The following is a 56139-nucleotide window of genomic DNA, read 5'->3' on the forward strand; positions in this document are numbered from 1 at the left end:
GGCCCGGTGGGTCAAATGGCCATTCGATCGGCTTTCCTGCTAGGTGCTGAACGCGTTATCGCCATCGATACCGTTCCAGCGCGTCTTTTGCTGGCTGAAGCTGGCGGCGCCGAGACGGTCAATTTCCTGGAAGAAGATGTCTATGACCGTATCATGGAAATGACCAGAGGACGAGGTGCCGATGCATGTATTGACGCGGTGGGAACTGAGGCCGAGGCTTCCGCCAGTTGGGATTCGAGATGGGACCGCATCAAGGTCGCGACCTTCATGGGTACCGACCGGCCCCACGTCTTGCGCCAGGCCATCCATTGTTGCCGCAACTTCGGCACCGTATCGATCGTCGGGGTTTATGGCGGGTATCTCGACAAGATTCCGATGGGGTCGGCGATCAATAGAGGCCTGACCTTCAAGATGGCGCAGACGCCGGTGCAACATTACCTGCCCATGTTGATGGAACGTATCGAAAAGAGCGAAATCGATCCTTCCTTCGTCGTTACCCATCGCGGGGCCTTGGAAGATGGGCCCGACCTTTACAAGCTTTTTCGCGACAAACAGGACGGTTGCGTGAAAGTCGTGCTCAAACCTTGAGAAGGAGCAGGCGTATGGCCAAACGGGCTTTGGAAAAAGGACTGGCTGTCGTCACGGGCGCCTCGAGCGGCATCGGTTATGAACTGGCGGCCTGCGCCGCTGCGGAAGGCTACAATCTCATCGTGGCGGCCGACGAGAGCGAGATCGAAACCGCCGCCGCCCAACTCAGAAAATTTGGCGGCGAGGTGCAGGCGGTGCAGGCCGATCTTTCGACACCATCCGGGGTCGACACGCTTTTGGCGAGCATCGCCGCGACCGGTCGGCCCGTTGATTTGCTCATGGCAAATGCCGGACAGGGGTTGGGCCGGCAATTTCTCGATCAAGACTTTACCCGCGCCAGAAAGGTCATTGATACCAATATCGTCGGAACCGTGTATCTGATCCAGCACGTCGGAAATCAAATGAGAAGCCGCGGCCATGGTCGCATTCTGCTGACCGGCTCGATTGCCGGGTTCCTGCCGGGCGCCTACCAGGCGATCTACAATGGTACCAAGGCCTTTATCAATAGCTTCTCCTTCGCGCTGCGCGAAGAGTTGAAAGGTACCGGCGTGTCGGTCAGTTGTCTGATGCCTGGGGCAACGGACACGAATTTCTTCAAGCGGGCCGGCTTGATGGACACGGAAATTGGCCAGGCCAGCAAGGATAATCCTGCGGAAGTCGCCCGGATCGGCTTCGATGCGATGATGGACGGTGAAGCGGATGTCGTGAGCGGCTGGAAGAACAAGCTCCAAGCTGCGGTGGCGAACATAACACCGGCCAGCATCTTGGCGCACCAGCATGCAAAAACAGCCCGCCCGGCCTCGGCCGAACATTAAACAGCTTCCATGAGGTCCGACAAGCAAGCGAGGTATCATAATGGCCAAGTCGAACAATCCAGGCGGAAAGAAGAGGGGAGATCCCACTCAGGACGCCAAAAGTCAGTATCGAAAACTGTTGCATGGCAGTCAGAGTGACGGTGTTGCGAGCGCCAAGCCAAGGGTCATTACCGGTTCCAGCGACGCGACCGTAAACAAGACCCCACCCGGATCGGCTGAACCCGAAAAAGACTGGGATCTCAACTATGATCCGCGTGACATGAACGAGGGCAAATATCGCGGCTGAATTCCTATTTGGCTGGATGATGGCGGGATGAAAACCTGGCTGCATTTGTGCATCGACATGCAATCTATGTTCTTTGAACCAACACCTTGGCAGGTGCCCTGGATGGCCCGCACGCTGGATCAGGTTGTGGAGGTGGCGGGGCGATTTCCCGAACGGACGATTTTCACGCGCTTCATGCCACCGGCACAGCCGGACATCATGCCAGGCAAATGGCGGGCCTATTACGAGAAATGGAACATGATGACCGCCAGCAAGCTGCCTCAAGAGTTGATGGACGTGCTTCCAGTCTTCCGAGCCTTGACGCCGCCGGCGCGCATATTTGACAAATTCACCTATTCGCCGTGGGTGGATGGTCGTCTCCATCAGATATTGTACCGTCAAGGCGTCGACACTCTGGTCATAAGCGGGGGAGAGACGGACGTCTGCGTCCTGGCCGCGGCACTTGGCGCCATCGATCTCGGTTATGGCGTTATCATCCTGAGGGATGCCGTATGCAGTGGTGATGACGATGCGCATGACGCAGCGCTTACGCTGTTTGAAAGGCGATTTTCCGTACAGGTCAAAATTGTGACGGTCGAAGAGTTTCTGTCTGCGGAAGGATAACGGCGATGGTTAGCTCGAACTGCCCTGTGCATGAGTCGGCGTAAATACAGGAGGATTCCCATGATCGATCGCGGACCGGATTCATTGAGGGCCTGGTCCATTCGGGAACTCCGCGGCTCCGGCGCAGTTGGATGTCGGTATCTGTGGAAGGGCTCTCCGATGACAAAAGAGGACATCAGAAAGGCTGCCTATGCCAGGTGGGAAATGGAAGGAAAGCCGAATGGGCAGGAATTGCGCCATTGGTTAGATGCGGAACGTGAGCTAAAGGCGCGTGACGAAGATCTCCTGAAAACATCGTCTGATGACCATCATGCCGGCGTGGTGCCGGACTCGGGGGATGAAACTCACCCAGCTCCCACGTCGTCGGATGCCATTCCCTCACGAGAAGCCAAGCCCGGGAGATTCAAGCCGGGAGAGCTTGCCTCCGAGAACAAGTGAGATGGCTTACTTCTTCTAATCGGTCGAACGCTTTGACCGTGCCTTGCGCCAATGGGAGGAGCCTTGATGCGCGTTCTTTTCATGTTTACGGCCTGTCTCGTAGGGTTAATCGGCATCACCATCGCGTGCCTCGGTGCATGGCTGTTCGTACTCGGCGGCACGTCCTATTATCTGATCGCCGGCGTCATCCTTTTATGTGTTGCGGTGCTGTTATCCAGGCGAAGCGTCTTCGGTCCGTGGTTTTACACGTTATTGCTGATCGGAACGGTGGTATGGGCTCTGACCGAATCCGTATTCGATGGCTGGGCGCTTATCCCGAGACTGGTCGCCCCGGCGGTTCTTGGCTTATGGATCTGGTCCCCTTGGATTGCCGGCCGCATCGAGCGCTTGGCAAGGGCAAGAATGATCCTCGTCGCCAATCTTGTTTTTGCATTGGCGATCCTGATCTTCGTCTTTGGCTCGGGTTATCGGATCAGCGAAGCCAGGACCATCAATTTCGGCGATCCTGCCCGCTGGAAGGTCATGGATGGAGATCAGAGCGATGCTGGTTCAGCAGGCGATTGGGCCTACTATGGAGGCACGCCAGCGGGAGACCGGTATTCGTCTCTCGACAAAATCACGGCTGACAATGTCAACTTTTTGAAACAAGCATGGTCGTTCTCGACGGGCGACAAGCCGAGGCCGGGTGAGAATTCCAAAGGCAGGGAGTTCAGCTTTGAAGCGACCCCGATAAAGGTTGGAAATAGCCTCTATTTCTGTACGCCGCATCGCGAGGTTATCGCGCTCGATTCAACGACGGGACAGCTGAAATGGCGTTATGATCCGGGCGGCGACATCTCGCACAACGTCTATCAAGCTTGCCGCGGGGTTTCATATTACGACGCCTCGTCTGTGGCATCCGCGGGAGCATGCGCGCACCGCATAATCTCGACGGCATCGGATCTTCCAAGGCTATTCGAACTCGATGCCGATACGGGCAAGCCCTGCGAGCAGTTCGGTGAGCAGGGAATGGTCGATTTGCGCGATCACATGGGGCCGGTTCCGCCAGGGTTTCATTTCATTTCCTCGCCGCCGCTTGTCCTGAACGGGCGTATAGTTCTGGGAGGATGGGTCTACGACAATCAGACCGTCGGCGAGCCTTCAGGCGTCATACGTGCCTTTGACGCAAACACCGGGCGACTTGCATGGTCGTGGGACATGGGAAAGAATCCCGCTAATAAGCCGCTTGGTGCAGATGAAACCTATACACGTGGAACGCCAAACGGCTGGGGCGTCTATACGGCCGATCCAAAGCTCAATCTCGTCTTCGTGCCCCTGGGCAACGCAACTCCGGACTATTTCGGAGGGCAGCGCAGATCTTTCGATGACCGCTACTCAAGCTCACTGGTGGCGCTGGACCTTACCACCGGGCAGGAGAGATGGCATTTTCAGACCGTGCATCATGATCTGTGGGATTTCGATCTTCCCGTGGGGCCATCGCTTGTCGATCTCCCCGACGATGGGGGCGGCAGTATCCCAGCGCTCGTTCAAACCAGCAAACAGGGCCAGCTTTTTCTTCTTGACCGCCGTGATGGCCATCCTTTGGCCGAGGTCGACGAGCGGCCGGTACCGCCGGGCGATATACCGGGCGAACGCTATTCGCCCACACAACCGTTTTCGACCGGCATGCCGCAATTGCTCGCGCCCAAGCTTCGAGAAACGGATATGTGGGGTGCAACTCCCATCGATCAGCTTCTCTGCCGGATCTCCTTTCGGCGGATGCGGGACGACGGTTTGTTTACGCCGCCAGGATTGAAACCGACCATCGGCTGGCCAGCCTTCGACGGGACCTCCGATTGGTATGGCGCGACGATCGATCCAGAACGCAAACTCTTGTTTATCAATACGACATTCATGCCGTTTCAACTGCAGATGCTTCCCTATGCGTCTGCTCTCGCCAAAGGGCTCTTCGCGCCATGGGGCGGATGGAAGCAGCCATATCCTCAGCCTGACTTCCAAAATAATCCCGAGCATGGCACGCCTTTTTCCATTGTCGTCAAAGCTTGGCTCGGTGTGCTTGACATTCCTTGTACCCGCCCGCCTTGGGGTCAGATGCAGGCGATTGATTTGTTGACAAGAAAGGTCGCATGGCAGCGTCCTCTGGGAACGACAGAGGATATGGGGCCATTTGAACTGCGCCTGCCCTTTGGTCTGCCCACGGGAATATTCAGCATGGGCGGGAGTGTTGCGACACGTAGCGGCTTGATCTTCATCGCTGCAACGACGGATCAATATATCCGCGCGCTCGATGGCAAGACGGGAAAGGTCGTCTGGCAGTTTCACCTGCCGGCAGGTGGAAACGCCACCCCCTTGACCTATCTCGGCTCGGACGGAAGACAATATGTCGTCGTTGCAGCTGGCGGGCACGGCGGCGTGCAGTCGCGCAACGGTGACGAAATCGTAGCGTTTGCGTTGCCGCATCGCTAGGTTTGGAAGCAATTTACCCTCCAGGGCGGTGTTTGGCCAGGCCTCTTGCCTTGCAATTCGGTTTCCAACGGAGCTGGCTATGTAACGGAGACCCGGTCGAACGCCGAAGAAGGAACTGCGAATGACCATCTCGACTTTGGCGGGGTCGTCAATCGTCACCCTTTTGTTTCAGGGCGTCGGACACGCGGCGCTTGCGTGGATGATCAATATTTTCGCCGTGGGCATCGCGCGCTTTTTCACCGCCATCCTTGGCCGGCAGATATCCAGCCGGCTTTGATCCAGCGGGTCCTTCCCATCGTGGCGATTGATCCGTCGTTCCTGGTGCGCCTTCACGAGGTTGCTGATGTTTCATGGCCGGGCCTCCTCTAGCATGTATTTTTAGCGTGTATTTTGTGGCGGTCGCGGCAGCGAGCAGCGACGGGTCCGCCTTCGTTCTTAAAACCGCCTGCGGTCCGTATTGTTCCTAGCAAACTGGGATGGGGATGCGCCGTCTGTGGACAGCACTACAGACGGGTGGAACTTTCAACCCCGGTTTTCGTTTGACCTCATTGCGAGGGCGAATTCAGGGGAATTCCGTGGCGCAGATCTTTACGGCATCGGCTGATACGAGGTTGCGCGCGTCCCTGCTTGTTGCGGCCATCCTGATATTTCTGATCGTCCTGTTTGTCGGCGGATATGCGAGTTCCAGCTATGGCACCCTGGTCGGTTGGGTGCAGGATCAGCCGGTTCCCTTCAGCCATGAGCACCACGTGGCAGGTCTCGGTATCGACTGTCGGTATTGTCACACCTCCGTCGAGACAAGCGCCCGCGCGGGATTGCCAGCGACGTATATCTGCATGAGTTGCCACTCGCAGATCTGGGCCGGCGCTGGCATGCTGGCGCCGGTCCGACACAGCCTCGCGGCCAATGTGCCGCTCACATGGAACCGCGTCAGTCGGTTACCCGACTATGTCTACTTCAACCATTCGATCCATGTTGCCCGCGGTGTTGCCTGCGTAACCTGCCACGGGCGGGTTGATCGGATGCCGCTGATGACGCGCGCACAGCCCTTCCAGATGCAGTGGTGCCTGGATTGCCATCGAAATCCGGCACCCAATCTGCGCCCGCCTGATCAGGTGACACGCATGGACTGGTCAGACTGGGACGCCAATCCTGAGCAGCACAAGGATTTCGGCGCGCAGGTGATGAAGGCCTATGGCATCGAACCGAGGAAACTCATCCAATGCAATATCTGTCACAGGTGATCCGATGATAGATCGTCCGGTTCAAAAAAACACCGTCCGCGAGCGGCTGACCGGCAAGTCGGGGAAGCATTTCTGGCGGGCATTGGAGGAGCTTGCCGATACGGAGGAGTTTCACCGCTTCTCGCGACGCGAATTTCCGTTGTTGCATGGCAACGGTATTGCCATCGATCGCCGCTCACTCTTGAAGATCATGGCAGCATCGCTTGCGCTCTCAGGTCTTTCAGCTTGCAAGGGCGAGGAGGACGAGGAGGCGCTCCCATACGTCCAGGCGCCCCAAGCTGTGAGCGTCGGCGTTGCCAAGTGGTTTGCAACTGCCGTGACCTTTGGCGGTTACGCGCAGCCTATTCTCGGCAAGACCTTCACCGGCAGACCGGTCAAGCTGGAAGGCAATCCCGATCATCCCGTATCCGGCGGCGCCACCGATGCCTTCACGCAGGCCTCACTCCTCGGCCTCTACGATCCCGGTCGCTCGCAAACACCGCTTCATCTGGGCAAGCCCGCCGATTGGGACGCATTCGATGCCGAGATGGCGGCGAAAGCTGATGAACTGGACAAGACTAAAGGGGAGGGGTTCCGGCTGCTGACCGCACCTTTCAGTTCGCCGACCCTGCGCCGCCAGATCGAGGCGATGATGCAGCGGTGGCCAAAGGCACGCTGGCATATCTGCGATCCATTGCCCAACACGGCGCGATTGAACGCGACGCAGCGCATTTTCGGTCGCCCTCTGGAGTTTCAGCCGGCATTCGCCGCCGCCGAGACCATCGTCAGCCTCGATGACGATTTCCTCGGCCCAGGTCCGTGGCAGACGCCATATGCCCGTGCCTTTGCCGATCGCCGGCTGATGCGCCAATACATGCGGGGGCCGAGCCGGCTATTCGTGGCCGAACCGACACCTTCGGCCACTGGGGCGGTTGCCGATATGCACCTTGTCGCCTCACATTCGGGAATGGATCGCCTGCTGCGCGCCATAGGCGCCCAGATCGGTCTCAAGAGTCTGGGGGATGTCAGCCTCGCTGACCACGAGCGGCAATGGGTGATGGCTGCCTCATCCGCCCTTCAAGCATCCAAGGCCAATGGCTTGCTACTGATCGGCGCCCATCATGGAGACGATCTTCAGGCGCTTGCTTTGCTGATCAATGAGAGCTTGGAAAGTCTCGGAAACACGCTTCGTTTCTCGGAGCCGGTCAATGCCCAAGCGCCGGACGGCCCGCGATCACTCGACATTCTGACCGCCGACATGACCGCCGGCAACGTGTCGACACTGGCGGTCGTCGGCACCGATCCCGCGTATTTTGCGCCGGCCGATCTCGCATTCCGCGATGCCTTGCAGAAGGTGAAGTTCCGCATTCACGCCGGGCTCTATGTCGACGAAACGGCGTCTCTTTCGCATTGGCATGTGCCACTTCAGCATGACCTTGAAAGCTGGAGCGACGCGCGAGCTGCCGACGGCAGCGTGACATTGATCCAGCCGTTGGTCCGGCCGTTCTATGCGGTGCGTGCGGCACATGTCGTGCTTGAAACACTGATGGGCCGCACGTCGAGCGATAGAGATCTGGTGCAGCACACCTGGCGCGCGGCCTGGGATGGAGAGTTCGACGAGCGCTGGCGCGATGCACTCTCTCGCGGCTTCGTTTCGGGCAGTGCCGCACCGCCGCTCGTCCCGGCCGTTCTGGAGCACGCGGTCCCGCAGGCTGCGCCGGACGCCTCTTCCGGCCTGTCCCTGGTCATCCGTCCTGATGCCGGTGTCTGGGACGGCACCCTCTCGGAAAATGCCTGGGCGCAGGAGACACCCCGGCCTCTGACCAAGATCACATGGGGCAATGTGATCCTCGTCAGCCCGCAATTTGCATCGGAACGGCAACTGGAAAGCGGCGCCGAAGTCAGATTGACGGCAGGAGGCGCTTCCATTCACGGGCCTATCTGGATCATGCCGGGTCAGGAAGGCAATACGATCGCCATTACGCTCGGTTATGGACGCAAGCTGAAGGATTCCATAGCGGCCGGTCTTGGCTATGACGCCTACGGCCTGCGGCGATCGGCAACGCTTTGGCATATCGCCGGCGTCACGATCGAGCCGACAGGCAAGGTGCTACAGGTGGCAACGACGCAATTGCACCAGGCGATCGACGGTTTCGATTTCATCCGGACGGTCGAGGTTGGACAGCTCGATCGGCAATCCCGGCCGGATCAGAAGCAACAGCCGCCATCGCTCTATCCGGACAGGCCGATATCTGATCCGTCCTGGGGCATGTCGATCGATCTCGATCTTTGCATCGGCTGCAATGCCTGCGTGACCGCCTGTCAGGCTGAAAACAACATTCCGGTGGTCGGCAAGGAGCTTGTGGCCGAAGGGCGGCAAATGCATTGGCTGCGGATCGATCATTATCATGAAGGCGATGGAACGGCGCCGAAGTCCTATTTTCAGCCGGTCCCCTGTATGCATTGCGAGCAGGCGCCCTGCGAAATGGGCTGTCCCGTCAATGCTGCCGTCCATAGCATCGATGGCCTGAACCTGCAGGTCTATAATCGCTGCATCGGCACACGAACCTGCTCTTCCTACTGTCCCTATAAGGTGCGCCGTTTCAATTGGTTCGACTTCACCAGTGACGATGCGGAGTCGGTCAAAGCCATGCGCAATCCGGATGTGACGGTGCGCAGCCGCGGCGTCATGGAAAAATGCACCTATTGCGTCCAGCGTATCGCCGAGGCACGGATCGTGGCCGACAAGGAGGGCCGGCCGATCCGCGATGGCGAGATCGTTACAGCCTGCCAGCAAGCCTGTCCGACACAGGCGATTACCTTCGGCAATGTTGCAGACCCCAATTCCGGCGTCAGTCGGCTCAAGGCCGGTTTCCGTGACTATAGCCTGCTCGAGGAAGCGAACACCCGGCCGCGAACGACCTATCTCGCCCGGATCGAAGATCCGTCCCTCGGAAAGACGGAGGCGGCGGGATGAGCGAGAAAATTCGCAAACGGGACGCTGCAGCCGCGGAGCGGATCACGCGGATCCCGTTGAAATATCCGGCGCCTCGCGCATGGTGGATATGCTTCGCATTTTCCCTGCTCCTGCTTTTATCCTTTGCGGTTTCGGCGGCGGTGCTTCTCATTTCCGGCGTCGGCGTCTGGGGCAACAATATCCCCGTCAATTGGGGTCTGGCGATTGCCAACTACATCTGGTTCCTCGGCATCGGGCATGCCGGGACGTTGATCTCGGCAATGCTGCTTCTATTGGGTGCTCACTGGCGTAATTCGCTCAACCGCTTTGCCGAAGCGATGACGCTGTTTGCCGTCATCTGCGCCGGGCTCTATCCGATCCTGCATCTTGGCCGGCCATGGTTCTTCTACTGGATCGCGCCCTATCCTAATACAATGACGATTTCGCCGCAGTTCAAGAGCCCGCTCAGCTGGGATTTCTTCGCTGTCCTGACCTATCTCACTGTTTCCATACTGTTTTGGTATATCGGCATTATCCCGGATCTTGCCGCAGTGCGCGACCGCGCCAAGCGACGTGGGCAGCAGGTGATCTACGGGCTTGCGGCGCTCGGCTGGCGGGGGTCTGCCCGGCACTGGGCACGATGGAACCAGGCCTACAGGCTGACGGCGGCGATTGCCGTTCCGCTGGTGGTCTCGGTTCATTCGGAAATTTCGCTTCTCTTTGCCGCCGGTCCGATACCCGGCTGGACCTCCACGGTCTTCCCGCCCTATTTCGTGCTTGGGGCCGCCTTTTCCGGTTTCGCCGTCGTCGCCATGATCGCGGTCGTACTGCGCCACGCCCTCGGTCTCGGCATGCTGGTCACCGACCGCCATCTCGACCTGCTCGGACGCTTCCTGCTCGCAACCGGCTTGATGACGGCCTACGGCTATGTCGCAGAAGTGTTCGACAGCCTTTACGGCGGCGAATTGCAGGATGTGGGAACCCTGACGGACCGCCTGGTCGGCGCCTATGCCTTCAGCTATTGGGGCGCCGTCATTCTGAATTTCCTACCGCTGCAGCTATTGTGGCTCGAAAGCGTCAGACGCCAGCCGCTCATGCTCTTTCTGATCGGCCTGTCCGTCACGATCGGCATGTGGTTCGAGCGCTATATGTTGCTGACGACGTCGCTATATCGCGACTATCTGGTTTCCTCCTGGGGCGAATATCATCCCAGCATATGGGAATGGGGCCTTTATGCGGGAATGCTCGGTGTCTTCCTGACACCGTTCCTTCTCTTCGTGCGCTTCCTGCCTGTCATCTCCACGTTTGAAGTGGAGGAGGCTTTACGCGAGACGGGGGATTTGAGGCATGCGTGAGCCGCGTCCCGGAGGAGATCTGTTTGGGCTGCTGGCCGAATTCGACAGGCCAGAGCGTCTGATCGAGGCGGTGAAACGCGCGCGCAAGGCGGGCTTTACCGTCATGGAGGCATATTCTCCGTATCCGGTCGAAGAACTGACGGAGGCGCTCGGATTCGAGGAGAACATCGTGCCGTGGCTGACTTTAGCAGGCGGTATCTTCGGCGCAGCGCTCGGCTACGGGCTGCAATTCTACACCAACTACGCCTATCCGATCGAAATCGGCGGTCGTCCGCTCTATCCCTGGCAGTCCTTCATGCTCATCACCTTCGAACTCACGGTTCTTTTTGCCGTGCTTTCGGCAATTTTCGGCATGCTGCTTCTGAACCGCTTGCCCCGGCTGCATCATCCGCTTTTTGACATAGAGGCGTTTCAGCTCGGGCAGTCCGACAAGTTCTTTCTCATCGTTCTGAGTAACGACGAGCGCTTCCATCCGAAGCGCACCCGCACCTTCCTCGACATGCTCGATCCGGTCAGCGTGGAAGCCGTCGAGCATACGGAGCAACCGGAATGAGGTGCAGCCTTCTCATTCTTGCGCCGATGCTTCTGCTTGCCGGCTGCGACGACATGAACCATCAGCCGCGCTATGATTCCTACGAAAAGAGCCGGCTCTTTGCCGATGGCAAAGCCCTGCAGGCGCCGCCTGATGGAACGATCGCACGGGACGATCTTCAGAATGCGCAGGCGGTTGCCGATCGTCCAGCGATGAATATCGAGCTTCTTCAGCGCGGGCAGCAGGAATTCGGCATCTATTGCACCCCCTGTCACGACACCGCCGGCTACGGCAATGGCACGGTGCCCGCGCGAGGCTTTCCCCATCCGCCGAGCTTCCACATCGACCGACTGCGACAGGCGCCATCTCGTTATTTCGTTGAGGTGATCTCCAAGGGCCACGGCGTGATGTATTCCTATGGGGATCGTGTTTCTCCACGGGATCGCTGGGCGATCGCGGCCTATATCCGGGCGCTGCAGCTAAGTCAGGGCGCCAGTGTTGCGAGCCTGCCGCCGGAGGATCAGGCGCAGCTGAAGAGGGTAGGGTCATGAGTCGGGTCGAAGCCATGCCGACCCGCTTGCTGGCGCTGAGCGGCGTCATCTTCTGCATCGCGGCTCTTGCCCTGGTGCTGGTCGCGCCTGCGTCCGCCTTGCTCGGCTGGCTTTCCGCGCTGGTCTTCACGAGTGCGCTCCCGCTCGGTGCGCTTTGTCTGGTCATGATGATGCGCATCATTCCGGGGATCTGGCGGCATGATCTCGATCACGCGGCGAGATCGTCGCTATCGCTGCTGCCGCTTGTGCTGATCGCCTGGCTGCCAATCCTGTTCGGCCTGTCCTTCGTCTATGAATGGGTGCGGCAGCCTCTATCCGAACCCTTCAAGGCGATCTACCTGATGCCGTTATTCTTCGATCTCAGAACCCTGTTCATTCTCGCTGCCGCTTACCTCCTTGCTCAGGCACTGTTGCGCAGCCAATCTCTATCCGTTGCGGTCGGCGGACTCATTGGCTTCGTCCTCTTGCAGGAAATCCTGGCGACCGATTGGCTGATGTCGCTCGATCCGCACTTCCATTCCTCCGGTTTCGCGCTCTATGTGCTCGCGGGCCAAATGCTGACGGCACTTGCGCTGCTGATGCTTATGAGCCTTTGGGAAGGGGGCGTGACGAGGCCGAGCATATTCGGTGCACTCTTGGTCACCGCCATCCTCTTTTGGGCCTATCTGGCGTTCATGCAATATTTCATCATCTGGTCGGGCAATCTGGTTCAGGGCGCCCTCTGGTTTCAGCGCCGTGGCACGGGCATTTGGTTCGCGGTCGAGGTCTCGATTGCCTTCCTGCATCTGACGCCACTTTTCCTTCTGTTCTTTCCGCCGATCCGCCGATCCAGACGATGGTTGGTGGGTCTGATATCGATCATCCTCGCCGGGCGATTGCTGGAATATGCCTGGCTCATCCTGCCGCGGGTGACAGCCCATCTTGGATACGCAATCATAGCCTATGGCCTGTCGCTTGCCGGGCTTGCGCAGATCGCGCTTGCCATTCTTTCCCGCGCGAGCAAGGTCGCGCGCCGGCCGGCCGCGACCACGACGGCGGAGGCTTCATGATGGCTGCCTCGCTTTCCAGGAGGTCGCGGCGGCAAAAAGTGTCGCCGCAATTCGAACCGAAGGATGTCTCGCCGCGGCTGGTGCTTTGGGTGACGTTTGGCCTTTTCCTCGGCATGGGTCTTTCTGTTCTCCTTGTCTTTGGCATTCTGTGGTGGATTGCGCCGAACGTCGCACAGCCGCAGACGAAGTTCGGGTCCAGGCAGGCGGAGCCAGGCCCACGCCTCGAAGTATCACCATCCGCCAGTCGCGAGCTGATTCAAAGGCAGGCGGAACAGCGCCTCGAGGGGTACGGCTGGATCGATCGTAAGACCGGCACGGCGCATATTCCAATCGACAGGGCCATGGCCATTCTGGGGACGCGCGGCTGGCCGGACCGCAATGAACGGGAGGAAACACGATGAGGACGGCCGCATTCACGCTGGCTCTTGCCTTGCTTCTCGGCGCCGGCGAGGCGCACGCGGCCGCCTTCGATCCGTTCACGGCGACAGGGATCGATCAGAAGCAGGATGCCTCCATCCCCCTCGACCAGCCTTTCCGTGACGAGGCGGGTCGCCTCGTCACTCTTCGGCAGCTCGGAGGCGGCAAGCCGATCCTTCTCGCGCCTGTCCTGCACAATTGCCCCAATATTTGTGGCGTCACCCTATCGGGTCTGATGGAGGCCGTTGAAGGGCAATCATTTCGACCAGCCACCGACTTTACGATTGTTGCCTTCGGCATCGATGCGCGTGAGGGGGCGAAAGAAGCTGCAGCCTCGCTCGATCAGCTGAAGCGCCGGTTCCCCTCCCTCGCAAAAAATGGCGTGCATGCGCTGACGGGCGAGGCGGCCGCTATTCACGGCGTCACCGATGCGCTCGGCTATCGTTATGCCTGGGATCCCGATATTGACCAATATGCCCACGATGCCGCCGTCGCCGTCTTGACGCCGGACGGGAGGTTGAGCCGCTGGCTTTACGGCCTGGCGCCGACAAGCCGGGATCTGAAACTGGCGCTCACCGAGGCCGGCGAGGGCCGGATCGGCAGCTGGCGTGACCAGCTTCTGGTGCTGTGCTATCACTATGATCCATTCACCGGGCGATACTCATCCCTCATTCTGATGGCGCTTCGCCTCGCATCCGGCTTCGTCGCTATCGTCGGTGCCGGCCTGGTTGCCCTCGTGCTTGTTCGTGAGCGCCGGTCGAAAGAGACCGGGGGGAGGGCGTCGTGAATTTCATTCCGCTTTGGCCGCCCGGCGCGTCGGCTTATAGTCACCAGATCGACTTGCTCGTCATTGCCTTCACCGTACTGATCGTGGCGCTGTCGGCGCCGGTATTCATCCTGCTCCTCGTTTTCATCGTCAAATATCGGCGCGGTAAGGAGGCCGATCGCAGGCATGCGCCGGACCGCAACATTCCCCTGGAGCTTTCCTGGACCATCATCCCGTTTGTCGCCCTTCTCGGCTTCTATATCTGGTCGACGGATCTCTTCGCCAGGCTCTATCATCCGCCCGCCGACGCCATGCAGATCGACGTCGTTGCCAAGCAATGGATGTGGAAATTCCAGCATCCCGAAGGCCAAGCCGAAATCAACGAACTGCATGTACCATCCGGTCAGCCGGTCAAGCTCACGATGGCGTCGCAGGATGTCATTCATAGCCTCTTCATCCCGGCCCTGCGCATCAAGCAGGATGTCGTGCCTGGGCGATATACGTCGAGCTGGTTCGTGGCCGACAAGACGGGCACCTATCGCATTGCCTGCTCGCAATATTGCGGCAGCAATCATTCCGAGATGACCGGCAGCTTCGTCGTCATGAACCCCGCCGACTATGCCAAATGGCTGTCCCTGTCCTCGAATGAGGTTAACCTTGCCGCGGAAGGGGCGGCGCTCTTTCGCAGCCGCGGCTGTAGCGGCTGTCACGATCCGGGAGCGTCGGTGCGAGCGCCCTCTTTGGCGGGCATCTACGGCAATCCGGTGCCGCTTCAATCGGGAGAGATTGTCATCGCCGATGATCAATATATTCGCGACAGCATCCTGCTGCCGCAATCGAAGGTCGTCGCCGGCTATCAGCCAATCATGCCGACGTTTCAAAACGTCCTGAGCGAGGAGGATGTCATGAAGCTTGTCGCCTATGTCAAATCGCTGAAGCAGGCGGGGGTGACACAATGACCGACGTCGCTGATCCCAAGCTTGAAGAGGCAAATGTCGGTAGAGTCGGCTCGACGGAGACTGTGGCGCAGCGCGTCAGCTACCTGCGCGCCGGGCATAGTCTCAAGTCTTGGCTGCTGACGACGGACCATAAGCGGATCGGCGTTCTCTACACCCTCTCCATCACATTTTTCTTCTTCATCGGTGCGGCCGCGGCCGCGCTGATCCGGCTCGATCTGCTGACGCCGGCGGGAGACCTAATGACCAATGAAGGCTACAATCGCGCCTTCACGGTCCATGGTGTGGTCATGGTATGGTTCTTTCTCATCCCATCCATCCCCAACACCTTCGGCAATTTCCTGATCCCGTTGATGATCGGCGCGAAGGATCTCGCTTTTCCCAAGCTGAACCTGCTGAGCTGGTATATCTACATGCTCGCCGGGTTGTTTACGGTGTTCGTTCTGATCGCAGGCGGGGTCGATACGGGATGGACATTTTACACGCCCCTTTCGACGATGTATGCCAACGGCAACGTGATCCTGGCCGCAAGCGCTGTGTTCATCGTCGGCTTTTCCTCGATCCTTACGGGATTGAACTTCATCGTCACGGTTCACACCCTGCGCTGCCCCGGCATGACATGGGGCAGGCTGCCGCTTTTCGTCTGGTCGATCTATGCGACATCGTTGATCCTGGTGCTGGCCACGCCAGTGCTGGCGATCACGCTCGTGCTCATTTCGCTGGAACGGCTGTTCGGGCTCGGCATATTCAACCCGGCGATTGGTGGCGATCCGCTGCTGTTCCAGCATCTCTTCTGGTTTTACAGCCATCCGGCCGTCTATATCATGGTCCTGCCCGCCCTCGGGGTAGTCAGCGAACTTGTCGCAGCCGGTGCCCATAAGCCGATCTTCGGCTATCAGTTCGTGGCCGGCTCTTCGATCGCGATCGCGGCCCTCGGCTTCTTCGTCTGGGGCCACCATATGTTCGTCTCGGGGCAATCGCTCTATGCGAGCGCGGCCTTTTCCTTCCTCAGCATCGCAGTGGCGATCCCCTCCGGCGTGAAGGTTTATAACTGGACGGCAACGCTGTTCAAAGGCCACATCTCGCTCGATCCGCCGTTTCTCTTCGCCATGACCTTCATCGGCCTTTTCGTTTTCGGCGGATTGACGGGCCTGATGCTCGCCATGCTCGCAATCGATGTCCACGTGCACGACACCTATTTCGTGATCGCGCATTTCCATTACATCATGGTCGGCGGAACGATATCGGCCTTCTTCGGCGCGCTGCATTACTGGTGGCCAAAGATCGTCGGACGCATGTATTCGCTGGCCTGGGGGCGGGTCACGGCGATCTTCTTCTTTATTGGATTCAACCTGACATTCTTTCCGCAATTTCTGCTCGGCTATCTTGGAATGCCGAGGCGCTATCATGTCTATCCGCCGGAATTTCAGGTGCTGAACGTCATATCAACCGGCGGCGCCGCCGTTCTCGGGGTCGCTTACGTTATGCCATTGATCTATCTAATCTATTCGATGCGCTATGGCAAGCCGGCACCCAACGATCCATGGAATGCGACCGGACTGGAATGGACGACGCCCTCGCCACCGCCAAAGCATAATTTTGAAACGCTGCCGGTCGTCCAGCGGCCGCCTTACGACTATGAAATCGAGATGAGAGATGAACATGTCTGACGCAAGGTCCTCCGTCGCCGAGCCATTCACGGATCCCCTCCAGCAGCATCATGCCGCGATGATGGGGATGTACGTCTTTCTCGGCAGCGAAATCATGCTTTTCGGCGGCTTGTTCTGCGTTGCCGCCGCCGTGCGTCTGGCGCATGCGCCCGAGATCGTCCGCGCCTCCCGTGCTCTGCATTTTGGGATTGGCGGGCTTAATACTGCCATTCTGCTGACTTCAAGCCTCTTCGTCGCCTTGGGCGTGGAGAGCGCCAAGGGTGGCCGTGCCAAAATCACGTCCCGTTGGCTCGTTGGAGCCGCTGCCCTCGGCTTGGCGTTCCTTATGATGAAAGCCTATGAGTACCGGATGGAATTTACCGAAGGGCTGCTCCCGATAGAGGGTGTGCATTCCCGCTATGCGGACGACGTTCAGCATCTCTTCATGAACCTCTATCTCATCGCCACCGGCCTACATGCGGTGCATCTGTCCATCGGTATCTTGCTTCTGATCGCGCCATCGTTTCGCTTGGCGTTCGGCTCGATCAAGCTGCCGGAGCGGGCGATCGTTCTCGTCACTGCTGGCCTCTATTGGCACCTGGTCGATGTGATCTGGGTCTTCCTCTATCCTGTATTCTATCTTGCGAGGTGAACCTTTTATGCTGCGCCTCGCAAATCCTCTGGTCGTTATCTGGGCAATCCTGCTGGTTTTGCTAAGTGCCACTATCGCGGCAAGCTTCGTGCTGAGCGGGCCGGTGGGTCTCGTCGTCAGCCTTTCGATCGCGGCGATCAAATCCGCAATGATCTATTGGCGCTATATGCATCTGAACGAGGAGACGCCGCTTAACCGCATTGCCGCGCTTGCCGCCGGTTTCTGGCTGCTGATCCTGCTCGGCTTTCTCGGCGTCGATTACTGGACCCGCGCGCTCGTCTAGTCGCGTTCGAGCCCTGTCGGGCGAGAAAAAACATGCAACATTCGCCAGCGGATCATCACGCGCGATCGTGGCAAGCGATGGAGATATGCGCGCCCTTGCAAAGCCTCTTCGGAACATTGTCGGCCCAGTATGGTTCTATCCTTGTCGACGATAGATGCCGAGCAGACAAGCACGAGTTGGTAGCTCGCGAGGAGACCATATGAACCATCACTCAGATGCACGCCGTCGCATGATGATTTTTGTCGTGACGATTTTCGTTCTTGCCTGCCTCATCGCTGTCTATTTTGCCTTTGCACTTCATCCTGGCGAACCGACTCCGCCAACCACAGGGGCGGTGTCGTCTCAGGCTAACTGACAGCGCAATCACTTGCGAGCACGCAAACAGGCGGCAAGTAAATCGGCATCGCCTAATCGATACAGCCCATCCCTAGTAATCTGCCGAGGAGGTGCGCGCAGCGATTTTAAACCATGCCTGCGATGCCGTTGCATTATTGCTGATCCCCTGCAGAAGACTGACGCTCGATCCTGTGTTGATCTAGCAGCGCGGCGATGAATACGTGTCCGGCCGCAGAGGCGAACGCCGAAGGTGCTCGTCAACTGGAGGTGAGGCGCAAGATTGCGTCAAGGGTCTGCTTCGGCGCTTCCTGCGGAATGAAATGGCCGATCGCGTCGAGGACGATACGTTCGTATTGTGCCGCGAAATACTGGTCCTTGCCAGCCGAGGTATCAACGAGATTACACCCGTCTGAAGCGCCGTGCAGTACCAGGGTAGCAACTCGGATTGCCGGGTTTTCGGCAAGCCTGCGCTCGACATCCTCATGCTCCGGGGCGCCTGATGTCTCATTCCAACGCTGCAGATAGGCATGAATGCTGATTGGCGCCCAATCGTCGTTCTGAAGCGAGGGCGCCATCGCGTCGAAATCCTGCCATTTCGTCGGCCAATCGGGAGACCATGTCGCCCAGAGAAATCTGGCAAGACGGAGCCGGTCTTTGTCCATTGCCTCCCGTCCCTGTTTGAGAGCAACTACCCACTCGTACCAATAGGCCTTCGCCAGGTCGTAGTTTATCTCCTTGATGGGCTGGGACGTAGCGTATCCGGCAGCCATTGCCACCAGGCCGCGCAGACGCGCGGGAAAGAGTGCCGCCACACCATAACCGGCACGCGCGCCCCAATCGTAACCGCAGATCACCACGTCACTCAGGTCGAGCGCTTCGAGGAACTCGGCAAGATCCTCGGTCAGTGCTGCGATTGCGCCGCTCCTCATTGTGTCTGCCGAGAGAAAGGTCGTAGGGCCTGTGCCGCGCAGATATGGAGCAATGACGCGATGACCGCCATCCACCAAAGCAGGAACGATCTTATCCCAACACCGGACATCATCGGGCCAACCATGGACAAGCACGACGGGCTTACCGCGCGGGTCACCGGCTTCCTCATAGGCGATATCGAGATCGCGTGTTTGCGTGTGTTTCGTCGTCGGCATGTCCATGATCGATTAATCGCTTCGTTGGCCTCAGGCTCGGGGCAGATGAAATGGTCACATCGACTAACCATAGCGCCTGCCTATTGTTCCAAGGCCGATGGTCGGGTCAGACAGCTGGAGTGCAGGATTATGAAAGGGCGAGGGAGGCGAAAACCTTGTTGGCGTGGACGCGGCATTGAGCCGAGCAGCAGTTCAATCGGAGGCTTCCAGGATCGCTCAAACCTGCTTTGGAATCTGATCGGAACATTTGGTCATTGCTCCGGTTAGGAAGCTCATTACCCCGATCAAAGCGGTGAAAGGATTGCTGTGATGCAGATCAGCAGTTTCAAGGACATGTATCTCGCCGAGCTTCAGGAGCTTGTCAGCGTCGAAAGTCAACTCGCCGATTCGTTGCTGCGAATGGCTGAAGTCGCAGCACATCCGTCATTAAAGGACGCACTGGTCCACCATCGCGCGCAAACCGAGGTGCAAAAAGACCGCCTAGTGTCGCTCCTGCAGAAGCATAGGGCCAACCCGGCAGCCCATACGGATCAGGCGATGCAGGCCCTGATCCATGAGACCGAAAAAATGGCTTCCATGCTGAAGGGAAATGACCTGCGCGATGCGGGTCTCATCGCTTCCGCTCAGAGGCTCGAACATTACGAGATCGCCGCATACGGCACGGCTGCCGCTCTGGCCGGTCAGCTGGACCTGCGGGAGGATCAGGAGGTGCTGCACCGGAGCCTCGAAGAGGAGAAGCAGACGGATGTTCTGCTGACCCGATTGGCCAAAGGCGAAATAAATCGAGATGCGCTGCCGTCTGACTGACGGACCACTATCGTGAATATAGCCGGCTGTAAGCTCTATCTGAAAGGAGCATTCAATGAAACACCATGCCCTTCAAGACATTCAGAATATTGCCAATGTCAATCTCGGATATCCGCACCGGCTGCCTGCGATGACCAGGCGCGAACGTCTCGAACGGTGGGCGGATCTTCTCGATCACTGTGGGCATCAAGCACTTTCAACCCTGGAAGAGACAGAATTTCAGCCTGCGAGGGAACGCGCGGTCATGCGCGCAGACAACTCGCCTCTGTCAGTGGCGTTTGCCGACCAGCTCATGCACGAAGCGGGCTTGAAAGACGACAGCTACGGCGAAGCCAAGCGATTCTTCGAACTGAGTAACAATCAAATGCATAGGCTGCTCTGTCATTGCCACTTCGGGCCAACGGTGAATGCATCGACGGCCGCGCATAACGTTCGTGCAATCATTGCTGCAGGCGATCGGCCGGGCATTTTGACCAGGCTGCGTAGTATGTTCGGCGATAAGATCCGTTTGCTTGATCGTCGTTAATGATAGGCCGGCTGGAACGAACTGAAATGGAGGTTCAAATGAAAACGTTTATCATTGTTACCAGCGTAGCGTTGTGTCTCACGGCTTGCTCTTCGACAGAGCAAGGCGCCGGGATTGGCGCCGCCACGGGCGCCGTCGTTGGCGGCGTAGCAACGGGCAATGTTCGCGGCGCCGCGGTCGGTGCGGCCGTGGGCGGGGTATCCGGCGCCTTGATCGGGAACGTCGCAGGACAGCCCGGCCGCTGCTACTACCGCGACCGCAACGGGAACCGCTATGTCGATCGCTGTTGAGCTTAGCAGACGTGGTCGGTGTCGTTCTTGAACAATCAATAGGAGCGGATTCGCCCTTGCGCCACGCCTCAAACGTCGCTGAAACGATCAGGAGAAGGACAAATGGGCAAGGAGGCCAAGATGGCCGACTACCAGCGCATGCGCGATCACATGGTCGAGGCGCACATTAAGCGACGCGGGATACGGGACGAGTATGTTCTCAATGCGATGCGTGCCGTACCAAGAGAACGCTTCGTCGCCGAGGGCATGGCCGAGTTCGCCTATGAGGATGCGCCTCTCGCCTTGGGTGAAGGGCAGACCATTTCCCAGCCCTATATCGTGGCTTTGATGATCGAGGCGGCGGAGGTGCGCCCGGGTGATCGCGTGCTCGAGGTGGGAGCCGGCTCGGGCTACGCGGCCGCGGTAATCGGCCAGATCGCGGCGAACGTCTATGCGATCGAGCGCCATGAAGCCTTGGCGGTGCCGGCAAGACGGCGTGTGTCCGATCTCGGCTATGACAATGTGGAGATATTTGCCGGCGACGGTACGCGTGGATTTCCTGACCAGGCGCCATTCGACGCCATTCTAGTGGCTGCGGGCGGCCCTGCCGTGCCGGAGGCGCTGAAGGAACAGCTCGCGATCGGCGGGCGACTTGTAATTCCGGTGGGGGAGGAATTCGGCCAGAGGTTGTACAAGGTCGTTCGGCGCACGGCGGCAAGCTATGAGGAAACGGATCTCGGGGCTGTGATGTTTGTGCCCCTGATCGGCGAGCAAGGTTGGTCCGAGGATGGCCGGCGCGCCGCAAGCAATCACAAGCCGGGCGCGTCTCGCAAGCAGAGCCTGCCGGAAATGATTGCCGAAGTAGCGGAAGACCTGCCGAACTTCGATGATCCCGCTTTCGGGCACCTGTTCGACCGCTTTGGTGACCGGCGTGTGGTTTTGCTCGGGGAGGCGAGCCACGGAACCGCCGAATTCTATAGCGCCCGGGCTGCGATCACGCGCTACCTGATCGCCCATCGAGGATACACGATTGTTGCGGTCGAAGCGGATTGGCCGGACGCGGCGAGAGTAGATCGATATGTCAGACATCGGTCGGCCTCAGGGCGTGAGGAGCCACCATTCACACGGTTTCCGACCTGGATGTGGCGCAACACGGAGATTCGGGCGCTGATCGAATGGACGCGCAAGCATAATGCAGCTATCGACGCTGAGGGCCGCACTGGCTTCTACGGTCTCGACATCTACAATATGTTCGGTTCGATCGGTGCAGTGCTTGATTATCTTGATACGGTCGATCCGCGAGCGGCGGCAATCGCCCGGGAACGCTACGGCTGCCTGACGCCTTGGCAGAAAAACCCTGCGACCTATGGCCGGGCGGCGCTCAGTCGCGGTTATGCGGAATGTGAGCAGGCGGTGATCGACCAATGCCGGGATCTCTTACGTAGGCGGCTGGATTATGCCAGGCACGACGGCGACGCTTTCCTCGACGCTGCCCAGAATGCCCGGCTGATCGCCTCCGCGGAGCGCTACTACCGCATCATGTATTATGGCGGAGCGGAAAGCTGGAATCTGCGAGACACCCATATGTTCGAAACGCTGCAACGCCTGCTTGACGCCAAGGGACCGGATGCCAAGGCGATCGTCTGGGCGCATAACAGTCATATCGGTGACGCACGCTTTACCGATATGGGTGCAACGCGTGATGAGCTTAATATCGGCCAGCTTTGCCGAGAGGCTTTCGGAGGCGAGGCGGCTCTCATCGGTTTCGGCACCCATACTGGCACAGTGGCCGCCGCGCATGACTGGGATGGAGACATGGAAGTCATGCGTGTGAATCCCTCCCGACCCGACAGCTACGAGCGGATGTGTCATGATGCGGGAGGGGACAGCTTCCTGCTCGACCTGTCGCCTGGCAAGCACGAGTCACTCCGGCGCCGCCTTTCCGAGCCACGACTGGAGCGCTTCATCGGCGTCATCTATCGGCCCGACACCGAACTGTGGAGCCATTATAGCCAGGCGATCCTTCCTGAGCAGTTCGATGCCTATGTCTGGTTCGATGAAACCCAGGCAGTGGAGCCGCTTGGGATCGAGCACCATCGCGGCATGCCGGAAACCTATCCCTTCGGTGAATAGGCGATGCTTCGCGACATTGATCGTGTCCTAGCCAAGCTCGCCGTGAGCTTCACCTCTTGCAGGGAAAAATGCGCTTTCTAAATTTCTCGGACATCAGCATGCGAGATTAAAGGAGGAAGCAATGACAAGCCACGTGTTTGACCGCCCTCTTTTCGTGAGAAGGAAGCACTTCATTCAGGAAATATGCTGCCTCGACGACATTGTCGATTTCCTTGAGGAATGGCCGGAGAAGAAACGCGGCGCCGCGCATGTCGTCATGCTGCGGGCCTGCAGAGATGCGGTAGTCGGTCAATTTCCATTGAGTGCCGTGAGGAAGAATTTCGAGCGGTTCCTAAAGAAGAACGATATGTTGGCATCGATCGAGGAGTTTCCATTTCGTCAGCAGAGCGCCGGCGATCACAACATCGGTGACGTTTGACGCGTTCGCACATCGTCGGGCGAGATCCCGAATGCTTACCCGCCTGCATCCCGACTTGTCTTGAGGGTCCCTCATGCGGAACTTCAAAGGCCGCTGAGTGTTTCCTGTAGATGTCGGACAATGACTTTCATATACGCTGGGATGCCTCCGCGCTCGCGTTGTTGCGGTCGCGCATTCGCGGCTTTGAATGGCCGTACAACGCTGCGGACAGCGGGTGGCGTTACGGCTGTGATCCCGATTTTCTGCGCCGTTTTTGCATTCATTGGGCAGACAGCTATGATATCGAAGCCGGCGAGGGCACACTCAACCGCTATCCGCAGCTGCTCGCCGAAGTCGCGCCGGGGATGCGGCTGCACGTCGTTCATGTATGCGGCGAGGCGCAGGGGCGGCGTCCGCTCCTGCTGATCCATGGCTGGCCGGGTTCGGTCTACCAGTTCTGGCCGCTCATCGACGCACTGGCTTTTCCGTCACGCTTCGGCGGCGCGCCGATGGATGCATTCGACGTCGTCATCCCTTCGCTGCCCGGCTACGGCTATTCGGATAAGCCGGCCGCGCCAGTCGGCCCGCGTGCCACCGCCGGGTGGCTTGCGCGCTTGATGCGCGACGCGCTTGGCTATCAAGATTATCTGGTGGCGGGGACCGACTGGGGTGTCGTCATCGCCGCCTGGCTCGCTCTGGATCACCGCAAAGACGTACGCGGCATCCACATCGACTATCCCGGCGCACAACCCGCGGCGGCGCCGACGACCGATGCGGAACGCGCCTATCTTGAGGCATTCGAAGCGGCCGAAAACCGGCTCGGTGCATACAGCCGCCTCCACGCGACGCGGCCGCAGTCGCTCGCCTTTCTGGCGGCGGGTAATCCCGTCGCGCAGGCGGCCTGGATTCTCGAGCGCTTCCATGACTGGGCGGATCTGCGTGGACGTGCGATCGATGAGGCCTTCAGCCTCGATACCCTCATCACTAACCTCATGCTGACCGTCATGACCGATAGCTTCGGATCGGCGACCTGGATGTATGCCGGTGCAGAATCAGAGGGTACACGACGCCTGCCGGAAGGATGTCGGGTCCCCGTTCCGGCAGGGTTCGCGAGCTTCCCCGATCCGCGTCATCCGCGGCCGCCGCGGAGCTGGGTCGAAAAGGGTTACGACGTCGTTCATTGGCGAGAACACGATCGCGGCGGGCATTTCGCCAGCATGGAAGTGCCGGATCTCGTCATCGCCGATCTCCGGGATTGGGCGGCGTCTTTGGCCAATATCCACCGGAAGGTCGACGGTATCGTCGACCCTGAGAACAAGGTGATTGACTGAGCGAGACAATCTCGTGGCGAAGTCGCCGGGAACCCTGTGGCGAATTCATGGTTAGACGTGCTCACGGCGGTCTTTCGGACCGTGTGGTCCTCCTGCTGAAATCGCCATCGGAAAGGGTATTGGATGTCTAATCCAGAAGAAGTCTCAGCCTCGGGGGTTACGAGGCGCACACTCTTGGCGGGGACAATCACGTCTGCAACGGCAATTTCAGTCGGTGCTGCCTCGAAAGAGCAAAAAGCGCAGCTCGCGGCAGTGTCGACGCAGTCCGCGGTCCCGGTAAAGATGAAAATCAATGGCCAATCCTATCAGTTCAGCGTTGACCCGCGCACGTCGCTTCTGGATCTCCTTCGTGACCATGCGGGCCTGACGGGTACAAAGAAGGGCTGCGACCACGGGCAATGTGGAGCGTGCACGGTGCTCACCGATGGAAAGCGGACGTTGTCCTGCATGAGTTTCGCGGCGATGAATGACGGGCGCAAGATCACCACGATCGAAGGTCTTTCGTCGGCCGATGGACATCTGCATCCGATGCAGCAGGCGTTTATCGACCACGATGCCTTCCAATGCGGTTACTGCACCCCTGGTCAGATCCTATCCGCAGTTGCCTGCGTGCACGAGGGACATGCCAGCAATGACGCCGACATTCGCGAATATATGAGCGGCAATATCTGTCGATGCGCCGCTTACCCCAACATCCTCGCTGCCGTGAAACAAGCCCGCGACGAGATGGAGAAGCTATGATGCTACCTTTCAGCTATCAAAGTGTTCGTGATGTCGGCAGCGCCATCGCAGAGGCGGACGAAGCAAAGGAAATTCCTCCAACCGCTGCACCGTCGCAGTTCATCGCCGGCGGCACGAACATGTCCGATTACATGCGGCTCGGTGTCAATCGACCGTCGCATCTGGTGGATATCAACTGCATCGAGGATCGATCATTGAAGACGATCGAGATCGGTGATCCCGACATTCGTCTCGGGGCTCTGGTCCGCATGAGCGAGGTCGAGGACCATCCGGAAATCAACCGAAGGTGCCCCATGCTTGCCGAAAGCCTGAAGCTCGCGGCGAGCCGGCAGATCCGCAACATGGCAAGCCTTGGCGGCAATGTGCTGCAGCGGACCCGCTGCGAATATTTCCGCGAGATTTCATGGCCTTGCAACAAGCGCAATCCCGGCTCCGGCTGCGCGGCCATTGAAGGGTTCAATCGCCAGCATGCGGTGCTCGGAACCAGCGACTCCTGTATAGCCACCTATCACGGAGACTTTGCCCAGGCGCTGATTGCTCTCGATGCCTCCGTCGACATATCAGGGCAATCCGGCAAACGGCGTATCCGCTTTGCAGAACTGCATCGCCAGCCGGACGATCGGCCGGATGTCGAAACGACACTGCGGCCGGGCGAGATCGTTACCGCGATCGTCATGAATGTCCCGGCCTGGGTCGCTCGATCCCGATACCTCAAGATACGCGACCGCCAGTCCTATGCTTTCGCCCTGGCTTCCACGGCCGTCGCAATCGACCTCGATGGCGACATCGTTCGCGATGCGCGCATCGGTCTTGGCGGCCTGGCGACGGTCCCATGGCGTGCCACGGCGGCCGAGGAGGTGCTCCGGAACAAGCCGCTCACGGAGGAGAACGCCGCAATGGCGGCGCAGGCTGCTTTTGCGGACGCGCGTCCACGCCAGCACAACGCCTTCAAGATCGAACTTGGAAAACAGACATTGGTGCGGGCCTTGCTTGAAGCCCGCGAGATGAGGATATGACTATGAACGAGGCCGCACCTCCTGCGAAGGAAAATATGGGCGAGCCCCTGCCGCGGATCGACGCTCGCTTGAAGGTCACTGGAAAGGCATCCTACCCCGCTGATATTCCGGTCAATAATCTCGCTCATGCGATGTTGGTGACAAGTACTGTCGCGCGCGGCCATTTGACGGCGCTGCATCTGGCCAGGGCTCGGGCCGTGCCAGGTGTAATTGACATCATTACCCATGAGATCATCCAAGGTGAGCTGGAAGCTCCCGAATTCGGGGCGTCGGGATCGACGTCCATCGGACCTCTCCACGATACGAAGATCTGGTATGACGGCCAGATCATTGCGCTGGTTGTGGCCGAAACCATCGAGGCTGCCCGCGAAGGCGCCATGCGCATCACCGCAGACTACGAGGCGGAGAAGCCGAGCACGAGCTTCGAGTCGGGGGGCACGGAAACCGTGGCTGCGGCAGAGGTGAGCAAGCAGTTCAAGGAAGACGTCAAGGCGGGCGATTTCAACGCCGCTTTCGCTGGCGCTGACGTCAAGATCGACGGCGAATACGAGATGCCGACGCAGCATCACAATCCGATCGAACTGTTCTCCACGACTGCTTATTGGCGAGGGGATGAACTCGTCGTTCATGAACCGAGCCAGAATGTCTACGGCTGGAAAGTCGAGATCGCGCGGCAGCTGAAGATCAAACCTGATCAAGTAAGGGTGGTCAGTCCCTATATCGGGGGTGCCTTCGGATCGAAAGGGCCGATCACGCCGCGAACGGCTATCGTCGCGTTTGCCGCACGCAGGCTTGGCAGGCCGGTGCGGTGTGTCGTGACCCGGCCGCAAGCGTTCACCACACAGACCTATCGTGCCGAAACGCGCCACCTTATCCAGATCGGTGCGACGCGTGCCGGCAAGATTGCCGCTCTCAGGCATGAGGGCTGGGAGGTGACGTCTCGTCCGGATCCTTATGTGGTCGGCGGAACGAAGACGACCGGCCTCATGTATGATTATGGATCGGTACTGACCAAGGTTTTTCTGGTCAAGGCGGACAGGCCGACGCCGAGCTATATGCGTTCCCCGCCGGAAACCCCCTATGTCTATGCACTGGAAAGCGCGATGGACGAGATGGCGGTTGCTCTTAACATGGATCCGGTAGAGTTCAGGCGCGTCAACGATGCCGTGAAGGAGCCGATCGAAGGCCGGCCCTTCTCCAGCCGCTCGCTGATGGAATGCTACGATGAGGCGGCCCGCGAATTTGGCTGGTCGAAGCGTAATCCGGATGTAGGCAGTATGCGGGATGGTGACTGGCTGGTCGGCGTGGGCTGCGCGACGGCGATCTATCCGACCAATATCGCGCCTTGCGCAGTCCGCGTCACCCTGACCGACGATGGGCGGGCACGGGTCCAGACCGCCTCCCATGAGATCGGCACCGGGGTGCGCACGATTGCCGCCCAGCTTGCGGCGGAACAATTGGGGCTCGACGTAAGCGCCGTCGAGGTCGAGATGGGCGATACGCGGCTTCCGCCGGCGCCCGTTGCCGGCGGCTCCAATACGACGGCTAGCGTCTCTTCGGCGATCATCAAAGCTTGCGGAGAAATCCGCGAAAAGCTCGCCCATGCGGCGGTGACATCAAATGACGGGCCACTCGCCGGCCGCGATCCGAACTCGATCATGCTGCGAGAGGGTAAGCTCGTCATCGCCGAGAGCTCGCAGGACCTCAAGGACGCTTTCAAGCAGTTGGGAGCCGGCGTCATCGAGCAATATAGCGAATTTCGTCCTGACGCTGCTTCCGCGGGAGCCGTTTCCAACCTTTACAAGGGCAAGTTGGAAATGGTGAGCGGCGATCAGGGCAAGAAGGTGAAATATGCCTTCGGTGCTGAATTCGTCGAGGTCCGCGTTCACCGGAGAACCCGGGAAATCCGCGTCCCTCGGATCGTCGGCGCCTTTGGCGCTGGCCGCATCATGAATACCCGGACGGCTCGCAGCCAGCTCATGGGCGGGATGATCTGGGGAATTTCGTCGGCCCTTCACGAAGCGACCGAATTCGACCGGCGCGATGCCCGCGTCGTCAATCGAGATCTGCAAGACTACCTCGTGCCGGTGAATGCAGACATCCAGGACGTAAAAGTCATCCTTGTGTCGGAGACCGATCGGGACGTCAACCCGGCGGGCGTCAAGGGGCTTGGCGAACTCGGCAACGTCGGAACGGCGGCCGCGATCGCCAGTGCGGTCTACCATGCCACCGGCAAGCGTATCCGCAAACTTCCGATCCGCATTGATAACCTGATTGGCTAATGTCAACGAAGGCGCTTTGTCGCGCCAAGACGTATTTGTTTCTATTGGCGGGTACCCGGATCGGGCCACAGTTCCCTTATGCCGGCAGGCAGCTCCTGCCGGGCTTTTTCCGCCTCGCCCGGGTCCAGATAATGGTTCAGGGCTCGGAAAACCGTTCGAGTCGCCTCTTTCACGTCGACGGGACGTGATGCCGATAACTCTTTTCCTATCTGGTCCAGAAAAGCGGTTTGTGACCGTCCCGATGACGTGAGTCTCGTCGGAACGAACTGGTCGTAAAACGTGCCTGGCACAAGCAGAGGCAATTGAGCGGCCAGATGGGCGGCGGATTCGACGGATAGTCGATCTCGCGTCGCCCGAAGAACCGCGCCGAGAGCGGCACTGCCGCAAATATGGTTTCGTGTCGCTAAAAGCCTGCCGCCGCTTGGAGTCCGGGACGGAGCATATCCCGTTCTGAGCAAGTCGCGCTTCCGAGCGTTCTCGAATGTCAGTGCGCTAAGGGTAGTGCACCCACACAGTCCGCTGCGCAACCTTCGCTGGCATTGGCGCGGTCTCGTACACTTGAGCGCAATTGTAACAATTCTCAATGCGATGCAGCGGCGTGACAGCGGACAGACCGGGAAGGCTGGGATATGATTGATTATCTCGCTGCCTCCGCCACACTCCTTTGCTGCGATTGATCCGTCGCTATCGGACCCGAACTCCGCTCGGATGAACAGGTTCCCGCCCTCGCCTCCATTGAGAAACGTGTTCAAGGGAGCATTTGCACAGCTCGCCCAACAGAAAATCTGGAGCGATACCAAGATTGGGCCGATTTGTTCCAGGCGTCCGGAACAATGGTTTGCCCCGTCGGTTCGAATGCCGCGACTATCAAAGGAGGATCCTATCATGCAAATCAATGCTGTAATGACGCGTGACGTCCGCCTAGCAAACCCATCACAATCAATCCGCGAGGCTGCGACCGTAATGGCGGAGATGGATATCGGCGTCCTACCGGTCGGTGATAACGATCGCTTGATCGGAATGATCACGGACCGTGATATAGCGGTGCGCGGCGTCGCACTCGGGAAAGGCCCGGAAACCAAGATCGCCGACGTCATGTCGGAAGAAGTTAAATACTGCTTCGAAAATGATGACGTGGAAGCCGTTTTGGAAAATCTCGGCGACATCCAACTGCGCAGGCTTCCCGTGCTGAGTAAGGAAAAGAGGCTTGTCGGTATCGTTTCTATCGGCGATCTGGCCGAGTCGGTAGAGAATGGCGCAGCCGGTCCAGCTCTGGCTGAAATTTCCAGGCCTGGCGGCGCACACTCGCAAAGTTGAGAGTGGAATCCACGCTGAAGCGCACTTGTGTCTGGCTGAGCGAATTGAGGACTCTTCGAGCCTTTTGAACTGAACGCGGCGATCAACTCATTCCAACTCAGCGCTCGCCCGAACCCGTGCAGTATCTCGCGACTGGCAAAAATTGCCGAAAGCGCGACGCAGCCTGCCGCTGCCATGAAGGTGCGGATTCCGGCGCCTCGCTTTCCGCCACCTTTATTGCGCCCCGTTAGCGAACTCCACACCCACGAGGCACCGATGGCCAATGCCAGCCGTTCGAAAGATGCGATGCTTTCCATCCCAATCCTTCACTCAGTGCGCCGCAGCACTTGCTATGCCTCCATCTGCTGGCGACTGAAACCGCGCGGTCGCAGGTCGATTGCCACCGTTGCCGGTCTTGCCAGTGCTCAGGCGGCCATTACTTTTAACAGAAAACCTGTGACACATGTCGGGTGCATCTGGTGAAGGAACGGGAATGATGCTGGAAGATCTATATCGCCTTTTGCGAACCGGACATGTCCAGGCGCAGGGGGTGGTCGATACCATGACACAGCCGATCGTTGTTCTTGATCAGAACTTGTGCGTCGCAACCGCAAACAATGCTTTCCTGAAAACATTCAAGGTCGAGCGAGACGATATTCTGGGGGAGAGTTTCTTTGATCTCGGCAACGGTCAGTGGGATATTACCGAGCTCCGGCAGCTGATCGCCGGGGTTATCCCAAAAGCAGCCGCTGTCATCGGGTACGAAGTTACGCATAATTTTCCAGCTATCGGCCAGCGTACGTTCCTCGTTGATGCACGCCGTCTTGTGCACCCAGATGACAATAGCACCAACATCCTTGTCCTCTTCGACGATGTGACGGAAAGGCATAGGCACGACGCCGAGAAGGATTTCATCATTTCGGAAACGCGCCATCGGATGAAGAATCTTTTCGCGGTCGTGCGATCACTAGCGATGCAGATGGATGCGGAAGATCTGACGGGCGTTGACTACCGCGATCGTTTCCTGGGGCGCCTCGAGGTCACTCTTCATGCCCAGGAGATCGCGGCCATCAACGAAACGACCGATTTTGAAACCCTGCTGAGGCAATCGGTCAGCGAACCTGGAATGGATCGTCTCCATTGCCAGGGGCCAATAGTGCAGATTCGGGGCTCGGAGATCGTGCCAGTCAGCATGATGTTCCACGAGTTGGCAACGAATGCGTTGAAGTACGGCGCGCTATCCGTCCCGGAGGGTGCATTGCATGTCGAATGGTCACTGGAGGAAGGGCCGGAGAACCGCTCTTATTTCGTATGCCGATGGCGCGAAACGGGCGGTCCCGCGATCGTGCCGCCGAAGCGAAGAGGATACGGTACCGAGCTGATCGAAGGCACTTGCCGACATCTTGGCGGAACGGTGGAACTTAACTTCGATCCAAAAGGTTTGGCTGCCATCATCAAGCTTCCTTGGAAACGCTTATGACCGAACCTGAAATTGGCGAAGCTCCACCTAGGATCGTTCTTGTGGTTGAAGACGAGTTCTTTATCGCAATGGAGCTGGAGAGCGTGTTGACCAGAAGCGGATTTGAAGTCCTGGGCCCGGCGAGCTCGGTCAGGCAAGCCCTCGACTTGCTGAGGAGCCAGCGTCCGGATGCTGCTGTTCTGGATGTCACTCTCGGTAGTGAGAAGGTTACGCCTGTCGCCGTCCTTCTCAAGGCATGGAATGTTCCGTTCGTCCTCGCCAGTGCGAGCGATGCCGCGGAACTTGCCCGGCATGATGTTTTCGCCAAGGTGACCAATCTTGGAAAACCCACCGACATGAAACGTCTTGTCGACGTCGTTCGATCCCTTTGCAGCCTCTGAGATTATTCGAGATCCGGAATGCCAACCCTTTCGATCATCCAGGCGATGCTCGGGAACCATCTCAATGCGGAATAGTTCCGTCCGGCAGATGATCACGTGGGAAAGGGCTGTCATGAAGAAGCAGAAGCACGAAGAGACGACAGATCTCCCTCGCTCGCGACCAGGGAAATATGAGGAAACGGAGGGCGCGACCGGTGCGATGAAAGGGCCGGCCATTCCGCCTGTCATGAAAAAGGGAGAAAAGCCGTCTTCCGAGAAAAACAAGCAGAAGGGCGATGCCGGCGGGGAAGGGGACTGAACCTCGCAGTTGCGCAGTAGGGCTTAGAGCAATTCCAGGAAAAGTGCGAAGCGGTTTTCCGTCCGGAATTGCGAGAGAATAAAAGGATAGAGCGTTTTCGCGATTCGGAGAAATGCAGAAACGCTCCAGCGGGTCTATGCCACCCAGTTCGTGATCCAGTAGGCTATTGCCGAGATAGCAGCTGCCGCGGGCAGCGTTATTATCCACGCGACGACGATATTGCTCGCCAATCCCCATCGAACCGCCGAGATCCGTCGTGCGGCGCCGACACCGACGATTGCGCCCGTGATCGTATGGGTCGTCGAGACCGGGATGCCAAGCCATGTCGCGGCAAACAAGGTCAAGGCGCCACCGGTCTCAGCGCAAAAGCCCTGCATTGGATTGAGCCTGGTGATCTTCGAGCCCATCGTGTGCACGATCCGCCAGCCGCCAAACAGTGTCCCCAGCGCCATCGCGGACTGACAGGATAACACGACCCATAGGGGGACATGGAACTCCGCTCCTGTATGACCTTGGGAGTAGAGCAGCACGGCGATGATACCCATCGTCTTCTGGGCGTCGTTTCCGCCATGGCCGAGGGAATAGAGGGAAGCGGAGACGAATTGCAGGACGCGGAAGGTACTGTCGACGGCGAAGGGCGTCTGGCGAACGAATATCCATGTCACGCATAGCACGAGGAAGAGCGCGAGTACGAAGCCAAGCAGTGGCGACATGACGATGGCGCCCGCCGTCTTCAGCAGGCCGGACCAAACAATGGCATCCATGCCTATCTTCGCCACGCCGGCACCGACGAGGCCACCGACCAGAGCATGCGACGAGCTTGATGGAATGCCGAGTACCCAGGTTACGATATTCCATATGATCGCCCCCATCAGGGCGGCAAAGATGACCTGTGGCGTGACGATGTTAGGATCGATAATGCCGGTGCCGAGGGTTTCGGCGACGTGGAGCCCGAAAAACAGGAAAGCGATGAAATTGAAGAATGCGGCCCATAACACGGCATATTGCGGTCGCAGGACCCTTGTCGAGACGATAGTGGCAATTGAATTGGCGGCATCGTGCAGCCCATTCAAAAAATCGAAGAACAATGCCACTGCGATGAGGCCCACCAGCAATGGGAAAGCGAGAGTGGCCTCCATCAGACGTTCTCGATTACGATGCCGCTGATTTCATTGGCGACATCCTCGAAACGATCGACGACCTTCTCCAGTTCGCCAAAGATCTCGCTGCCGATGATGTAGGCCATTGGGTTGGTGCCGCCATACCGGCGAAAGAGATCTTTTAGACCTTGATCATGTAGCTCATCGGAGCGACCCTCGACCTTTACGACCTCTTCGGTGAGTGCGCTGAGGCGCGAAGAGTTTGCACTCATGCGATCAAGGAGAGGGATTGCCTCGGCTACCAGTTTCGCAGCCTCGACGATCGCTTTGCCCATTTCCTGCATACCGGGATCAAAACTGTCCTGTTCGAATAGCCGGATCGTCTTGACCGTCTTGTGCATCATGTCGATCGCATCGTCCATTGACATGATAAGATCCTTGATGTCGCCACGGTCAAAGGGCGTGATGAAACTGCGCCGAGTGGCAAGCAAAACTTCGCGCGTTATGTCATCGGCCTCATTCTCGAGCTCTACGATGCGCTGGCAGTGCTGCTCCGTGTCTTTGCCGGCCAGCAATTCGTTCAGAGCTTCCGCCGCGCTGACGATCGTGCGCGAATGTCGAGAGAAAAGATCAAAAAAACGGTCTTCTCTCGGCATCAGTCTACGAAACCAGTTCACTTTCCGCACTCCAAACAGGCGTTGTCATAAATCCGTCATAAATGACGAAGCCTGACATGGAAAGCCGAGACATCCGCAAAACGACGCTCTCTGACAGCGTCATCACAACATTTGAACTGTTATACGGGGTCTAATCTGTTTCCGTGACCGTCGAAGAAATGCAGGCTCCCGGCTGAAGCGGTAACCATGCATTCGGTGTCCATTGCGATCCGGGACCGCCCTGAAACTCGAAAGACGATGGTTTGGCCGTCCGCCAGGGTACCGTAGACATAGCTCTCCGCCCCGACGAGCTCCACCGCCTGGACACGCACTTTCGCGCTGAAAGCCGCATCGCTCGCGCCGCCGGCAAGGTGAAGATCCTCGGGCCGGATGCCGATCGTCATGTCAGCGCCGCCAAGGCGGCTGTCAGACGAAAGCGCAATTGTGCTGCTTTCGGTAGGTTTCAGAAGATTCATCGAAGGCGAGCCTATGAAGGTCGCAACGAAGGTCGTGGCGGGTCGTTCATAGAGCTCGATGGGTGTGCCGACCTGTTCGATCCGCCCGCTATTCAAGACGACCAGGCGATCGGCCAGCGTCATGGCCTCCATCTGGTCATGGGTGACATAGACGCTCGTGGTCGCGAGAGATCGTTGCAGCCGTCTGATCTCGACACGCATTTGCACTCGCAGCTTGGCATCGAGATTGGAAAGCGGCTCGTCGAACAGGAACGCTGCCGGCTCGCGCACGATGGCACGACCCATTGCTACGCGTTGCCGCTGACCACCGGAGAGTTGACGTGGCCTGCGCTCGAGGAAGGGTTCGATTTCAAGCGATCGTGCCGCTGATTGGATGCGCTGGTTTATTTCGGCTGCCGGGACCTTCCTGTTCTTCAGGCCATATGCCAGATTCTGACGCACGGTCATGTGCGGATAAAGCGCATAGTTCTGAAAGACCATCGCGATGTCGCGCTCCGAGGGTTCCAGGCGATTGACGATACGGCCGCCAATATTGATTTCGCCTGACGTGATGGCTTCAAGGCCCGCGATCATGCGCAGGAGCGTGGACTTGCCGCAGCCGGAAGGTCCGACCAGGACGACAAGTTCGCCATCGGCGATATCGAGCGACACGCCCTTGATTGCGTCGATGCCGCCGTAGCTTTTACGGACATCCTTGAGAGTGATCCCGGCCATTATTTCTCCGTCTCCACCAGACCTTTGACGAACCAGCGCTGCATCAGTACCACGACGAGGATGGGCGGAATGATCGCCAGGATCGCCGTGACCATCACAAAATTCCACGGTGTCGCCGCATCGGCGAAATCCACCATCTTCCGGAGCCCGATGATGATCGTCGACATCTTCGCGTCATTGGTGACCAGGAGCGGCCACAAATATTGCGTCCAGCCATAGATGAAGAGGATCACGAAAAGGGCTGCGATATTGGTCTTCGACAGCGGCAACAGGATATCGCGCATGAAGCGGAATGGGCCGGCATTGTCGATGCGGGCGGCTTCAAGGAGTTCACCCGGCACCGTCAGGAAGAACTGCCGGAACAGGAATGTCGCGGTCGCTGATGCCATCAGCGGTAAGGTCAGGCCCGCATAGGTGTCGATCATGCCGAGATCCACGATGACCTTGTAGGTCGGCAGGATGCGCACCTCCACCGGCAGCATCAACGTGACGAAGATCATCCAGAAAAACACCATCCGCAGCGGAAAGCGGAAGAAGACAATGGCGAAGGCTGAGAGAAAGGAGATTGCGATCTTGCCGGCGGCGATGACGACAGCGACAACAAACGTATTCCAGAGCATCCGTTCAAGGCTGACGCCGACCACGCGTTCGACACCGCCGTTCAGCGCCTCGCCATAGTTCTCGGCGAAATGGCCGCCGGGCAACAGCGAGATCGGCGGCCGCAAAATCTCGGCTGACGTCATGGTCGAGGCAACGAAAGTGTAATAGATCGGGAAGGCGACGATGATGATGCCGATGATCAGCATCAGATGGCCGATGAGATTGGCGACGGGACGCTTTTCGATCATCGGCAAGCCTCACGCATAATGCACACGCTTCTCGACGAAGCGGAATTGGAATGCCGTCAGCGCAATGACAATCACCATCAGGATGACGGACTGAGCCGCAGACGAGCCAAGGTTGAGATTGACGAAGCCGTCATTGTAGACCTTGTAGACGAGAGTCTCCGTCGCCTTCGCCGGGCCGCCGCCGGTGACGGCATGGATGATGCCGAAGGTGTCGAAGAAGGCGTAGACCGTGTTGACCACCAGGAGAAAGAATGTCGTCGGCGCAAGCAGGGGAAAGACGATCGTCCAGAAGCGCCGGTTGCCGCGGGCGCCATCGATGGATGCGGCTTCCAGCAATGATTTTGGGATTGCCTGCAGCCCGGCAACGAAGAACAGGAAATTGTAGCTGATCTGCTTCCAGGCGGCGGCGATGATGACAAGCACCATGGCCTGATTGCCGTTTAGCAGGGGGTCCCAGGCAAATCCGTTGCGGCGCAGGATGTAGGCCAAGGTACCCATGGCCGGATTGAACATGAAGAGCCAGAGCATGCCGGCGACGGCGGGTGCAACCGCATAGGGCCAGATCAGCAGCGTTCGATAGAGCGTCTGCCCGCGCACCACCTTGTCGGCGGCGGTTGCAAGCGCGAGCGCGACGATCATCGACAGCAGTGCCGTCGCGATACTGAAGATCACCGTCACCTGGAGGGAATGCAGGTAGGTCTCGTCGGATAAGATGGTGCGAAAATTCGCAAGCCCTACGAAGCCGCTCTTCAGCCCGAAAGGGTCTTCGCGCTGCGTCGATTGATAAAGCGCTTGGCTTGCCGGCCAGAAGAAGAACACGACCGTCAGGATGATTTGTGGCGCGACGAGGAAATAGGGTAGGACCTTGTTGGGAAAGACAACGCGCTGCACGGCGATCTCCTAGGACGAGAAAACGGCCCGCAGCCTTGTCGGCTGCGGGTCAATCGCATCAGCCCATCAATTGCCAATGGCTTGCTGGATTGCGGCATCGCCACGCTGGACGGCCTTGTCGAGGGCCGTCTTGGCATCTTCCTTGCCGGCCAGCATAGCCTCGAACTCCTCGTTCATGATGTCGCGCACCTGCGGCAGGTTGACGAGACGCACACCTTTGGAGTTGGCTGTGGGAGCCTTGCCGAGCATTTGCAGGATCGGCGTTTCGCGGCCGGGATTCTTGTCATAGAAGCCGGATTTCTTGGTTTCATCATAGGCGGCCGTCGTTACCGGCAGATAGCCGGAAACCTGATGCAGGCGTGCCTGGATCTTGGTCTGTGACAGGAAATGGAAGAATTCGGCAATGCCCTTGTATTCGGTGTCGCTCTTGCCGGCAAACACCCAGAGGCTGGCGCCGCCAGGAATGGTATTCTGTGGACGGCCTTCGCCTTCATAGTAAGGTAATTGGCCGATGCCGTAATTCATGCCGCTCTTGATGATGTCGCCGAGGCCTCCCGACGATTCCGTCAGAATGCCGCATTCTCCCGAGGTAAAGAGCTGCTTTGCCTCCGACGTGCGGCCGCCATAGCGGAAGGTGCCGTCCTTGGCGAGATCGGCGATCGACTGGAAATGCTGGACGAAGAGAGGCGTATTGAACGCCAGCTTGACGTCGGTGCCGCCGAGACCATTTTCGTTGGAGCCATAGCTGATATTGTTCCAGGCAGCGAAATTCTCGGTCTGAATCCAGGTGAGCCAAGTCGAGGTGAAGCCGCAGGCCGATGCCCCGCTCGACTTGATCTTCTTGGCAGCGTCGAAAACCGCCGGCCAGGTTTTCGGCGGGTTCTCGGGGTCGAGCCCGGCCTTCTTGAAGGTATCCTTGTTGTAATAGAGGATCGGCGAAGACGAATTATAGGGGAAGGACAGCATCGTGCCGTCCGGCTTGGAATAGTAGGAAACGATGCCGGGCAGGTAGAGCGACTTGTCGAATTTATAGCCGCCCTTTTTCAGAACTTCAGCCGCCGGCATGATCGCGCCTTCGGCACCCATCATCACGCCGCTGCCGGCGTCGAAGACCTGCAGGATCGCCGGCGCCTGCTTGGCGCGAAACGCCGCAATACCGGCATTCAGCGCTTCCGGATAGGTGCCCTTGAACACGGGTACAATCTTATAGTCCTTCTGGCCCTCGTTGAACTCCTTGGCCAGTTGTTCGACGACTTCGTTGTTGGCGCCCGACATGGCATGCCACCATTGCAGCTCGGTCACTGCAAACGCGTGCGATGTTCCGGCAAATGAAATTGCAGCCGCTACAAGGCAGCTCCACGCGAGGCGATTAGGCATTTTTCCTCCCATTATACTTCTTTCCGTGAAACGGGTTGGTCGATCCTCCTCGATCGGCCGACCCGCTTTGCGCTACACTGCCGCCGGATGTGACGGTCAACTTGCAAGCGCGTTCATCTAAACTAATATCTGCTCAGCTCTTGTCTACCGTGAAGTTCATAAGCCAGCTATCTTTTTGAGATCGTCGATCGCGCCCGGAGCGGCGCCCAGAACCACCGACCCCTTGGTCAGACGTTCACCTTCAGTCGGGAAGGGATGGTACCAACCCCCGGCTTCCTTCACGAGGCAATAGCCGGCCAGGCAATCCCAGGCATGCATATAGGGTTCGTAGTAGCCGACCAATCGGCCAGCCGCCACATAGGCGAGCATCAGGGCGCCTGAGCCGTTACGGATGAAATTGCCCCCGGCTTCGAGAACCTGCTCGACCATTTTCGCGACGAAGGCCGGCGAGACATGGTTGTTGGCGCCGATGCCAGTCACGGCGTTACGGATATTGCGCGATGCATCCAGCTTGAGGCTCTTGCCGTTCAAGGTAGCCCCTTTGCCGTGCGCGGCGACGTAAAGCTCGTCGTGGCATGGTGCGGAAATGACGCCGATCACGGGAATGCCGTCATGCAAGACCGCGATGGAAACGCACCAGTTGGGCATGCCGCTGACGAAGGGACTTGTGCCATCGATCGGATCGACGACCCAGGTGTAGCCAGAGCTGCCCGTTTCCAGGCCATATTCTTCGCCGAGAATGCTATCTTGCGGGTGCGCTTCATGGATGCGGGTGCGGATGAGATTTTCGACCTCGCGGTCAGCGATTGAGACGAGATCCTGCGGGTCGCGCTTGGTTTCGATGATCAGGGTCTCGCGGCGCTTGAAATAGTCGAGAGCGAGCTTGCCGGCCTCACGGGCGATGGTCTCGGCAAGGGCGAGACGTGCTTCGAGATCGGCGAGGGGAACGGAGGTCATGCAGTTATGTCCTTAATCGTCTGATGTTTGACGGCAATCAGCCGCCGATGACGGCAATGCCGCGATCCTTGAAAGCGATCGTGACATCGGTGTGGGGAGGAAGGGCGGAATCGACCGTGGCATCGACAACGAAGAGCGATCCGCGATCGGTCTTTACTTCATACTCGACATGATCGCCGAGATAGGCGGAATGAGTGATCTGGCCATGGAACTGGCCGTTGGCAGTTCCCGGCGTCAGAATGATTGCGTTCGGCCGCACGGCGAGCTGCGCGGGGCCATGTTTGACGGAACGGCTGTTGACCCTGTGGCGAAGCCCTGCGATGGCGATCGTGACGCCATCGTTGTCGGTCTCGACGACATCGCACGGCATGACATTGGCCTCGCCCATGAAATCGGCGATAAAGGCCGAGGCTGGGGCATCGTAGAGCTCGCGCGGTGCACCTTGCTGCGCGATACCGCCATCCTTCATGACGATGATGCGATCGGAAACGGCAAGTGCTTCGTCCTGGTCATGGGTCACATAGACGGCAGTAAAGCCAAGCCGTTGCTGCAATTCGCGAATATCCGTCCGGACGCGCCGGCGCAACCGGGCATCAAGATTGGAAAGCGGCTCGTCGAGAAGCAGCACCTGAGGTTCGACGACGAGCGCACGCGCCACGGCGACACGCTGCTGCTGGCCACCGGAGAGTTCGGCCGGAAGGCGCGAGCCCATGCCGGCAAGGCCGACAAGGCCAAGCGCATCCTCCGCCTTCTCGCGCGCTGCCTTGCGTTTCATGCCTGAGGATTCCAGTCCATAGGCGACATTGTCGAGCGCCGTCATATGCGGAAACAAGGCATAGCTCTGGAAAACCATCGAGACGTCACGCTCGTTGGCCGGAAGCATGGTGACATCCTTGCCGCCAATCAGAATGCGGCCGGAGGAGGGGTGCTCCAGCCCCGCCAGCATGCGAAGCGTCGTCGTCTTGCCGCAGCCGGAAGGGCCGAGCAGGGTGACGAGCGTACCGGGCTCGATGGTGAGCGAGAGATCGGGAATGGCCGTGAACGCGCCGAAGGTTTTTCGAACATTCTCGAAGACGACGGAACCGGGAGCCTTCGGATTCATGCGGTTTTCTCCTGAGCAAGGGATGCGGGCGCGGTCGGCGGTGGTGTTATTGCGACACGGTTTACGCGCCGCAGCCGCCTTTCTCCGACGAGCAGCTGGAACCCGGCAATGACTGATATCATGACGACGATGAGGGCGGAGGAATAAGCGATTGCGACGCCATACTCGCCGTTTTCGACGAGGCCGACGATATAGGCCGTGGACATGTTGTACTGGGCGCTGACGAGGAAGATAACGGCGCTGATCGAGGTGATGGCTCGCACGAAGGAATAGACCAGCGCCGCGGTGATCGCCGGCCGCAGCAGTGGCAGGATCACCTTCCGAATGGTGCGCAGGCTGTCGGCCCGCAATGTCAGCGATGCCTCATCGAGGCTTTTGTCTAGCTGGCTCATGGCGGCAACGCCACCGCGTACACCGACCGGCATGTTACGAAAGACGAAGCAGGCAACGAGAATCAGCGCCGTTCCGGTCATCTCCAGGGGCGGCAGGTTAAAAGCCATGATGTAGCTGATGCCGATGACCGTGCCGGGGATGGCAAAGCTCATCATCAGCGCGAATTCGAACAGGCCGCGACCGACGAATTTCTGGCGCACGATCAGATAGGCCGTCAGCAGGCCGACGGCAGCCGTCAAGGGTGCGGAGATCAGGGCGATCTCCATCGTCGTCCAGAAGGAGTTCCAGGCAACGCCGGTCCAGGCAAGGCCGCCATCGTCGCGCAGGCCGATCGAGAAGGCCTTGACGTAATGTTCCACCGTCAGCGTGTTGTCGAGACCCCAGGTGCGGACAAAGCCGCCGAAGAGGATCATGACGTAGACGACGACGGTAAAGATCATCCAGGGGATAACGAGCGCATGGACGGCGATGGAGAGGCCGCGGGGCAGGGCGCTATGAGCGCCCGAATCTCCCTTGCCTGTCACCGTCGCAAAGCTCTTGCCCTGCAGCCACAGGCGTTGCGCGAGGAAGGCGCTGAGCGTGAAGACGAGCAGGATCATGGCAAGGACTGCCGCGCGCGACGGATCGTTCTGTGCGCCGACGACACTGAAGAAGATCTCCGTCGACAGAACCCCGTGGCTGCCGCCGAGAACCATCGGATTGCCGAAATCGGCCATGCTTTCGATGAAGCCGATCAGGAAGGCGTTTGCGAGGCCCGGTTTCATCAGCGGCAGGGAAACCCGCCAGAAGGTGCGCCAGCGATTGGCGCGTAAAGTTTGAGAAGCCTCTTCCATCGACGGGCTGACGCCTTCGACCACGCCGATGAGGACAAGAAAGGAAATCGGCGTGAAGGAGAGAACCTGGGCGATCCAGATACCCGTCAGGCCATAGAGCCAGCGGCTAGGTTCCGTTCCGAAGATTGAGGCCGCGGCTTGTGTCACGACGCCGGCCCGTCCGAACAGCAGGGTCAGCGCGAGACCGACCACGAAGGGCGGCGTGATGATCGGCAGGATTGTGAGAAGCCTCAGTCCCTTCTTGAACGGAAAGCGGGTGCGGGTGGCCACAAGGGCAAAGCAGAGCCCGAGCAAGGTCGACCCGCTTGCCGTGAGGATAGCAAGCCAAAGAGTGCGCCAGGCGACGCCGCAGCGGTCGCCGCCGACAATGCAGCTGAGGCTCCAGATCGACGGGTCCTGGATGTTCGTCGTGAAGCCGCTGGGATCGAAGGATCCGTCAAACGACTGGAAGGCTCCGACGAACATGCTGCCGACGGGATAGAAGACGAAGATGGCGACAAGGACGATCAGCATGGTAATTGCGCTGACGACGAAGGCATCACCCTTCATCGCGCCGCGTTCGGCAAGGCCGAAGGAAAAGAACAGGACGAAGACGATACCAAGGATAATGGCACCGGCACCCATCGCTGGCTGGCCGTCCGCCAGCGCACCGAAGATGGTCTCGCAGATCGACCAACTCCAGCCCGACGACGTGATCGCTAGTCCCTGCAGCGACAAAAAGGCAAAACCCAACGCACCGGCGAGCGCCATCACCGCACCGCGCGGCATCGGTTTGGAGATGAAGCGCGCGATGCCACCGAGCATAAGGAGCCCGGCGGCAATCGCGAGCCACCATCGACCGTAACTGACGATTTGCAAGATTCCCGGCGCTGTGGAGGGATCGCCGAGAAAGCCGCTCAGCCAGCCAAGGCCGAAGAAGCCGCCCTCTATGCGATACCATGGGAGTAGTATCAGGGCGGCAATGCCGAAGATCAGCGCAACATCCAGCCGGCGTTTGCTATTGGTCATGGTCGGATTCGCATCCCGTTCAGCAAAAATCAGAGATGAAGCAGGCCGGATGCACGAGGAGCCGGCCTGCGAGGGCAATCGAAAAAGCCGTCAGTTGGCCTTTGCGCCGATTTCCTTGTCCCATCGGGCAAGCAGGGCCTTACGGATCGTGGGATCGCCGTATTTCTTGAAGTCGTAGTCGATCAGCTTGATCTCCTCGAATTTCGGAGCCTCCTTCGGCACCTCGGCCGACTTGTTGGAGGGAAGCTGGTAGGACTTGGCATCCTTCATATGCGATTGTGCCTCGGCGCTGAGTGCCCAGTCGTACCACTTCTTGGCGTTGTCGAGATTTCTGGCGCCCTTGATGATCGACATGGAGCCGATCTCATAACCCGTGCCCTCGCACGGTGCGACCGCCTTGATGGGAAAGCCTTCGACGGTCTGTGCAACCGCGTCATGCATGAAAACGATGCCGATCGTCGATTCCCCGCGAGCTGCCGCCTTCACCGGCGCGGAGCCCGACTTGGTATATTGCGAGACATTGGCATTGAGCTTCGAAAGATAATCGAAGGCCTTGTCCTCGCCCATGATCTGCACGAGTGTCGCCAAAGTATTGTAGGACGTTCCCGACGAGTTCGGATTGGCAATCTGGATCTCGCCCTTGTAGGAGGGGTCAAGAAGGTCGGCCCAGCATTTAGGCTCCTTCAAGCCCTTCTTCTTCAAGATATCCGTGTTATAGCCCCAGCCAAGCGCTCCCGCATAAACGCCGACCGTGCGGAAATTGGCGCTTTCGGCCTGCTTCTTCGCCCAATCCTGAAGCTGGTCGAAAAGCGGTGATTTATATTCCAGCGTCAGGCCCTCGGCTGCTGCCTGCAAATGCGGGTCGCCGGTTCCCGCCCACCAGATGTCCGTCTTTGGATTGCGCGCCTCGGCGCGGATCTTGGCGTAGGTTTCGCCGGCCGAAAGTCGAACCATATTGACCTTGATATCGCTCTGCTTCTCGAAGAGCCCCTTCATCAGATCGCAGACTTCCGGATCCGCCGAGCAGATCACGTTCAGATCGCCCGCGGCATGCGCCGACCAGGCAATAAGCGAAATTCCCGCGGCAAGGGCTGCCGCGGCCATGTTGACCAATCGCATGATGTCCTCCTGCTTTGCGGCGCCTCCACGCCGAACGCTTTTTGCAAGCGTGTGCAAATGCTGCATTGGTTATCTCACGCTGTCAACTACCGCTGTCATAAAAGTTTCATAAAGCCGTCGCGATCGATATATTGCACGCGATTGCAAACTGTGATGGAGTTTCGCTGGAAGAGGAGAGGTGACGTGTCGCAACGAGATTTTGTCAGTGCCGAGGAAGTGGCGCGGCGGGCAGGTGTTTCACGCTCGGCGGTTTCTCGCGCATTCACGCCAGGGGCGAGCGTTTCCGAGGCTACCCGGCAAAAGGTTCTGCGGGCGGCGGAGGAGCTTGGATATCAGGTCAATCATCTCGCCCGCGGGCTGATGCGCAATGAAAGCGGCATTGTCTGTCTGATTGTCTCGGAGGTGGCGACACCTTATCGGTCTGCATTGCTGCGCGAGCTGACACAGCAGCTGCAGATCGTCGGCAAGGTCGCCATGCTCGTCAATACCGACCGCTCCGATGGCAGCGTCGATCGCGCGCTTCAGCAGGCGATCCGATATAGGGCGGATGCATCGATCATTCTCTCAGGCCTGCCCGACAAGTCGATCACGCAGCTCTGCCTGAGAAGCGGCCAGCGTCTCGTTCTGATCAACAGAGACGACGATCAACCGGGACCCTTGCGGATCAATCTCGACGATCGCGAGGCGGCAGGGCGCGTTGTGACCGCGTTCGTTCGCGCCGGCTGCACTAGGCTGGCGTTCGCGAACTCGGAAGCCGGCACGCCGAGTTTGATGGCGCGTGAGGCCGGTTTCATCGCGGCGGCGAAGGCCCATGGACTTGATGTGATCGTCGAACGATATGGCTGGACCGGCTACGAGGCTGGCAAGGTCGTCGCGCAGCGGCTGCTGACCCGAAGCGAACGACCGGACGCGGTGTTTTGTGCAACCGATCTGCTGGCCTGCGGCCTCATGGACGCGGCGCGGCACCAGTTTTCGCTTTCGATCCCGGATCAGCTCTGCGTCATTGGCTTCGACGATATTGAGCAGGCCTCATGGTCGTCCTATGATTTGACGACCTTTGCTCAGCCCGTGGCGGCAATCGCACGACAGGCTGTGACATGGCTGGGCGAGAGCCGGTCATCGGACAGGCTCGAGGGCCATTCCGTAACATTGCACGCCGAACTGGCGTGGCGAGGCTCGGTTAGAGGAGGATAGGGCGCTGGATAGGCTGATAAGTTGAATGACATGACATCAAAAAAAGACAGCGGCAAGTCAACATCCCCCAAATCAAAGCACCTGCTGCAACAGCTGGCACGCACGCCGGAACAGCTGTTTTCCAGTGCGTTCAGAAACCAATATGGCGCGCTTTGTTTTCGCTACAAGGAGGGCGGTGACGAGATCGAAGTTCTGGTGATTACCTCGCGTGAAAGCGGGCGCTGGATCGTGCCGAAAGGCTGGCCGATGAAAGGCAAGGAGCCTCACGAGGCAGCCGCCATCGAAGCATGGGAGGAAGCTGGTGTCCGCGGCAAGGTGAGAAGGGCGCCGATCGGGCGATATACCTATCTGAAGGAACTTGACGACGGCAAAGTCGTGCCATGCGTCGTTGACCTGTTTCAAGTGGAAGTGAAAGAGATCCGGAATGAGTTCAAGGAGCGAGGCCAGCGTCGGATCGATTGGGTCAGCCTCGACGAGGCGGCTAGACGAGTACGTGAAATTGAGCTCAAATCTCTGCTCATCAACTTTAGGCCTCAGCGAAAATAAACGTTGGAAATCAGAAGCTTCAGAATCACAGGCCCTAGCCCACATCTGATCACCCAACATCTGATCACATAGACTTCGGACTGTTCTCGCCCGCAACCAACCTGAACAACTTCTATAGTTCGGGTTCGCGGACACTGCCTCTGCCTCCGCGGCGTGCCTGCCGATCTACAGTCACCTCAATCACTTCATTCTCAGTCTTGGATTGTTTCTCTGGACTGTCTCTCAAGCGTTTCGATGAAATCCGCCAACGGATGAATCGATGGGGTTACTGCCAAAAGAGGTTCAAGAGCGGCAGCGACTGCCCGGCAATTGTCTGCGGAAAGAGACCGAAGGTTCGATGAAACCTTGTTATAGGCGGGTGTCCCACGCGAAGCGAAGGAGCGATTGATGACGAATTGTTCCAATTCTCCATCAACTCGTTCCACAAACAATGCCAGTGATCCTCCATCGGCAGCAGCAGCGCTGTCAGAGACCGCTTTGAACATATTATCCTCCATCCGGTGACTGTCACTGCAAGATATCCCATCGATACTTTGGAACCAAATGTGCAAGGCACGCGCGCTGGATTGCTGTCGAGCAGATCATTGCCAGCGGCATTGCGGAACGAGGACGGCAAAAAACTATCCATGAGCACCTCAGCCGATGGAGACGTCGCGCCGATCACCGTATCGCGTGCCCTCCGCAATCCCGAGCAAGTGAGCGCGGAGAAACGCGAGCGCATCCTTCGGGCGGTGAAGCAGACCGGGTATCGCATCAATCCGTTTGCCCGTGCGCTGAAAAGCGGGCGATCCAATGTTGTGCTCGCTTTTGCATCGAACATGTTCAGTGAGCAGTTCGCGGTTGCCTTGCATTCTTGCGCGGAAGTCCTGGAGGCCGCCGGCTACCTGTTTCTTGTCGGCCAAACCTCCTATTCCTACGAACGCGAAACGGCTGCCATCCGCTCGCTGCAAGCGCTGAAACCCGCTGCCGTGATGTTTACCGGGCTCATCGAGCTCCAAGCAAACCGCGAGATCCTCCGTGGTCTCGACATCCCGATCATGGAGACATGGGCGCTGCCCCGGGATCCGATCGATATGCTGGTCGGCTTCTCGAATACCGAGGCCGGCAAGCTCGCAGCGGCAACGCTTGCCAAACGAGGGCACAAGAAAGTCGCCTATGTCGGCCGCAAGGGCGGCCGTGGCGCATTGCGCCTGAAGGGCTTTCGGGAGGGCTGTCGGGAAATGGAACTTGATGTGGTCGGGGAACTGCTGGTCGACGACGTCATTGGTCCGTCGGATGGTCGCCGGTGCCTATCGGAACTTCTCGAAAGAGGCACGGCCGCAGAAGCATTATTCTGCGGAAATGACCTTCTGGCGCTCGGCTGCATCATGGAGGCGCGCCGGCGCCGTATTTCCGTTCCTGAAAGCCTTGCGGTCATCGGTTTCGGGGACAGTGATATTGCTGCTGAGATTCCGCCCGGTCTAACGACAATTGGTATCGACAGTGCGGCTCTCGGGCGCTGCGCGGGTGAAATGTTGCTGGCCAGGCTCTCGGGTCAAAAGATGGAGGAACGCATACGGTGCCTCCCCTTGAACTTAATCTCTCGTGGCAGCCTTTGATGCGGTTTAGTGAATTCCATGACAAGGCACTCCCTTCGTCGTGGGCGGCTCGATTTGGCGACCTCAAGCTCGATAATGATATGTTGTTATATAATGATATGTTGTTATGAACTCGGCGGCTTGTATACCGGAACCGATAAACGCTAGGTACGCCGAGACAAGAAAGGCAGGTTCAAGGAAAGCGCCGACGTCTCACGGTCGCTCTCTGCCGATGCTCGCCATGATGCAAAACATGAGGCGAAGCTTGGGCAGGGCGACAAGGGTGATCGCAATCCTCGTCGTCCAACTCTTCATGTGGGCAGCGGCGATCTTCCGCTCAAATCGAGTTGCGCGATCAGCTTTGTTCCGGAGGGATAATATTCTACTGAAGCTCGTCTAGGAGGGCGGCGATGTCGTCATAGGCTTAATTGACCGCCAAGAGCCCTTCTCCCTGCTCCTTCAGCATCGAATCCTGGACGGCGCGATATAATAGGTTTCGGATCTTCCAAAGCCGCGTTTCAACCGCCGGGCTGCATCTTAGATCGTTCATTTGGCTCTTCTTACCTCCACTAGGCCTTGGGCGCGACGCGTTGTTGATAAGCCAAAACAAGTGACGGCTGGCCTTCGCGAGATCGCTTTCACCTTTGGCGTCTGACGCTTGCACCACCCTAAAACTACCAGATGCGCCCGCGATCTGTGGAGTCGACACACCTCTCAGGGAACCAGAGCAAGCCCAAGTTCCGGCGTTCAGTCAAAGCAGGCTGGCGCTGATCTGCTCGCGCCGCCAGCTGGCGCGAGCATTCGTTTTTATGCTAACGAGATTCCGTTGGGCCAAGGTTATCGTACCAGCTCCGCTTCAGCTGCAAGTCCGTTCTAGCGTTTCCGAGATCGCCCCACGGACGATCACTCATGTCCGTCAGACCTTGGCGGTTGCTCCTCCTTCTCGCAGCATCAGGAACTTCTGCGTGACGGCGGCCAGATTGTCGTTAAGCCACTTTGCCATGGTCTCTTCTTCGGCGAGATTGGACTGCAGAGCTGTGGTGGCGGCGCTAAAGCCGCCAGCATCGGCGACAGTCAACAAGGACTTATAGGCGGCGATTTCGAAATTTTCGAATGCAAAGTTGGCGAAGGAATTTTTGAGGATCTCGTCTCCCGCCATGGTATGGCCCATGGCCGCCATCGCGCCGGTAAACGACAAGGCCATATCCTTCAAGGTCGAATGATCTTCGTCCAGCCCCTCGAGTACTTCCTCGATGCGTCTGATCTGGCCTTCGGTTTCTCGAATATGCTGCTCGAGTTTCGCTGCCACTTCGGGATAGTTTTCGATGCGTGATAACTGCGGCTTCATAATGCTCAAAGCCTGATTTTCCATCGCGTGGGCATTTCTGAGTCCCACAATAAAGACGTCGCGGATTTCGTTGTCTGCCATGATGTCCTCCATTGGTTAGCAGCTTCGAACCAGGAAATGCCGACATTGTTCCTGCAGGAGACTGATCGGCGGAGGACAGTTCAAGGTACGCCTCACGCGCGTGACAGCGTTCAGACCTCAACGCCGCGAAAGATGCTTGAGGCACGACGTGTGTGCGTCGTGGACGACCGCGCCAGCATCCCTGTCCGAGTCTGCGGCGAGCCAGACCATTAATTCGAAAGCGCCCGGAACATTCCTTCATGCGGTCAGTTAGTTGCGATCACCGAGGAGGGTGTCGCATGTACCACCATGTCAAGAAGCTTATGTATACAGTCCGGGTCGACGAGCCTGACCCGAAATTCGGCAACATGTTGCTTGAGCAATTCGGCGGCGCAAACGGCGAACTCGCCGCGGCAATGCAATATTCCATTCAAGGTCTGAACTGTGAAGATCCTGGTCGGAAAGACCTCCTCATGGATATTGGAACCGAGGAGCTCAGTCATCTTGAGATCGTTGGTACTCTGGCCCGAATGCATTTGAAACCTCTGAAGTCGGTCAGAGAAGAAGCCGAGACCGACCCGCTGATCGCAATTGCCGGCGGCGGCGGGGTAAATCTCTTCAATTCGATGGGAAACCCGTGGACTGCCGATTATCTCAAGATCACCGGAGAATTGGATGTTGATCTGCGCAGCAATATTGCAGCGGAGGCGCGGGCAAAGATTGTCTACGAGCGTCTGATCGATTTTTGCCGCGACCCGGGAACCAAGGATGCGCTGCAATTCCTGATGACAAGAGAAATCACCCATATGCGTGCGTTCTCTCTAGCCCTTGAGAGTATGGGAAAGCCGCCGCTCAGCGTCGGGAAAATCGCGCCGACTGCCGGTCTTGTCGATCAGTTTTTCAATGACTCGACGGGAGAAGGCGATCTCGGGGAAGTGGATACGCGAGGCCCATGGAACGAGGGCGGAGATTGGGAGTTCGTCGAGGCCCCAGCCTTCCAGAACATCAGGAATACTGAGAGCGACGGTCCAGCTATCAAAGCGCGCAGCGCTCTTTCTGAAGGATCGGAAGCGATTCAGGACGTGCTCGTCGATGAGTTGCGCGACCTCCTGCATGCTGAAAAGCAACTTTTGAAAGCCTTACCGAAGATGCAGAAAGCTGCTCGCAGTTCGCAGCTGCGAACGCTTCTCGAGCAGCACCTCGCGGAAACGGAGACGCAGGTCGATCGCTTGATCGAATGTCTCCGTCTTCTCGGTTCGACTGCACGCGCCAAACCCTGCAAGGGAATGGCCGGTCTGGTCGAAGAAGGTGAAGAGGTGATGGCAGAAGGTAAGAAGAAAGAGGACGCCCCTGCGGATCTGGCCTTGATCGGTGCCGCGTTGCGCGTCGAGCACTACGAAATCGCGGCCTATACGACCGCACGGAATCTCGCCCTGCAACTTGGTCAGCCCGCAGTTGCACAGTTGCTCACGCTGTCTCTTGGCGAGGAGCAGAATGCCGGTCAACTGTTGGACCAAGTCGCCCAGCCGCTGATGTCCGCCGCAAGGATGCCGCGCAGTGTCATTTGAGGAGAGAATGTGGAACCGCCGAGGAACTGTTCTTTCGCTTCGGTCCCTTATCGATAGAACTTGATTTGCTGATGACAGCCAAGCGTCGCAAGTTCGATTGGTGGCCTTTGATCCGCTGCCAATCGAACGCGAAAACACTCACATTGCCGTCCAAGCCCTGGAAATCTGCATCAAATATCTAGGAGAAAGATCAATGGATGATAATGAAGCGAAGCGTCGCGAGCGAGCTTATCGGGTCTGGGAGGAAGAAGGGCGGCCGGAAGACGGTGGTCTCGATCATTGGCGGCGAGCCGAAGAGCGGCACGTGGAGACGGAGTATGATGCGCCCCGGGTTTCCGAAGGCAAAGGGAAGCGAACGAAGTCTGCGTCTTATTCGTGAGTAACGCTTTTGCAAGCCGGAGAGGGAGCAAATCTCTGTCATCGGCCATGAGGGCCGCGGCTTTTGAATCTTTTACAAAACCAGGTGAGGAAAATGCGATGGCTCCCGCTGAAGCAACCTGGAGTGGCGGATGCCTCTGCGGCAGCCGCCGATACGGTTTCCGACGGGCGCCTCGCTATGCCGGATACTGTCATTGCACAATGTGTCGCCGGGCAACCGGCGGCCCGTTTGCGGTGCTGGTGCAGGTGGACCTTGCCGATATCGAATGGACCACGCCACCGGCGGTGTATCGCTCGTCACCGATTGCTGAACGCGGCTTTTGCCCCATCTGTGGATCACCGCTTTTCCTGCATTATTTCGATGACGACGTCCTACGCATAACAGCAGGCACTCTCGATGATCCGGATCGTATCGCGCCGGCGGGACACTATGGAGTCGAAAGTAGACTGAGGTGGGCAATGTGTGGCGACGGCCTGCCCGAAGAGGAAACGCGCGAGCGCTTTTAGCCAATCTATTACGAAGTGAAGCGAAAGCATCTTCGTCGAGAGGTTTTGAAGCATCATGGTTGAGACCGTCCGTGTGTTCGCCTTCGGAACTTTGAAGAAGGGGTTTGTGCTACATCAGCGAGGCTTGGCAGATGCGCATTATTGTGGCCGCGCTCAGACGAAAAAGGCTTATCCAATGGTGATCGCGGGTCAGTGGTTTGCGCCCATGATGTTTGATGAACCTGGAACCGGATCGATCGTCAGCGGCGAACTCTACGAACTGAGCGGGGAAATGTTAGGCAAACTCGATCGGCTCGAGTCCGTCGGCCAGCCTGGCCATTTTCGCAAATGGATCGAACTTGAAACTGCTAGCGGCAATCTTGCTGAGGCTTTTGCCTATTTCAAGGCTCGCAGATTGGCGGTGCCGATACATACTGGCTATCTCTCCACTTATGACGACCATCGCTTCGTTCCACCAGAACGACGAAGCTGAGCGAGAGATGTTTATTTCGAAAATATGGGCGCGCCAAAGGGAAACTGCGATGATTTGCAGAGCTGCGGCATTTCTGGCCGTCGCATCGTGGGTACGCCGTGCTTTCGTATCAGCTCATACCGTTCATTTGCGGAAGGAAGACCTTGTCTCACTGCACTTGGCCTCGCTTGGCCGCACATTGCCGAACTGCAGACATTTGACCGTACGGGTCACACCCGCACGCTTGCCACTAACGAAACGCCAAACTGGAAAGCAGCAATCTATGCATAAGAGACAGTTCATCGCCATTCTCGCCGCCGCGGGCAGCCCCCCTCAGCCTGACTCTACCGTTTCAGCGGCCCGCGCCGACACACTCTCAGACATTACGTCCAGTAAGACAGTCCGTATAGCGATTCCACAAGACTTTCCGCCGTTCGGCTCTGTCGGTACCGACATGAAGCCCCAGGGCTACGACATCGACATGGCGGCACTCATCGCGAAGAAACTCGGTGCGAACCTTGAGATGGTACCGTAACTTCCGCCAATCGCGTACCATATCTGCGGACGAAAAAGGTGTCAGCCTTGATGACGAAATCTATCTTCGCTATTCGCGATCAGCACCATTGCCGAAAACCGCCGCTGCTCCATTGAGGCCGATATCCGCGAGATCGGCGGAGAAGAACGCTCCCGGTAACAGCAGGAGTGCCATTCGCGGCAGTGATCTTGCCAGCAGATGCGACCTTCCGGTTCTCTTCCAAGCCGACGTGCAACACTCGCAGCATCGTTCTCTGCGCAAAATAGCATCCCCTAGTAACGGATCACGAAAGATCAGTCTGCGGACAGATATCCTGTTTCTCGCAGAATGCGTTCTGTTGCCCGTTCGAAGGCGAATATCTTGGCATCGACTATGTCCGCTCTGAACCCGATGAACAGCCTTCCGTTCTCGATATCCGGCGTGCAGGAGAGGGGCTGGACCGTTCCAGCCGCCACATAGCGCTTGGCCATGGACGCCGGCAGAATGCCGGCGCCGAGGGCCGCAGCAACGAGCTCGCCAATGACCGCGACACTATTGCAAATGATGATGCGCTCCGGTTTCAAGCCTTCGAGTGCAAACCAATGCGTCACCTGCCGGTACATCGCGGATGGGGGCGGGTTCGAAATGATTGGTCTATCGGCCAGTACTTTCGGTGTGATCTCGCCCGGTAGGTGCCATGTGCGGGGCGCAACCCATTGCGTCGGCTGAGCGCCGAGTGGTCGCAATTCGAGCTTCTCGTCCCCCAGCGGATTCAGCAGGACGGCGACATCCAATCGATTGTCGATCAACATCCCCTCAAGAAGGGTGCTGGTTGTGACCGTCCACTCAGGCTCCAGTGCCGGGTGATCGTCGGACAATCCGGCAAGCAACGGCGCAAGGCAGGTGACGGCGAAACCTTCCGCAAGCCCCACGCGCAGTTGGCCGACAACCTTCGGATCGAACTCCCGCTCCTTGATGCCACGCATCTCGGCCATGATTGCTGTCGCGCGTGGTAACAGATCGCGCCCCTGCGCCGTGATTTCCAGTCCGCGGCTTCCCCTGTGAAACAAGTCGCTCGTGAGCGTCGTGCTCAGCTCCTTGAGTCTTAGCGAAACCGTTGGTTGGGCAAGGTGAAGCTGGTCCGCCGCTTTCCGGACTGAACCTAGCTGAGCTGTCCAATAGAAGGCCTCGATCTGGGCAAAGGTGATCCGCATTATTTAAAAAACCTATATCGAAAGCTCAGAAGAACAAATTTGCTCAGGAAAATCAATAACCCTATAAAAGTATCTCAACGGCATGTGAACGGCCGATGGGGAGGGAACAAGATCATGACTGAACGTTCGGGTATTATACTCAAGGTAAGGAAGAGGATCATTCCGATCCTGCTGTTGTGCTATTTTGCGGCCTTTCTCGACCGCGTGAATATCGGCTTTGCGGCGCTGACCATGAACGCTGATCTCGGCTTCAGCGCATCCGCGTTCGGCTTTGGTGCGGGAATATTCTTCCTCGGTTATGTTCTATGCGAGCTGCCGAGCAACCTCATGCTTGCAAAGGTCGGGGCGCGGCTTTGGATTGCGCGCATATTGATCACATGGGGCGTTCTTTCGGCGCTCACCGCATTCGTCTGGTCGCCCGCCAGCTTCTATGTGGTCCGTGTGCTTCTGGGTGCCGCGGAAGCGGGCTTCTTTCCGGGCATCATCTTCTACATTACGCTTTGGTTTCCGAGAGCATATCGTGGCTCGACCTTCGCCCTCTTCAATGTCGCCGTTCCCTTGGCGTCGGTGATCGGTGCGCCGCTATCCGGATTGATTTTGCAGGGGTTCGACGGCGTGGCAGGCCTGCATGGCTGGCAGTGGATGTTCCTCATCGAGGGATTGCCCGCATTCATCATGGGCTTTGTCGTCCTCTTTGCCTTGCCGGAATCACCTGAAACGGCGCAGTTCCTCACCCATGATGAACGGGGCTGGCTTGTCGACACCCTGCGAAGCGATCGGCAGATGCAGGAAGCGTCCGGACGTTTTTCCGCTGTGCAGGCACTCGTCGATCCCAAGGTATTGTTGATGTGTCTGATTGCCGTTGGGCTGGTTATGGGCACAACCGGCATTGCCATCTGGATGCCGCAGTTCATCAAGCAATTCGGCCTGTCCAATCTGCAAACCAGTTTTGTTGCTGCTATTCCATCTGCCTTCATGGCAGTTGCAATGATCGTGGTGGGCCGGAGTTCGGATCGCAGGCGTGAGCGCGTCTGGCATACCGCAGGGCCATTTATCGCGAGCGCTCTCGGATTTCTGATCGCTGCCTTCTCGAGTAGTCCGATTGTTTCGGTGGTGGGCCTGACCCTGGGGGCGGCCGGAATTGGCGGCGCGTCGCCGACCATCTGGACATTCCCGTCGACGCTGTTGACGGGCACGGCTGCCGCTGCCGGGATCGCCCTTATCAATTCGGTCGGCAGTACCGGCGGTTTCTTTGGGCCCTCGATTATCGGTTGGGTTCGCGATGCGACGGGCGGCTTCCAGGGGGCGCTCGTATTCCTGGCAATCGTCATGGCGGTCACCGCCAGTCTCATCCTCATTCTCGGCAGAAGCATGCGAGAGCTCCTTTCCCCGCTCGGTCGGGGCGAGGCTCCGACAAAGGCATAATTATGAAGATCGACGAAATACGCCTCTATCATTTGGTCGCCATGTTGCCGGAGCCAATCGGCAACGCGCTGGTCTCCTTTCCGAAGCGAGAAACTTTGCTGGTCGAAGTCGTGGCCGGTGACCTGACGGGCTGGGGGGAGGCGTGGCTCTCACCCAGGACTGCGGCTGCCGCCATCGAGTTTCAGCTGGCGGCGCGAATACTCGGGCAGGATCCCTCCCATATATTGTCCGCGTGGCGGAATTTGCGCCAAGCCGTCGAAGGAGAAACCGCCGCACCTGCCATCGCCGCCCTGGATATGGCGCTGCACGATCTGACTGCGCGCGCCTACAAGGTTCCCGTGTCCACGCTCATTGGCGGCGCCAGGCGTCAACGGGTGACGGCTTATGCAAGCGGGCCTTTTTTCAAACCCGGCGGACATCCTTACCGCGACTTTGAACGGGAGATCGATGGATATCTGAAAGCGGGCTTTCGGGCCGTCAAGCTGAGAAGCGGGTACACCGTCGAAGACGATGCCGAGGCGGTCCTTGCCGCTCGACGGCAAATCGGCACCGATCGCGATCTGATGGTCGACTTCAACCAATCCTGCTCGGCACGGCGTGCCATGCGAACCGCCGATCTCATGAAAGATGCCGATCTTCTCTGGATCGAAGAGCCGACAAAGCCGACGGATGTCGCTGGTTATCGCGCTTTTGCTGCTCAGGCTGCCCCCGCACTTGCCGGCGGAGAGACATTCACCAATGCATCGGTGTTCCTCCCGTTCCTAGCGGGCGGATGCCTGGATATCCTGCAACCCGATATCGCGATCTGCGGTGGCTTGACCGGAGTTTCGCAGGTAAGCGTGCTGGCCGACCTGTATGATCGGCCGCTCATACCGCACGTCTGGGGAAGTGTCGTCAATTTTCATGCCGCCCTGCACTTTGTATCGACGCTGCCGGAACATAGAGGCGGCGGGCAAGCGCATTTTCCCTATCTGGAATTCGATGTCGGTCCCAATCCCTTGCTTGAGCTGGAGCAGAGACCTGTCCTGAATGCGGATGGAACGATCAGCGTGCCGGACCTGCCGGGCCTCGGCCTGAACCTGAAGGCCGAAGACTTGCAACCCTATACCGCCGAATTCCGAAGGATCGGCTGACGGTGCATCCCATATCCAGTGTACTTCAACGCATGATACTGGAAACGGCCTGGTCAAAGGATAAAAGACAATCAGCGATAGAAGTGGAGATATGTCGTGAACCTGAACCGCGGCGTGAAGATCTACGACAATGATTGGTTCTTGCGGCATGGCCTCAGTGCCGAACAGACTGCCGATCTGCTCGCCTCGTAGGGCATTCCTTATGTGATCGCCCAGAGCAAGCTGCTGCCGATGCCCAATTTGGCAGTGACCAGCATGTCGGCATTCCACCTGACAGGCAAGACAATCTCGATCACAAGGTTGGCCTTCTGAGCAAGGCGTTGGACACCGATCGGTGCTCATCGGCTTCTTCAAGTCCGCGCAGCCGTCATGGGCGGCTGTCTCAAACACGCAAAGCTGTGAGCTCGCAGCCCAACTCCCAGCTTTTCCCGCTTTTGTCCGGGAGGCATAATGGGAAAAGTGTCGCGGCGCCTGATGGCGCCGCGACCGCTCACGTCTTAGCGCGGCATGATGCCCGGTTGATCGGCGGGAAACTTTGCAATGTCGGCAAGACTGACATTCAGATGTTGTGTGACGAGCGCCGGCGGCGTATGGGCGAGCCAGGACGACAGGCCGATTTCCTGATATTCCGGCACTTTGAAGACGGCGACAAATTGCAGATCCGTCTTGCCGGTGTTCTCGATCACGTGGCCCTGGCTCTTCTTGACGTAGCCGACATCACCCGGCCG

General features: G+C 58.5%; 58 protein-coding genes and 1 pseudogene (2 of these 59 running past the window's edge). 41 read left to right on the forward strand and 18 right to left on the reverse strand.

Annotated elements, in window-relative coordinates:
* From PH558_RS22000 to PH558_RS22025, 6 genes are all read left to right on the forward strand, one after another.
* A protein-coding gene (locus tag PH558_RS22000) for a zinc-dependent alcohol dehydrogenase (RefSeq protein ID WP_113407047.1) crosses the window boundary here: on the forward strand, nt 1-588 show its 3' portion. 582 nt of this gene lie to the left of the window's left edge; the window shows 588 of its 1170 coding nt (coding positions 583-1170); the start codon falls outside the window, past its left edge; it ends in the stop codon at nt 586-588.
* 14 nt (nt 589-602) lie between these two features.
* Nucleotides 603-1403, forward strand: a complete 801-nt coding sequence (locus PH558_RS22005; protein WP_285206414.1) for an SDR family NAD(P)-dependent oxidoreductase — start codon at nt 603-605, stop codon at nt 1401-1403.
* Between the two features lie 40 nt (nt 1404-1443).
* Nucleotides 1444-1689, forward strand: coding sequence for a hypothetical protein (locus tag PH558_RS22010; protein WP_113406864.1), 246 nt, complete (start codon nt 1444-1446; stop codon nt 1687-1689).
* A 27-nt stretch (nt 1690-1716) separates the two neighbouring features.
* A complete protein-coding gene (locus tag PH558_RS22015; protein WP_285206415.1) occupies nt 1717-2292 on the forward strand; it encodes a cysteine hydrolase family protein in 576 nt (191 codons plus the stop codon).
* Between the two features lie 60 nt (nt 2293-2352).
* On the forward strand, nt 2353-2730 hold the full coding sequence (locus tag PH558_RS22020) for a DUF2934 domain-containing protein (protein ID WP_285206416.1): 378 nt from the start codon (nt 2353-2355) through the stop codon (nt 2728-2730).
* Between the two features lie 66 nt (nt 2731-2796).
* Nucleotides 2797-5196 carry a membrane-bound PQQ-dependent dehydrogenase, glucose/quinate/shikimate family gene (locus PH558_RS22025; RefSeq protein WP_285206417.1) on the forward strand — a complete coding sequence of 800 codons (2400 nt, stop codon included), beginning with the start codon at nt 2797-2799 and terminating at the stop codon, nt 5194-5196.
* A 148-nt stretch (nt 5197-5344) separates the two neighbouring features.
* Here PH558_RS22025 and PH558_RS22030 read toward each other — a convergent pair whose 3' ends face one another.
* Complete coding sequence (locus PH558_RS22030) at nt 5345-5548, reverse strand: hypothetical protein (RefSeq protein ID WP_069614275.1); 204 nt, start codon at nt 5546-5548, stop codon at nt 5345-5347.
* 223 nt (nt 5549-5771) lie between these two features.
* Here PH558_RS22030 and PH558_RS22035 point away from each other — a divergent pair, with 223 nt between their 5' ends.
* From PH558_RS22035 to PH558_RS22090, 12 genes are read left to right on the forward strand one after another with little or no spacing between them, the layout of a single operon-like run.
* A complete protein-coding gene (locus PH558_RS22035; RefSeq protein ID WP_285206418.1) occupies nt 5772-6440 on the forward strand; it encodes a cytochrome c3 family protein in 669 nt (222 codons plus the stop codon).
* 4 nt (nt 6441-6444) lie between these two features.
* Nucleotides 6445-9396 (forward strand): TAT-variant-translocated molybdopterin oxidoreductase, encoded by a 2952-nt coding sequence (locus tag PH558_RS22040; RefSeq protein ID WP_285206419.1) that lies wholly within the window; start codon nt 6445-6447, stop codon nt 9394-9396.
* Entirely contained in the window at nt 9393-10730 is a 1338-nt protein-coding gene (gene nrfD / locus PH558_RS22045) for an NrfD/PsrC family molybdoenzyme membrane anchor subunit (RefSeq protein ID WP_285206420.1), read from the forward strand. The genes PH558_RS22040 and nrfD overlap by 4 nt, the downstream gene beginning before the upstream one ends.
* Nucleotides 10723-11283 carry a DUF3341 domain-containing protein gene (locus PH558_RS22050; RefSeq protein ID WP_285206422.1) on the forward strand — a complete coding sequence of 187 codons (561 nt, stop codon included), beginning with the start codon at nt 10723-10725 and terminating at the stop codon, nt 11281-11283. Before nrfD ends, PH558_RS22050 begins: the two co-directional genes overlap by 8 nt.
* Nucleotides 11280-11813: a c-type cytochrome gene (locus PH558_RS22055; protein ID WP_113406857.1), complete on the forward strand. Its 534-nt coding sequence runs from the start codon at nt 11280-11282 to the stop codon at nt 11811-11813. Before PH558_RS22050 ends, PH558_RS22055 begins: the two co-directional genes overlap by 4 nt.
* Nucleotides 11810-12862, forward strand: coding sequence for a hypothetical protein (locus PH558_RS22060; protein WP_285206424.1), 1053 nt, complete (start codon nt 11810-11812; stop codon nt 12860-12862). Before PH558_RS22055 ends, PH558_RS22060 begins: the two co-directional genes overlap by 4 nt.
* Nucleotides 12859-13263, forward strand: a complete 405-nt coding sequence (locus PH558_RS22065; protein ID WP_285206425.1) for a hypothetical protein — start codon at nt 12859-12861, stop codon at nt 13261-13263. The genes PH558_RS22060 and PH558_RS22065 overlap by 4 nt, the downstream gene beginning before the upstream one ends.
* Nucleotides 13260-14066: an SCO family protein gene (locus PH558_RS22070; protein WP_285206428.1), complete on the forward strand. Its 807-nt coding sequence runs from the start codon at nt 13260-13262 to the stop codon at nt 14064-14066. The genes PH558_RS22065 and PH558_RS22070 overlap by 4 nt, the downstream gene beginning before the upstream one ends.
* Nucleotides 14063-15004 carry a cytochrome c oxidase subunit II gene (coxB, locus tag PH558_RS22075; protein WP_113406854.1) on the forward strand — a complete coding sequence of 314 codons (942 nt, stop codon included), beginning with the start codon at nt 14063-14065 and terminating at the stop codon, nt 15002-15004. Before PH558_RS22070 ends, coxB begins: the two co-directional genes overlap by 4 nt.
* Entirely contained in the window at nt 15001-16671 is a 1671-nt protein-coding gene (locus PH558_RS22080) for a cytochrome c oxidase subunit I (RefSeq protein WP_285206430.1), read from the forward strand. Before coxB ends, PH558_RS22080 begins: the two co-directional genes overlap by 4 nt.
* Complete coding sequence (locus tag PH558_RS22085; RefSeq protein ID WP_285206432.1) at nt 16664-17302, forward strand: cytochrome c oxidase subunit 3; 639 nt, start codon at nt 16664-16666, stop codon at nt 17300-17302. Before PH558_RS22080 ends, PH558_RS22085 begins: the two co-directional genes overlap by 8 nt.
* 7 nt (nt 17303-17309) lie before the next feature.
* Nucleotides 17310-17585 (forward strand): cytochrome C oxidase subunit IV family protein, encoded by a 276-nt coding sequence (locus PH558_RS22090; protein WP_285206434.1) that lies wholly within the window; start codon nt 17310-17312, stop codon nt 17583-17585.
* Nucleotides 17586-18178: 593 nt separating this feature from the next.
* Here PH558_RS22090 and PH558_RS22095 read toward each other — a convergent pair.
* Nucleotides 18179-19066 (reverse strand): alpha/beta fold hydrolase, encoded by an 888-nt coding sequence (locus PH558_RS22095; protein ID WP_285206437.1) that lies wholly within the window; start codon nt 19064-19066, stop codon nt 18179-18181.
* A gap of 333 nt (nt 19067-19399) precedes the next feature.
* Between PH558_RS22095 and PH558_RS22100 the strand changes: the two genes are divergently transcribed.
* From PH558_RS22100 to PH558_RS22140, 9 genes are all read left to right on the forward strand, one after another.
* A complete protein-coding gene (locus PH558_RS22100; protein ID WP_285206438.1) occupies nt 19400-19873 on the forward strand; it encodes a YciE/YciF ferroxidase family protein in 474 nt (157 codons plus the stop codon).
* A 55-nt stretch (nt 19874-19928) separates the two neighbouring features.
* Nucleotides 19929-20399 carry a hypothetical protein gene (locus PH558_RS22105; protein WP_285206439.1) on the forward strand — a complete coding sequence of 157 codons (471 nt, stop codon included), beginning with the start codon at nt 19929-19931 and terminating at the stop codon, nt 20397-20399.
* 38 nt (nt 20400-20437) lie between these two features.
* Nucleotides 20438-20689, forward strand: coding sequence for a YMGG-like glycine zipper-containing protein (locus tag PH558_RS22110; RefSeq protein ID WP_095437759.1), 252 nt, complete (start codon nt 20438-20440; stop codon nt 20687-20689).
* 120 nt (nt 20690-20809) lie between these two features.
* The gene (locus tag PH558_RS22115; protein ID WP_285206559.1) at nt 20810-22801 is read left to right on the forward strand and encodes a protein-L-isoaspartate(D-aspartate) O-methyltransferase; all 1992 of its coding nucleotides are present in this window, start codon (nt 20810-20812) and stop codon (nt 22799-22801) included.
* Nucleotides 22802-22922: 121 nt separating this feature from the next.
* Nucleotides 22923-23219, forward strand: a complete 297-nt coding sequence (locus tag PH558_RS22120; protein WP_285206446.1) for a DUF982 domain-containing protein — start codon at nt 22923-22925, stop codon at nt 23217-23219.
* 110 nt (nt 23220-23329) lie between these two features.
* On the forward strand, nt 23330-24529 hold the full coding sequence (locus tag PH558_RS22125; protein WP_285206449.1) for an epoxide hydrolase family protein: 1200 nt from the start codon (nt 23330-23332) through the stop codon (nt 24527-24529).
* A 123-nt stretch (nt 24530-24652) separates the two neighbouring features.
* Nucleotides 24653-25270, forward strand: coding sequence for a (2Fe-2S)-binding protein (locus tag PH558_RS22130; RefSeq protein ID WP_285206451.1), 618 nt, complete (start codon nt 24653-24655; stop codon nt 25268-25270).
* Nucleotides 25270-26286, forward strand: a complete 1017-nt coding sequence (locus PH558_RS22135; protein ID WP_483314179.1) for an FAD binding domain-containing protein — start codon at nt 25270-25272, stop codon at nt 26284-26286. The genes PH558_RS22130 and PH558_RS22135 overlap by 1 nt, the downstream gene beginning before the upstream one ends.
* A 2-nt stretch (nt 26287-26288) precedes the next feature.
* Nucleotides 26289-28568, forward strand: a complete 2280-nt coding sequence (locus PH558_RS22140) for a xanthine dehydrogenase family protein molybdopterin-binding subunit (protein WP_285206455.1) — start codon at nt 26289-26291, stop codon at nt 28566-28568.
* A gap of 41 nt (nt 28569-28609) precedes the next feature.
* Here PH558_RS22140 and PH558_RS34260 read toward each other — a convergent pair whose 3' ends face one another.
* Nucleotides 28610-29455, reverse strand: a complete 846-nt coding sequence (locus PH558_RS34260; RefSeq protein ID WP_350223818.1) for a DUF2267 domain-containing protein — start codon at nt 29453-29455, stop codon at nt 28610-28612.
* Between PH558_RS34260 and PH558_RS22145 the strand changes: the two genes are divergently transcribed.
* The 4 genes from PH558_RS22145 (at nt 29454) to PH558_RS22160 (ending at nt 32022) form a co-directional block, all read left to right on the forward strand.
* Nucleotides 29454-29885, forward strand: coding sequence for a CBS domain-containing protein (locus PH558_RS22145; RefSeq protein ID WP_285206458.1), 432 nt, complete (start codon nt 29454-29456; stop codon nt 29883-29885). The two genes, PH558_RS34260 and PH558_RS22145, sit on opposite strands and share 2 nt — an antisense overlap.
* A gap of 472 nt (nt 29886-30357) precedes the next feature.
* Entirely contained in the window at nt 30358-31344 is a 987-nt protein-coding gene (locus tag PH558_RS22150; RefSeq protein WP_285206462.1) for a PAS domain-containing protein, read from the forward strand.
* A complete protein-coding gene (locus tag PH558_RS22155) occupies nt 31341-31724 on the forward strand; it encodes a response regulator (protein WP_285206463.1) in 384 nt (127 codons plus the stop codon). The genes PH558_RS22150 and PH558_RS22155 overlap by 4 nt, the downstream gene beginning before the upstream one ends.
* A 112-nt stretch (nt 31725-31836) precedes the next feature.
* Nucleotides 31837-32022: a hypothetical protein gene (locus tag PH558_RS22160; protein ID WP_285206465.1), complete on the forward strand. Its 186-nt coding sequence runs from the start codon at nt 31837-31839 to the stop codon at nt 32020-32022.
* Between the two features lie 134 nt (nt 32023-32156).
* Here the strand turns inward: PH558_RS22160 and PH558_RS22165 are convergent, their stop codons facing one another.
* The 10 genes from PH558_RS22165 to PH558_RS22210 all read right to left on the reverse strand — a co-directional run bounded on the left by PH558_RS22165 (nt 32157) and on the right by PH558_RS22210 (nt 43496).
* Entirely contained in the window at nt 32157-33161 is a 1005-nt protein-coding gene (locus PH558_RS22165) for an inorganic phosphate transporter (protein WP_285206467.1), read from the reverse strand.
* Nucleotides 33161-33778, reverse strand: coding sequence for a DUF47 domain-containing protein (locus tag PH558_RS22170; protein WP_095437770.1), 618 nt, complete (start codon nt 33776-33778; stop codon nt 33161-33163). Before PH558_RS22170 ends, PH558_RS22165 begins: the two co-directional genes overlap by 1 nt.
* A gap of 140 nt (nt 33779-33918) precedes the next feature.
* Nucleotides 33919-34968 carry a sn-glycerol-3-phosphate import ATP-binding protein UgpC gene (locus PH558_RS22175; protein WP_285206468.1) on the reverse strand — a complete coding sequence of 350 codons (1050 nt, stop codon included), beginning with the start codon at nt 34966-34968 and terminating at the stop codon, nt 33919-33921.
* Nucleotides 34968-35816: a sn-glycerol-3-phosphate ABC transporter permease UgpE gene (gene ugpE / locus PH558_RS22180; RefSeq protein WP_113406841.1), complete on the reverse strand. Its 849-nt coding sequence runs from the start codon at nt 35814-35816 to the stop codon at nt 34968-34970. The genes PH558_RS22175 and ugpE overlap by 1 nt, the downstream gene beginning before the upstream one ends.
* Before the next feature lie 9 nt (nt 35817-35825).
* The gene (gene ugpA / locus PH558_RS22185; protein WP_095437773.1) at nt 35826-36707 is read right to left on the reverse strand and encodes a sn-glycerol-3-phosphate ABC transporter permease UgpA; all 882 of its coding nucleotides are present in this window, start codon (nt 36705-36707) and stop codon (nt 35826-35828) included.
* A 66-nt stretch (nt 36708-36773) separates the two neighbouring features.
* The gene (gene ugpB / locus PH558_RS22190; protein WP_285206474.1) at nt 36774-38084 is read right to left on the reverse strand and encodes a sn-glycerol-3-phosphate ABC transporter substrate-binding protein UgpB; all 1311 of its coding nucleotides are present in this window, start codon (nt 38082-38084) and stop codon (nt 36774-36776) included.
* Nucleotides 38085-38240: 156 nt separating this feature from the next.
* Entirely contained in the window at nt 38241-39041 is an 801-nt protein-coding gene (locus PH558_RS22195) for an inositol monophosphatase family protein (protein ID WP_285206475.1), read from the reverse strand.
* Nucleotides 39042-39078: 37 nt separating this feature from the next.
* Nucleotides 39079-40143: an ABC transporter ATP-binding protein gene (locus tag PH558_RS22200; protein WP_285206477.1), complete on the reverse strand. Its 1065-nt coding sequence runs from the start codon at nt 40141-40143 to the stop codon at nt 39079-39081.
* Complete coding sequence (locus tag PH558_RS22205; RefSeq protein ID WP_285206479.1) at nt 40140-42377, reverse strand: ABC transporter permease; 2238 nt, start codon at nt 42375-42377, stop codon at nt 40140-40142. Before PH558_RS22205 ends, PH558_RS22200 begins: the two co-directional genes overlap by 4 nt.
* A gap of 90 nt (nt 42378-42467) precedes the next feature.
* On the reverse strand, nt 42468-43496 hold the full coding sequence (locus tag PH558_RS22210) for an ABC transporter substrate-binding protein (RefSeq protein ID WP_113407044.1): 1029 nt from the start codon (nt 43494-43496) through the stop codon (nt 42468-42470).
* A 153-nt stretch (nt 43497-43649) separates the two neighbouring features.
* Here PH558_RS22210 and PH558_RS22215 point away from each other — a divergent pair, with 153 nt between their 5' ends.
* On the forward strand, nt 43650-44690 hold the full coding sequence (locus PH558_RS22215; protein ID WP_446740123.1) for a LacI family DNA-binding transcriptional regulator: 1041 nt from the start codon (nt 43650-43652) through the stop codon (nt 44688-44690).
* Between the two features lie 30 nt (nt 44691-44720).
* Complete coding sequence (locus PH558_RS22220) at nt 44721-45236, forward strand: NUDIX hydrolase (protein WP_285206562.1); 516 nt, start codon at nt 44721-44723, stop codon at nt 45234-45236.
* Nucleotides 45237-45427: 191 nt separating this feature from the next.
* Here the strand turns inward: PH558_RS22220 and PH558_RS22225 are convergent, their stop codons facing one another.
* The gene (locus tag PH558_RS22225; protein WP_095437779.1) at nt 45428-45721 is read right to left on the reverse strand and encodes a hypothetical protein; all 294 of its coding nucleotides are present in this window, start codon (nt 45719-45721) and stop codon (nt 45428-45430) included.
* A 141-nt stretch (nt 45722-45862) separates the two neighbouring features.
* Here PH558_RS22225 and PH558_RS22230 point away from each other — a divergent pair, with 141 nt between their 5' ends.
* Nucleotides 45863-46834, forward strand: coding sequence for a LacI family DNA-binding transcriptional regulator (locus PH558_RS22230; protein ID WP_285206483.1), 972 nt, complete (start codon nt 45863-45865; stop codon nt 46832-46834).
* Between the two features lie 895 nt (nt 46835-47729).
* On the opposite strand, the gene PH558_RS22235 is transcribed toward PH558_RS22230, so the two are convergent.
* Nucleotides 47730-48242 (reverse strand): ferritin-like domain-containing protein, encoded by a 513-nt coding sequence (locus tag PH558_RS22235; protein WP_095438901.1) that lies wholly within the window; start codon nt 48240-48242, stop codon nt 47730-47732.
* A 278-nt stretch (nt 48243-48520) separates the two neighbouring features.
* Between PH558_RS22235 and PH558_RS22240 the strand changes: the two genes are divergently transcribed.
* The 5 genes from PH558_RS22240 to PH558_RS34390 all read left to right on the forward strand — a co-directional run bounded on the left by PH558_RS22240 (nt 48521) and on the right by PH558_RS34390 (nt 51660).
* Entirely contained in the window at nt 48521-49789 is a 1269-nt protein-coding gene (locus PH558_RS22240; RefSeq protein WP_113406835.1) for a DUF892 family protein, read from the forward strand.
* Nucleotides 49790-49982: 193 nt separating this feature from the next.
* The gene (locus PH558_RS22245) at nt 49983-50168 is read left to right on the forward strand and encodes a DUF2934 domain-containing protein (protein WP_285206487.1); all 186 of its coding nucleotides are present in this window, start codon (nt 49983-49985) and stop codon (nt 50166-50168) included.
* Between the two features lie 98 nt (nt 50169-50266).
* Nucleotides 50267-50674: a GFA family protein gene (locus PH558_RS22250; protein WP_095437784.1), complete on the forward strand. Its 408-nt coding sequence runs from the start codon at nt 50267-50269 to the stop codon at nt 50672-50674.
* A gap of 55 nt (nt 50675-50729) precedes the next feature.
* A complete protein-coding gene (locus PH558_RS22255; RefSeq protein ID WP_285206489.1) occupies nt 50730-51146 on the forward strand; it encodes a gamma-glutamylcyclotransferase family protein in 417 nt (138 codons plus the stop codon).
* Nucleotides 51106-51660, forward strand: coding sequence for a transporter substrate-binding domain-containing protein (locus PH558_RS34390; RefSeq protein ID WP_483314175.1), 555 nt, complete (start codon nt 51106-51108; stop codon nt 51658-51660). Before PH558_RS22255 ends, PH558_RS34390 begins: the two co-directional genes overlap by 41 nt.
* A 293-nt stretch (nt 51661-51953) precedes the next feature.
* On the opposite strand, the gene PH558_RS22265 is transcribed toward PH558_RS34390, so the two are convergent.
* Both PH558_RS22265 and PH558_RS34265 read right to left on the reverse strand, forming a co-directional pair.
* Nucleotides 51954-52634, reverse strand: coding sequence for a substrate-binding domain-containing protein (locus PH558_RS22265; RefSeq protein ID WP_285206491.1), 681 nt, complete (start codon nt 52632-52634; stop codon nt 51954-51956).
* A 39-nt stretch (nt 52635-52673) separates the two neighbouring features.
* Nucleotides 52674-52853: pseudogene (locus PH558_RS34265) on the reverse strand (helix-turn-helix domain-containing protein); the annotation flags it as partial.
* A 114-nt stretch (nt 52854-52967) separates the two neighbouring features.
* On the opposite strand from PH558_RS34265, the gene PH558_RS22270 reads away from it, so the two are divergent.
* Entirely contained in the window at nt 52968-54278 is a 1311-nt protein-coding gene (locus PH558_RS22270; protein ID WP_285206496.1) for an MFS transporter, read from the forward strand.
* 2 nt (nt 54279-54280) lie between these two features.
* Nucleotides 54281-55411: a mandelate racemase/muconate lactonizing enzyme family protein gene (locus PH558_RS22275; RefSeq protein WP_285206499.1), complete on the forward strand. Its 1131-nt coding sequence runs from the start codon at nt 54281-54283 to the stop codon at nt 55409-55411.
* A 497-nt stretch (nt 55412-55908) separates the two neighbouring features.
* Here the strand turns inward: PH558_RS22275 and PH558_RS22280 are convergent, their stop codons facing one another.
* Nucleotides 55909-56139: the 3' portion of a cupin domain-containing protein gene (locus PH558_RS22280; RefSeq protein WP_095437790.1), read on the reverse strand. It continues 1017 nt past the right edge of the window; only the last 231 of its 1248 coding nucleotides appear in the window; the start codon falls outside the window, past its right edge; its stop codon occupies nt 55909-55911.

This window comes from Rhizobium pantanalense (assembly GCF_030182525.1).
GTDB lineage: Bacteria > Pseudomonadota > Alphaproteobacteria > Rhizobiales > Rhizobiaceae > Rhizobium.

Coding starts and splice junctions, on each gene's coding strand:
- PH558_RS22235 (WP_095438901.1), bottom strand. CDS start 48,242: ATGGCAGACAACGAAATCCGCGACGTCTTTATTGTGGGACTCAGAAAT.
- PH558_RS22225 (WP_095437779.1), bottom strand. CDS start 45,721: ATGTTCAAAGCGGTCTCTGACAGCGCTGCTGCTGCCGATGGAGGATCA.
- PH558_RS22220 (WP_285206562.1), top strand. CDS start 44,721: ATGACATCAAAAAAAGACAGCGGCAAGTCAACATCCCCCAAATCAAAG.
- PH558_RS22275 (WP_285206499.1), top strand. CDS start 54,281: ATGAAGATCGACGAAATACGCCTCTATCATTTGGTCGCCATGTTGCCG.
- PH558_RS22255 (WP_285206489.1), top strand. CDS start 50,730: ATGGTTGAGACCGTCCGTGTGTTCGCCTTCGGAACTTTGAAGAAGGGG.
- PH558_RS22265 (WP_285206491.1), bottom strand. CDS start 52,634: ATGGCCGAGATGCGTGGCATCAAGGAGCGGGAGTTCGATCCGAAGGTT.
- PH558_RS22115 (WP_285206559.1), top strand. CDS start 20,810: ATGGCCGACTACCAGCGCATGCGCGATCACATGGTCGAGGCGCACATT.
- PH558_RS22005 (WP_285206414.1), top strand. CDS start 603: ATGGCCAAACGGGCTTTGGAAAAAGGACTGGCTGTCGTCACGGGCGCC.
- PH558_RS22135 (WP_483314179.1), top strand. CDS start 25,270: ATGCTACCTTTCAGCTATCAAAGTGTTCGTGATGTCGGCAGCGCCATC.
- PH558_RS22140 (WP_285206455.1), top strand. CDS start 26,289: ATGAACGAGGCCGCACCTCCTGCGAAGGAAAATATGGGCGAGCCCCTG.
- PH558_RS22020 (WP_285206416.1), top strand. CDS start 2,353: ATGATCGATCGCGGACCGGATTCATTGAGGGCCTGGTCCATTCGGGAA.
- PH558_RS22245 (WP_285206487.1), top strand. CDS start 49,983: ATGGATGATAATGAAGCGAAGCGTCGCGAGCGAGCTTATCGGGTCTGG.
- PH558_RS22240 (WP_113406835.1), top strand. CDS start 48,521: ATGTACCACCATGTCAAGAAGCTTATGTATACAGTCCGGGTCGACGAG.
- PH558_RS22155 (WP_285206463.1), top strand. CDS start 31,341: ATGACCGAACCTGAAATTGGCGAAGCTCCACCTAGGATCGTTCTTGTG.
- PH558_RS22095 (WP_285206437.1), bottom strand. CDS start 19,066: ATGCCGACGACGAAACACACGCAAACACGCGATCTCGATATCGCCTAT.
- PH558_RS22195 (WP_285206475.1), bottom strand. CDS start 39,041: ATGACCTCCGTTCCCCTCGCCGATCTCGAAGCACGTCTCGCCCTTGCC.
- PH558_RS22055 (WP_113406857.1), top strand. CDS start 11,280: ATGAGGTGCAGCCTTCTCATTCTTGCGCCGATGCTTCTGCTTGCCGGC.
- PH558_RS22015 (WP_285206415.1), top strand. CDS start 1,717: ATGAAAACCTGGCTGCATTTGTGCATCGACATGCAATCTATGTTCTTT.
- PH558_RS22010 (WP_113406864.1), top strand. CDS start 1,444: ATGGCCAAGTCGAACAATCCAGGCGGAAAGAAGAGGGGAGATCCCACT.
- PH558_RS22145 (WP_285206458.1), top strand. CDS start 29,454: ATGCAAATCAATGCTGTAATGACGCGTGACGTCCGCCTAGCAAACCCA.
- PH558_RS22080 (WP_285206430.1), top strand. CDS start 15,001: ATGACCGACGTCGCTGATCCCAAGCTTGAAGAGGCAAATGTCGGTAGA.
- PH558_RS22090 (WP_285206434.1), top strand. CDS start 17,310: ATGCTGCGCCTCGCAAATCCTCTGGTCGTTATCTGGGCAATCCTGCTG.
- PH558_RS22230 (WP_285206483.1), top strand. CDS start 45,863: ATGAGCACCTCAGCCGATGGAGACGTCGCGCCGATCACCGTATCGCGT.
- PH558_RS34260 (WP_350223818.1), bottom strand. CDS start 29,455: ATGATAGGATCCTCCTTTGATAGTCGCGGCATTCGAACCGACGGGGCA.
- PH558_RS22130 (WP_285206451.1), top strand. CDS start 24,653: ATGTCTAATCCAGAAGAAGTCTCAGCCTCGGGGGTTACGAGGCGCACA.
- PH558_RS22175 (WP_285206468.1), bottom strand. CDS start 34,968: ATGGCCGGGATCACTCTCAAGGATGTCCGTAAAAGCTACGGCGGCATC.
- PH558_RS22170 (WP_095437770.1), bottom strand. CDS start 33,778: ATGCCGAGAGAAGACCGTTTTTTTGATCTTTTCTCTCGACATTCGCGC.
- PH558_RS22200 (WP_285206477.1), bottom strand. CDS start 40,143: ATGAATCCGAAGGCTCCCGGTTCCGTCGTCTTCGAGAATGTTCGAAAA.
- PH558_RS22210 (WP_113407044.1), bottom strand. CDS start 43,496: ATGCGATTGGTCAACATGGCCGCGGCAGCCCTTGCCGCGGGAATTTCG.
- PH558_RS34390 (WP_483314175.1), top strand. CDS start 51,106: ATGACGACCATCGCTTCGTTCCACCAGAACGACGAAGCTGAGCGAGAG.
- PH558_RS22110 (WP_095437759.1), top strand. CDS start 20,438: ATGAAAACGTTTATCATTGTTACCAGCGTAGCGTTGTGTCTCACGGCT.
- PH558_RS22215 (WP_446740123.1), top strand. CDS start 43,650: ATGGAGTTTCGCTGGAAGAGGAGAGGTGACGTGTCGCAACGAGATTTT.
- PH558_RS22150 (WP_285206462.1), top strand. CDS start 30,358: ATGATGCTGGAAGATCTATATCGCCTTTTGCGAACCGGACATGTCCAG.
- PH558_RS22040 (WP_285206419.1), top strand. CDS start 6,445: ATGATAGATCGTCCGGTTCAAAAAAACACCGTCCGCGAGCGGCTGACC.
- ugpE (WP_113406841.1), bottom strand. CDS start 35,816: ATGATCGAAAAGCGTCCCGTCGCCAATCTCATCGGCCATCTGATGCTG.
- PH558_RS22025 (WP_285206417.1), top strand. CDS start 2,797: ATGCGCGTTCTTTTCATGTTTACGGCCTGTCTCGTAGGGTTAATCGGC.
- ugpB (WP_285206474.1), bottom strand. CDS start 38,084: ATGCCTAATCGCCTCGCGTGGAGCTGCCTTGTAGCGGCTGCAATTTCA.
- PH558_RS22120 (WP_285206446.1), top strand. CDS start 22,923: ATGACAAGCCACGTGTTTGACCGCCCTCTTTTCGTGAGAAGGAAGCAC.
- PH558_RS22060 (WP_285206424.1), top strand. CDS start 11,810: ATGAGTCGGGTCGAAGCCATGCCGACCCGCTTGCTGGCGCTGAGCGGC.
- PH558_RS22205 (WP_285206479.1), bottom strand. CDS start 42,377: ATGACCAATAGCAAACGCCGGCTGGATGTTGCGCTGATCTTCGGCATT.
- PH558_RS22105 (WP_285206439.1), top strand. CDS start 19,929: ATGAAACACCATGCCCTTCAAGACATTCAGAATATTGCCAATGTCAAT.
- PH558_RS22030 (WP_069614275.1), bottom strand. CDS start 5,548: ATGAAACATCAGCAACCTCGTGAAGGCGCACCAGGAACGACGGATCAA.
- nrfD (WP_285206420.1), top strand. CDS start 9,393: ATGAGCGAGAAAATTCGCAAACGGGACGCTGCAGCCGCGGAGCGGATC.
- PH558_RS22100 (WP_285206438.1), top strand. CDS start 19,400: ATGTATCTCGCCGAGCTTCAGGAGCTTGTCAGCGTCGAAAGTCAACTC.
- PH558_RS22050 (WP_285206422.1), top strand. CDS start 10,723: ATGCGTGAGCCGCGTCCCGGAGGAGATCTGTTTGGGCTGCTGGCCGAA.
- PH558_RS22125 (WP_285206449.1), top strand. CDS start 23,330: ATGTCGGACAATGACTTTCATATACGCTGGGATGCCTCCGCGCTCGCG.
- PH558_RS22065 (WP_285206425.1), top strand. CDS start 12,859: ATGATGGCTGCCTCGCTTTCCAGGAGGTCGCGGCGGCAAAAAGTGTCG.
- PH558_RS22070 (WP_285206428.1), top strand. CDS start 13,260: ATGAGGACGGCCGCATTCACGCTGGCTCTTGCCTTGCTTCTCGGCGCC.
- PH558_RS22165 (WP_285206467.1), bottom strand. CDS start 33,161: ATGGAGGCCACTCTCGCTTTCCCATTGCTGGTGGGCCTCATCGCAGTG.
- PH558_RS22160 (WP_285206465.1), top strand. CDS start 31,837: ATGAAGAAGCAGAAGCACGAAGAGACGACAGATCTCCCTCGCTCGCGA.
- PH558_RS22085 (WP_285206432.1), top strand. CDS start 16,664: ATGTCTGACGCAAGGTCCTCCGTCGCCGAGCCATTCACGGATCCCCTC.
- PH558_RS22250 (WP_095437784.1), top strand. CDS start 50,267: ATGGCTCCCGCTGAAGCAACCTGGAGTGGCGGATGCCTCTGCGGCAGC.
- PH558_RS22270 (WP_285206496.1), top strand. CDS start 52,968: ATGACTGAACGTTCGGGTATTATACTCAAGGTAAGGAAGAGGATCATT.